Source organism: Pseudomonas sp. NPDC087598, assembly GCF_044743525.1.
Taxonomy (GTDB): domain Bacteria; phylum Pseudomonadota; class Gammaproteobacteria; order Pseudomonadales; family Pseudomonadaceae; genus Aquipseudomonas.
Map to the genome: position 1 here is coordinate 1 of NZ_JBIUWQ010000014.1, position 50,232 is coordinate 50,232.

General features: G+C 56.4%; 74 protein-coding genes (1 of these 74 only partly in view). 20 read left to right on the top strand and 54 right to left on the bottom strand.

Annotation, left to right across the window (positions count from 1 at the left end):
• The first annotated feature begins 366 nt into the window (after nt 1–366).
• Nucleotides 367–849: a GNAT family N-acetyltransferase gene (locus ACIOWE_RS10305; RefSeq protein ID WP_401390560.1), complete on the top strand. Its 483-nt coding sequence runs from the start codon at nt 367–369 to the stop codon at nt 847–849.
• A 212-nt stretch (nt 850–1,061) separates the two neighbouring features.
• On the opposite strand, the gene ACIOWE_RS10310 is transcribed toward ACIOWE_RS10305, so the two are convergent.
• Nucleotides 1,062–3,257 carry a hypothetical protein gene (locus ACIOWE_RS10310; RefSeq protein ID WP_401390563.1) on the bottom strand — a complete coding sequence of 732 codons (2,196 nt, stop codon included), beginning with the start codon at nt 3,255–3,257 and terminating at the stop codon, nt 1,062–1,064.
• 452 nt (nt 3,258–3,709) lie between these two features.
• On the opposite strand from ACIOWE_RS10310, the gene ACIOWE_RS10315 reads away from it, so the two are divergent.
• The 3 genes from ACIOWE_RS10315 (at nt 3,710) to ACIOWE_RS10325 (ending at nt 6,082) form a co-directional block, all read left to right on the top strand.
• On the top strand, nt 3,710–4,435 hold the full coding sequence (locus ACIOWE_RS10315) for a hypothetical protein (RefSeq protein ID WP_401390566.1): 726 nt from the start codon (nt 3,710–3,712) through the stop codon (nt 4,433–4,435).
• A gap of 261 nt (nt 4,436–4,696) precedes the next feature.
• Entirely contained in the window at nt 4,697–5,653 is a 957-nt protein-coding gene (locus ACIOWE_RS10320) for a lipid II-degrading bacteriocin (protein ID WP_401390569.1), read from the top strand.
• Nucleotides 5,654–5,680: 27 nt separating this feature from the next.
• Complete coding sequence (locus ACIOWE_RS10325; RefSeq protein WP_401390572.1) at nt 5,681–6,082, top strand: hypothetical protein; 402 nt, start codon at nt 5,681–5,683, stop codon at nt 6,080–6,082.
• A 58-nt stretch (nt 6,083–6,140) separates the two neighbouring features.
• Here ACIOWE_RS10325 and ACIOWE_RS10330 read toward each other — a convergent pair whose 3' ends face one another.
• From ACIOWE_RS10330 to ACIOWE_RS10380, 11 genes are all read right to left on the bottom strand, one after another.
• Nucleotides 6,141–6,653, bottom strand: coding sequence for a lysis protein (locus ACIOWE_RS10330; protein WP_401390575.1), 513 nt, complete (start codon nt 6,651–6,653; stop codon nt 6,141–6,143).
• Nucleotides 6,653–7,075, bottom strand: a complete 423-nt coding sequence (locus ACIOWE_RS10335; protein WP_401390578.1) for a cell wall hydrolase — start codon at nt 7,073–7,075, stop codon at nt 6,653–6,655. The genes ACIOWE_RS10330 and ACIOWE_RS10335 overlap by 1 nt, the downstream gene beginning before the upstream one ends.
• Before the next feature lie 59 nt (nt 7,076–7,134).
• Nucleotides 7,135–7,410, bottom strand: coding sequence for a tail fiber assembly protein (locus ACIOWE_RS10340; RefSeq protein WP_401390581.1), 276 nt, complete (start codon nt 7,408–7,410; stop codon nt 7,135–7,137).
• Complete coding sequence (locus tag ACIOWE_RS10345; RefSeq protein WP_401390584.1) at nt 7,407–7,757, bottom strand: hypothetical protein; 351 nt, start codon at nt 7,755–7,757, stop codon at nt 7,407–7,409. Before ACIOWE_RS10345 ends, ACIOWE_RS10340 begins: the two co-directional genes overlap by 4 nt.
• Nucleotides 7,757–8,371 (bottom strand): hypothetical protein, encoded by a 615-nt coding sequence (locus tag ACIOWE_RS10350; protein WP_401390586.1) that lies wholly within the window; start codon nt 8,369–8,371, stop codon nt 7,757–7,759. Before ACIOWE_RS10350 ends, ACIOWE_RS10345 begins: the two co-directional genes overlap by 1 nt.
• 64 nt (nt 8,372–8,435) lie before the next feature.
• Entirely contained in the window at nt 8,436–9,161 is a 726-nt protein-coding gene (locus ACIOWE_RS10355; protein WP_401390589.1) for a hypothetical protein, read from the bottom strand.
• Between the two features lie 8 nt (nt 9,162–9,169).
• Complete coding sequence (locus ACIOWE_RS10360) at nt 9,170–9,466, bottom strand: hypothetical protein (protein ID WP_401390592.1); 297 nt, start codon at nt 9,464–9,466, stop codon at nt 9,170–9,172.
• Nucleotides 9,466–12,744: a host specificity protein J gene (locus ACIOWE_RS10365; protein WP_401390595.1), complete on the bottom strand. Its 3,279-nt coding sequence runs from the start codon at nt 12,742–12,744 to the stop codon at nt 9,466–9,468. The genes ACIOWE_RS10360 and ACIOWE_RS10365 overlap by 1 nt, the downstream gene beginning before the upstream one ends.
• A 59-nt stretch (nt 12,745–12,803) precedes the next feature.
• Complete coding sequence (locus ACIOWE_RS10370) at nt 12,804–13,397, bottom strand: tail assembly protein (RefSeq protein ID WP_401390598.1); 594 nt, start codon at nt 13,395–13,397, stop codon at nt 12,804–12,806.
• Between the two features lie 54 nt (nt 13,398–13,451).
• Nucleotides 13,452–13,874, bottom strand: coding sequence for a hypothetical protein (locus ACIOWE_RS10375; protein WP_401390601.1), 423 nt, complete (start codon nt 13,872–13,874; stop codon nt 13,452–13,454).
• Between the two features lie 2 nt (nt 13,875–13,876).
• A complete protein-coding gene (locus ACIOWE_RS10380; RefSeq protein ID WP_401296639.1) occupies nt 13,877–14,206 on the bottom strand; it encodes a hypothetical protein in 330 nt (109 codons plus the stop codon).
• 569 nt (nt 14,207–14,775) lie between these two features.
• Between ACIOWE_RS10380 and ACIOWE_RS10385 the strand changes: the two genes are divergently transcribed.
• Together ACIOWE_RS10385 and ACIOWE_RS10390 are read left to right on the top strand one after the other, a co-directional pair.
• Complete coding sequence (locus tag ACIOWE_RS10385) at nt 14,776–15,312, top strand: hypothetical protein (protein WP_401296641.1); 537 nt, start codon at nt 14,776–14,778, stop codon at nt 15,310–15,312.
• An 87-nt stretch (nt 15,313–15,399) separates the two neighbouring features.
• On the top strand, nt 15,400–15,657 hold the full coding sequence (locus tag ACIOWE_RS10390; protein WP_401390604.1) for a hypothetical protein: 258 nt from the start codon (nt 15,400–15,402) through the stop codon (nt 15,655–15,657).
• 224 nt (nt 15,658–15,881) lie between these two features.
• Here the strand turns inward: ACIOWE_RS10390 and ACIOWE_RS10395 are convergent, their stop codons facing one another.
• The 20 genes from ACIOWE_RS10395 to ACIOWE_RS10490 form a co-directional block, all read right to left on the bottom strand.
• Nucleotides 15,882–16,646 (bottom strand): C40 family peptidase, encoded by a 765-nt coding sequence (locus tag ACIOWE_RS10395; RefSeq protein WP_401390607.1) that lies wholly within the window; start codon nt 16,644–16,646, stop codon nt 15,882–15,884.
• Nucleotides 16,647–16,648: 2 nt separating this feature from the next.
• Nucleotides 16,649–17,401, bottom strand: coding sequence for a phage minor tail protein L (locus ACIOWE_RS10400; protein WP_401390610.1), 753 nt, complete (start codon nt 17,399–17,401; stop codon nt 16,649–16,651).
• An 11-nt stretch (nt 17,402–17,412) separates the two neighbouring features.
• Nucleotides 17,413–17,751 carry a phage tail protein gene (locus ACIOWE_RS10405; protein ID WP_401390612.1) on the bottom strand — a complete coding sequence of 113 codons (339 nt, stop codon included), beginning with the start codon at nt 17,749–17,751 and terminating at the stop codon, nt 17,413–17,415.
• Between the two features lie 3 nt (nt 17,752–17,754).
• The gene (locus ACIOWE_RS10410; RefSeq protein ID WP_401390615.1) at nt 17,755–21,216 is read right to left on the bottom strand and encodes a phage tail tape measure protein; all 3,462 of its coding nucleotides are present in this window, start codon (nt 21,214–21,216) and stop codon (nt 17,755–17,757) included.
• Between the two features lie 10 nt (nt 21,217–21,226).
• A complete protein-coding gene (locus ACIOWE_RS10415; protein WP_401390618.1) occupies nt 21,227–21,520 on the bottom strand; it encodes a DUF1799 domain-containing protein in 294 nt (97 codons plus the stop codon).
• A gap of 17 nt (nt 21,521–21,537) precedes the next feature.
• Nucleotides 21,538–21,927, bottom strand: coding sequence for a phage tail assembly chaperone (locus ACIOWE_RS10420; protein ID WP_401390620.1), 390 nt, complete (start codon nt 21,925–21,927; stop codon nt 21,538–21,540).
• A 3-nt stretch (nt 21,928–21,930) separates the two neighbouring features.
• The gene (locus tag ACIOWE_RS10425; protein ID WP_401390622.1) at nt 21,931–22,587 is read right to left on the bottom strand and encodes a phage tail protein; all 657 of its coding nucleotides are present in this window, start codon (nt 22,585–22,587) and stop codon (nt 21,931–21,933) included.
• Between the two features lie 70 nt (nt 22,588–22,657).
• The gene (locus ACIOWE_RS10430) at nt 22,658–23,074 is read right to left on the bottom strand and encodes a phage tail terminator-like protein (RefSeq protein WP_401390625.1); all 417 of its coding nucleotides are present in this window, start codon (nt 23,072–23,074) and stop codon (nt 22,658–22,660) included.
• Nucleotides 23,071–23,667 carry a hypothetical protein gene (locus ACIOWE_RS10435; RefSeq protein WP_401390628.1) on the bottom strand — a complete coding sequence of 199 codons (597 nt, stop codon included), beginning with the start codon at nt 23,665–23,667 and terminating at the stop codon, nt 23,071–23,073. Before ACIOWE_RS10435 ends, ACIOWE_RS10430 begins: the two co-directional genes overlap by 4 nt.
• A 2-nt stretch (nt 23,668–23,669) precedes the next feature.
• A complete protein-coding gene (locus tag ACIOWE_RS10440; RefSeq protein WP_401390631.1) occupies nt 23,670–24,059 on the bottom strand; it encodes a hypothetical protein in 390 nt (129 codons plus the stop codon).
• 2 nt (nt 24,060–24,061) lie between these two features.
• Nucleotides 24,062–24,439 carry a hypothetical protein gene (locus ACIOWE_RS10445; RefSeq protein ID WP_401390634.1) on the bottom strand — a complete coding sequence of 126 codons (378 nt, stop codon included), beginning with the start codon at nt 24,437–24,439 and terminating at the stop codon, nt 24,062–24,064.
• A 10-nt stretch (nt 24,440–24,449) separates the two neighbouring features.
• The gene (locus tag ACIOWE_RS10450) at nt 24,450–24,755 is read right to left on the bottom strand and encodes a HeH/LEM domain-containing protein (RefSeq protein ID WP_401390637.1); all 306 of its coding nucleotides are present in this window, start codon (nt 24,753–24,755) and stop codon (nt 24,450–24,452) included.
• 54 nt (nt 24,756–24,809) lie between these two features.
• On the bottom strand, nt 24,810–25,787 hold the full coding sequence (locus ACIOWE_RS10455; RefSeq protein WP_401390640.1) for a major capsid protein: 978 nt from the start codon (nt 25,785–25,787) through the stop codon (nt 24,810–24,812).
• A 3-nt stretch (nt 25,788–25,790) separates the two neighbouring features.
• Entirely contained in the window at nt 25,791–26,528 is a 738-nt protein-coding gene (locus ACIOWE_RS10460; RefSeq protein ID WP_401390643.1) for a hypothetical protein, read from the bottom strand.
• A gap of 89 nt (nt 26,529–26,617) precedes the next feature.
• A complete protein-coding gene (locus ACIOWE_RS10465) occupies nt 26,618–26,968 on the bottom strand; it encodes a DNA-directed RNA polymerase subunit alpha C-terminal domain-containing protein (protein WP_401390646.1) in 351 nt (116 codons plus the stop codon).
• Nucleotides 26,969–27,053: 85 nt separating this feature from the next.
• Nucleotides 27,054–27,554, bottom strand: a complete 501-nt coding sequence (locus ACIOWE_RS10470) for a DnaT-like ssDNA-binding protein (protein WP_401390649.1) — start codon at nt 27,552–27,554, stop codon at nt 27,054–27,056.
• An 8-nt stretch (nt 27,555–27,562) separates the two neighbouring features.
• Complete coding sequence (locus ACIOWE_RS10475; RefSeq protein ID WP_401390652.1) at nt 27,563–28,675, bottom strand: minor capsid protein; 1,113 nt, start codon at nt 28,673–28,675, stop codon at nt 27,563–27,565.
• Complete coding sequence (locus ACIOWE_RS10480; protein ID WP_401390655.1) at nt 28,593–30,053, bottom strand: DUF4055 domain-containing protein; 1,461 nt, start codon at nt 30,051–30,053, stop codon at nt 28,593–28,595. Before ACIOWE_RS10480 ends, ACIOWE_RS10475 begins: the two co-directional genes overlap by 83 nt.
• Nucleotides 30,053–31,543, bottom strand: a complete 1,491-nt coding sequence (locus tag ACIOWE_RS10485; RefSeq protein WP_401390658.1) for a terminase — start codon at nt 31,541–31,543, stop codon at nt 30,053–30,055. The genes ACIOWE_RS10480 and ACIOWE_RS10485 overlap by 1 nt, the downstream gene beginning before the upstream one ends.
• A 1-nt stretch (nt 31,544) precedes the next feature.
• Nucleotides 31,545–32,144: a hypothetical protein gene (locus tag ACIOWE_RS10490; protein WP_401390661.1), complete on the bottom strand. Its 600-nt coding sequence runs from the start codon at nt 32,142–32,144 to the stop codon at nt 31,545–31,547.
• 76 nt (nt 32,145–32,220) lie between these two features.
• On the opposite strand from ACIOWE_RS10490, the gene ACIOWE_RS10495 reads away from it, so the two are divergent.
• Nucleotides 32,221–32,550, top strand: a complete 330-nt coding sequence (locus tag ACIOWE_RS10495; protein WP_401390663.1) for a hypothetical protein — start codon at nt 32,221–32,223, stop codon at nt 32,548–32,550.
• Nucleotides 32,551–32,573: 23 nt separating this feature from the next.
• Here ACIOWE_RS10495 and ACIOWE_RS10500 read toward each other — a convergent pair whose 3' ends face one another.
• The 19 genes from ACIOWE_RS10500 to ACIOWE_RS10590 form a co-directional block, all read right to left on the bottom strand.
• Nucleotides 32,574–32,828 (bottom strand): hypothetical protein, encoded by a 255-nt coding sequence (locus ACIOWE_RS10500; protein WP_401390666.1) that lies wholly within the window; start codon nt 32,826–32,828, stop codon nt 32,574–32,576.
• The gene (locus tag ACIOWE_RS10505) at nt 32,825–33,013 is read right to left on the bottom strand and encodes a hypothetical protein (protein WP_401390669.1); all 189 of its coding nucleotides are present in this window, start codon (nt 33,011–33,013) and stop codon (nt 32,825–32,827) included. The genes ACIOWE_RS10500 and ACIOWE_RS10505 overlap by 4 nt, the downstream gene beginning before the upstream one ends.
• Nucleotides 33,010–33,201, bottom strand: a complete 192-nt coding sequence (locus ACIOWE_RS10510) for a hypothetical protein (protein ID WP_401390672.1) — start codon at nt 33,199–33,201, stop codon at nt 33,010–33,012. The genes ACIOWE_RS10505 and ACIOWE_RS10510 overlap by 4 nt, the downstream gene beginning before the upstream one ends.
• The gene (locus ACIOWE_RS10515) at nt 33,198–33,419 is read right to left on the bottom strand and encodes a hypothetical protein (protein ID WP_401390675.1); all 222 of its coding nucleotides are present in this window, start codon (nt 33,417–33,419) and stop codon (nt 33,198–33,200) included. The genes ACIOWE_RS10510 and ACIOWE_RS10515 overlap by 4 nt, the downstream gene beginning before the upstream one ends.
• A gap of 53 nt (nt 33,420–33,472) precedes the next feature.
• Nucleotides 33,473–33,820, bottom strand: a complete 348-nt coding sequence (locus ACIOWE_RS10520) for a hypothetical protein (protein WP_401390678.1) — start codon at nt 33,818–33,820, stop codon at nt 33,473–33,475.
• Nucleotides 33,817–34,155 carry a hypothetical protein gene (locus ACIOWE_RS10525; RefSeq protein ID WP_034152702.1) on the bottom strand — a complete coding sequence of 113 codons (339 nt, stop codon included), beginning with the start codon at nt 34,153–34,155 and terminating at the stop codon, nt 33,817–33,819. Before ACIOWE_RS10525 ends, ACIOWE_RS10520 begins: the two co-directional genes overlap by 4 nt.
• Nucleotides 34,156–34,269: 114 nt before the next feature.
• Complete coding sequence (locus tag ACIOWE_RS10530) at nt 34,270–34,446, bottom strand: hypothetical protein (protein WP_401390680.1); 177 nt, start codon at nt 34,444–34,446, stop codon at nt 34,270–34,272.
• A gap of 232 nt (nt 34,447–34,678) precedes the next feature.
• A complete protein-coding gene (locus ACIOWE_RS10535) occupies nt 34,679–34,939 on the bottom strand; it encodes a hypothetical protein (RefSeq protein ID WP_401390683.1) in 261 nt (86 codons plus the stop codon).
• A 312-nt stretch (nt 34,940–35,251) separates the two neighbouring features.
• Complete coding sequence (locus tag ACIOWE_RS10540) at nt 35,252–35,416, bottom strand: hypothetical protein (protein ID WP_401390685.1); 165 nt, start codon at nt 35,414–35,416, stop codon at nt 35,252–35,254.
• A 71-nt stretch (nt 35,417–35,487) separates the two neighbouring features.
• A complete protein-coding gene (locus ACIOWE_RS10545; RefSeq protein ID WP_401390688.1) occupies nt 35,488–35,985 on the bottom strand; it encodes a hypothetical protein in 498 nt (165 codons plus the stop codon).
• 170 nt (nt 35,986–36,155) lie between these two features.
• Nucleotides 36,156–36,833 (bottom strand): hypothetical protein, encoded by a 678-nt coding sequence (locus tag ACIOWE_RS10550; RefSeq protein WP_401390691.1) that lies wholly within the window; start codon nt 36,831–36,833, stop codon nt 36,156–36,158.
• A gap of 76 nt (nt 36,834–36,909) precedes the next feature.
• The gene (locus tag ACIOWE_RS10555; protein ID WP_401390693.1) at nt 36,910–37,455 is read right to left on the bottom strand and encodes a hypothetical protein; all 546 of its coding nucleotides are present in this window, start codon (nt 37,453–37,455) and stop codon (nt 36,910–36,912) included.
• A gap of 20 nt (nt 37,456–37,475) precedes the next feature.
• On the bottom strand, nt 37,476–38,084 hold the full coding sequence (locus ACIOWE_RS10560; protein ID WP_401390695.1) for a recombination protein NinG: 609 nt from the start codon (nt 38,082–38,084) through the stop codon (nt 37,476–37,478).
• Nucleotides 38,084–38,485, bottom strand: a complete 402-nt coding sequence (locus ACIOWE_RS10565) for a recombination protein NinB (RefSeq protein WP_401390697.1) — start codon at nt 38,483–38,485, stop codon at nt 38,084–38,086. Before ACIOWE_RS10565 ends, ACIOWE_RS10560 begins: the two co-directional genes overlap by 1 nt.
• Nucleotides 38,482–38,994 (bottom strand): hypothetical protein, encoded by a 513-nt coding sequence (locus ACIOWE_RS10570; protein ID WP_401390699.1) that lies wholly within the window; start codon nt 38,992–38,994, stop codon nt 38,482–38,484. The genes ACIOWE_RS10565 and ACIOWE_RS10570 overlap by 4 nt, the downstream gene beginning before the upstream one ends.
• Nucleotides 38,991–39,704 (bottom strand): replication protein P, encoded by a 714-nt coding sequence (locus tag ACIOWE_RS10575; protein WP_401390701.1) that lies wholly within the window; start codon nt 39,702–39,704, stop codon nt 38,991–38,993. The genes ACIOWE_RS10570 and ACIOWE_RS10575 overlap by 4 nt, the downstream gene beginning before the upstream one ends.
• The gene (locus ACIOWE_RS10580) at nt 39,701–40,435 is read right to left on the bottom strand and encodes a DnaT-like ssDNA-binding domain-containing protein (RefSeq protein WP_401390704.1); all 735 of its coding nucleotides are present in this window, start codon (nt 40,433–40,435) and stop codon (nt 39,701–39,703) included. Before ACIOWE_RS10580 ends, ACIOWE_RS10575 begins: the two co-directional genes overlap by 4 nt.
• Nucleotides 40,435–41,184 carry a phage antirepressor KilAC domain-containing protein gene (locus tag ACIOWE_RS10585; protein WP_401390706.1) on the bottom strand — a complete coding sequence of 250 codons (750 nt, stop codon included), beginning with the start codon at nt 41,182–41,184 and terminating at the stop codon, nt 40,435–40,437. The genes ACIOWE_RS10580 and ACIOWE_RS10585 overlap by 1 nt, the downstream gene beginning before the upstream one ends.
• A 70-nt stretch (nt 41,185–41,254) precedes the next feature.
• Entirely contained in the window at nt 41,255–41,680 is a 426-nt protein-coding gene (locus ACIOWE_RS10590; RefSeq protein ID WP_034152712.1) for a phage regulatory CII family protein, read from the bottom strand.
• Nucleotides 41,681–41,761: 81 nt separating this feature from the next.
• Here ACIOWE_RS10590 and ACIOWE_RS10595 point away from each other — a divergent pair, with 81 nt between their 5' ends.
• Entirely contained in the window at nt 41,762–41,935 is a 174-nt protein-coding gene (locus tag ACIOWE_RS10595; protein WP_401390709.1) for a hypothetical protein, read from the top strand.
• A 29-nt stretch (nt 41,936–41,964) separates the two neighbouring features.
• On the opposite strand, the gene ACIOWE_RS10600 is transcribed toward ACIOWE_RS10595, so the two are convergent.
• A complete protein-coding gene (locus tag ACIOWE_RS10600; RefSeq protein ID WP_401390712.1) occupies nt 41,965–42,204 on the bottom strand; it encodes a hypothetical protein in 240 nt (79 codons plus the stop codon).
• An 80-nt stretch (nt 42,205–42,284) separates the two neighbouring features.
• Here ACIOWE_RS10600 and ACIOWE_RS10605 point away from each other — a divergent pair, with 80 nt between their 5' ends.
• The 4 genes from ACIOWE_RS10605 (at nt 42,285) to ACIOWE_RS10620 (ending at nt 45,085) form a co-directional block, all read left to right on the top strand.
• On the top strand, nt 42,285–42,764 hold the full coding sequence (locus ACIOWE_RS10605) for a hypothetical protein (protein ID WP_157115980.1): 480 nt from the start codon (nt 42,285–42,287) through the stop codon (nt 42,762–42,764).
• Nucleotides 42,727–43,569, top strand: a complete 843-nt coding sequence (locus ACIOWE_RS10610; protein ID WP_401390714.1) for a HipA family kinase — start codon at nt 42,727–42,729, stop codon at nt 43,567–43,569. Before ACIOWE_RS10605 ends, ACIOWE_RS10610 begins: the two co-directional genes overlap by 38 nt.
• The gene (locus tag ACIOWE_RS10615) at nt 43,515–44,435 is read left to right on the top strand and encodes a hypothetical protein (RefSeq protein WP_172834022.1); all 921 of its coding nucleotides are present in this window, start codon (nt 43,515–43,517) and stop codon (nt 44,433–44,435) included. Before ACIOWE_RS10610 ends, ACIOWE_RS10615 begins: the two co-directional genes overlap by 55 nt.
• A gap of 449 nt (nt 44,436–44,884) precedes the next feature.
• Nucleotides 44,885–45,085, top strand: a complete 201-nt coding sequence (locus tag ACIOWE_RS10620) for a hypothetical protein (protein ID WP_401390717.1) — start codon at nt 44,885–44,887, stop codon at nt 45,083–45,085.
• An 80-nt stretch (nt 45,086–45,165) separates the two neighbouring features.
• Here the strand turns inward: ACIOWE_RS10620 and ACIOWE_RS10625 are convergent, their stop codons facing one another.
• The gene (locus ACIOWE_RS10625) at nt 45,166–45,354 is read right to left on the bottom strand and encodes a YceK/YidQ family lipoprotein (RefSeq protein ID WP_401390900.1); all 189 of its coding nucleotides are present in this window, start codon (nt 45,352–45,354) and stop codon (nt 45,166–45,168) included.
• Nucleotides 45,355–45,549: 195 nt separating this feature from the next.
• Between ACIOWE_RS10625 and ACIOWE_RS10630 the strand changes: the two genes are divergently transcribed.
• The 7 genes from ACIOWE_RS10630 (at nt 45,550) to ACIOWE_RS10660 (ending at nt 48,749) form a co-directional block, all read left to right on the top strand.
• A complete protein-coding gene (locus ACIOWE_RS10630; RefSeq protein WP_401390720.1) occupies nt 45,550–45,987 on the top strand; it encodes a hypothetical protein in 438 nt (145 codons plus the stop codon).
• A complete protein-coding gene (locus ACIOWE_RS10635) occupies nt 45,984–46,175 on the top strand; it encodes a hypothetical protein (protein WP_095135462.1) in 192 nt (63 codons plus the stop codon). The genes ACIOWE_RS10630 and ACIOWE_RS10635 overlap by 4 nt, the downstream gene beginning before the upstream one ends.
• Nucleotides 46,172–46,366, top strand: a complete 195-nt coding sequence (locus tag ACIOWE_RS10640; RefSeq protein ID WP_401390723.1) for a hypothetical protein — start codon at nt 46,172–46,174, stop codon at nt 46,364–46,366. Before ACIOWE_RS10635 ends, ACIOWE_RS10640 begins: the two co-directional genes overlap by 4 nt.
• Nucleotides 46,367–46,523: 157 nt before the next feature.
• Nucleotides 46,524–47,270, top strand: coding sequence for a hypothetical protein (locus ACIOWE_RS10645; protein ID WP_401390726.1), 747 nt, complete (start codon nt 46,524–46,526; stop codon nt 47,268–47,270).
• Nucleotides 47,267–47,830, top strand: coding sequence for a siphovirus Gp157 family protein (locus tag ACIOWE_RS10650; RefSeq protein ID WP_401390729.1), 564 nt, complete (start codon nt 47,267–47,269; stop codon nt 47,828–47,830). Before ACIOWE_RS10645 ends, ACIOWE_RS10650 begins: the two co-directional genes overlap by 4 nt.
• A gap of 7 nt (nt 47,831–47,837) precedes the next feature.
• A complete protein-coding gene (locus ACIOWE_RS10655) occupies nt 47,838–48,359 on the top strand; it encodes a hypothetical protein (protein WP_401390732.1) in 522 nt (173 codons plus the stop codon).
• Nucleotides 48,360–48,440: 81 nt separating this feature from the next.
• The gene (locus ACIOWE_RS10660; protein WP_401390735.1) at nt 48,441–48,749 is read left to right on the top strand and encodes a hypothetical protein; all 309 of its coding nucleotides are present in this window, start codon (nt 48,441–48,443) and stop codon (nt 48,747–48,749) included.
• Between the two features lie 11 nt (nt 48,750–48,760).
• Here ACIOWE_RS10660 and ACIOWE_RS10665 read toward each other — a convergent pair whose 3' ends face one another.
• Nucleotides 48,761–49,429 (bottom strand): hypothetical protein, encoded by a 669-nt coding sequence (locus ACIOWE_RS10665; RefSeq protein ID WP_401390737.1) that lies wholly within the window; start codon nt 49,427–49,429, stop codon nt 48,761–48,763.
• 90 nt (nt 49,430–49,519) lie between these two features.
• Here ACIOWE_RS10665 and ACIOWE_RS10670 point away from each other — a divergent pair, with 90 nt between their 5' ends.
• Nucleotides 49,520–50,232, top strand: the beginning of a protein-coding gene (locus ACIOWE_RS10670) for a DNA cytosine methyltransferase (protein ID WP_401390740.1). It continues 889 nt past the right edge of the window; the window shows 713 of its 1,602 coding nt (coding positions 1–713); the start codon lies at nt 49,520–49,522; its stop codon lies beyond the right edge, outside the window.

Consider the following 50,232-nt stretch of genomic DNA (forward strand, 5'->3'; position numbering starts at 1 on the left):
TGTATCACTTCGATCAAGGTGATCAATGTTGCTGATTGATAGAGTGTGATCGATATTGCATGACTTTCCAGTTCATCTCCCGGATGATAGCTATCTCGATCAATGGCAACTACCAACATGACTGCTCCTTTTAGTGGTGTGCTTTCACCAGATCGATCAGCGTAGAGACATCAGCGGCTAACTGTCGAGTGCGCTTCTAGCCGAAACCTGCCGTACCAGGTCACCGCTTTCGGCCAAAAGCAGCCTGTCGCAACACCTAGAAAACTAGGTGCCACTCAGTCTGAATTCAACGGTGCAGCCAAACTGGGCCCCACAGATCAGGCTCTCTATACTGGCCTTCCAGGATGGTAAATAGAGCGCAAAAATATGCCCCTCACACCCAATCAAAATTCCCCAGTCGTTTTGGTCCTAGCTCAACAAAGCGACCTGGACAATCTTGTAGCCATTCGAATTGAGGCCATGCGCGAAAGTCTGGAGCGTGTTGGGCGATTTGATCCGGCGCGTGCGCGTGAGCGATTTCTTAGCGGTTTTGAGGCTCGCAACACACACTACATCGAGGTATCTGGAGAGAAGGTTGGTTTTGTAGTGGTCAAGCATCACCACAATGAACTCTTGCTCGACCATTTGTATGTGAGACCGAGCGCGCAAGGATCAGGTATAGGCTCCGTTGTTCTCACTCAGATTTTCAAAGTGGCGGATGAGGTTGCGCTCCCTATTAAAGTTGGAGCTCTCAAAGAAAGCGCTTCGAATCGCTTTTATATCCGCCATGGCTTCCAATTTGTCGAAAGCAGTGAATTCGACAATTATTATGTTCGTCAGAGCGTTCCGGCGGTTGGCCCAGATTGCTAGCTGGATGTGATGCACCTCAAGGTACGTTTTTACACACTCTGGGCTGAAAGCCGCCGTATCAGGCAGACCGTTTTCGGCCAATAGCTGCCCTTCGCGGGCGGGCAGAAATTGGCCATTTGCAGTCGTTAGCGACTGGGGCGGAGCGAAACGCAGTGGGCACAGGGATATCGTGGTAAGCGCCGCATTCTAGTACCTAGATCAGCATCCTCAATTTAGCTTTGGATCAAATCCTCTATAGCGTCCATACCCTGATTAGCGATAGGTCCTATACTAGCTTTTGCACGGTCTAGCCCATCTCTTACATGTCTTCTTATCAGACGTTCAGGTAAGTCTTTAAACTGTTCTCTTATGGTGCCCGCTTCAGCAATAAGCTCAGGTGTGAGTTGAGAAGCGTTGCCCAAAATCATCAATAACGGGAGATGTGACTCATCGGTTTTATTGACTTTTCGCCTCAACGGACCGATAGCTAGATAGTTTACTAGGAAATCTGCACTCATTACTGGCGAGTCTGGCGGTGGCTCGTTCATCATAGAGCGTAGTCGATTTTTTAAGTCGAATGTTTGTCTATCAACGGTCAACCACCAAGCGCTATAGCCGAAAGGCGATGCACGCTCTTGAATCCTCTTTTGCACGACTCCTGTATAACATTCAATATCGTGACTAACCAATCTTGATATGGCCATATCGTCTAAGGAAACGCCATATTTTTCCTGTCTTCGCTCATACCTCTCGAGCCAGATCTTCTGCAACGCACTCCTCAATTCAGTAGAGGCCTGCCTGCTTTCCTCCTCAAGACCGAGTGTTTCAATTCCGAACGTCTCATGCAGATATTCTGACAGGTCCTGAGTAGGCCTTGAGTCGCCTCGAAAATTACTGAGCCAGTCGGTGAAAGACCCGATTGAACGCCCACTCGACACAAACCGCTCGAGCAAATATGGAATCGCACCTTGCCATTGCGCACTTGGCATGCGCGCACAAGTTAATGATCTATTCATATGCCTTTCAATTTCTTCGATTACTCCAGGAGTTACGAAAAGCTTAAGGCCGACATCTAATGCAGTATCGATCATTCGCGTGAATCTACCCCTGCTATCCTCGCTCGATAGTAATGTATCCGAAATTAGCGGAAGAACTACAGTCGTGTCGAGCCAAAGAGTACCATGGGAGAACATTTTCTCTACTGCGCGTTGAACATCAGGTGTTTGTTGCAGAAATGCCATTAACGTGTAAGAGTCAGCAAGTGATCTCAGATACGCCTGAATAGGTGGCTCTTCGCTTAGCAAAAGCTCACGCACTCCAAGTTGAACTACGCTCAACCAATCAATCTGTGGTTCTTTATGCAACGTAGATTTTGCGAGCTCGGAAATTATTGTGGATTTAAAATCAGCGTCAGCAAGTGCGCCTAGCGAACCAGTTTGAACGGCTAATGCAAATGACTGACTTCGCTCGAAAAGTACGGCATCCATTACCGCGCGTAAAAGCCTGGATAACTCGGACTCGTACTGCAAGGGGATGCCTCGAACCGATGTCAGAAGCTTCGTGATGGATTTAATTGACTCCATAAGCTCAGTTTCCGCCAGCGCGTTTGCTGCCATAAACTCTTTAAATCTCACAACTTCAATATGGGACAGACAATATTCCCCACCAGGCCAACTCTTGATTGCTCCCTTCCCCAATCGAGATATAGCGGTGTCTACGTGAATACGAAGCTCTTCCGTCTTGTGTCTAGGGAAAACTTTTTCAATTCGAGAATATAGTTCAGCCTTTGATATACGGTTGTCAGAACTTGTCCCAATAAGAGCGGAGCGCACCATGGCTTCAAAAGCTAATTTAGTCAGCCCTTTTTCCCTAACATCGTCCTGCCACTGCAGTCCTAAAAACGTGAGCGCTGCAATTGCCTCGGGTGTATTCAATTCAGCACTTACGTGTGGGGTGACTTCATAGGACGCTAAATAAGGATCTACTATTGCGTGAGCCAATTCCTCCGCTGCGATCTGCCTTGATTGAGACTCATTTACCCGTTCGCAAAACCAGCTCTTATCGCGGATATCGAGCGACAATCCATGTTTGGTGCGAAATGTTTTCTTGAGGTCATCTGCATCTGCGCCGATTTGTTGATTGGTCACATACATAAGGACCAATGCATCGGGAAAGGTATCCTTAAGGCGGCGAACAGTTGCGTTAACCTTTGCACGCCAGTCTTTTGAGACTGAATACTGCGATAGCACCTTAGGATCTTCCACCGGAGCAAACAACTCTGAATCTCTACCGCCATCTCCAGACGGGCTCGCAACCGTGCGCAATTCATCAAACTCTGCTGCCAAGAATGTAGAAGCTAGACGTTCGAACGCAGCCCAATCAGCAGACTGAAGTCGATCCAAGGCTAACTCAAATCGTTTAGTTTTCACGCATGCTCCTTGGCAATCCAGCGCCAGCGTAGATTATAGATAGTTCGTTATCTCAGGCATTTTCATTTCACCAACGCCTTGGCTAGGTATCAACCAATCGATATACAGCATCATAGCCAAAGGACATCATGGTGCGTGGCCAATTGCATGGTAGCAGCCGAATTAGCTCTAGGTTGGTTCGCAGACGTTCACGTGGGCAGCGCTAGGCATACACCCTACTCGAAGAGATACAGGTCTGGTGTAAAGTTGTAGTTTGGCAGCACTTAGCGTTCGATTTGGGGCGAGAGCAGGTGCTCAAAAACGACTGCTTTTGGCCGTCAGCGACCGTTTGCGAACGTCCGCTATTGGCCGAAAGTAGCCGCACCGCTACAGTTCGTCGCTTCATCCTCGCCCACCAGGCACCACTCGATTACTGTACATGCATACAGCACTTGTACAGCGAATTACGCAGCATGAATTTCGACCAAGCGAAAACCCTCCGACTTAAGCAATGGCGCGCCACACTCGACGACCAAGACTTCCGTATGCAAAACCCTGAAGGCCACCGGGAAACACTCCATGCGATGGCTGCGGCGCTGCATGGCGAAGGACTGATTGATCAGCTTGAGCAGTTCGACATGGGCGAAATGGCAGACGCCGCTTACTGGCACGCAGTCGAGGAGTTGCAGAACTCGCCGGGCCAGTACCGCGGAGCGTCGACCTATGACGTCGTGCGGATCGACAACGGAGAGTTGTTGGGCACGATCAGCCGCTCAATCTTCGACTTCGCAACGACCGAGCCGCGCGGCGCGTCATCTTCCTATGACGGCAAGGTTTACTCGGGCCCAGAGGGGATACGCCTGAATCTAGGGCTTTCCCGGAATGTCGGCACTATTACGGGGCTGATTTTGGAGATGCACGGGCGGCGGTACCAATTGATCGAAACGCAGCGGATGATCCGCGGCATTTGCCACAACCCCATCGACGACCCGGACACTTACCGAGCGATGGTTGATGCGGCTCAGATTGCCCGGGAGAACCGGGATCTGCGCGTCATTGAAAAGGTGCGACCTCACATCGAGTCAGCAGCCTTCTGCATCTGCCCTGCCTGCCTCGATCGCTTTGGTACGCGTGATGACTGTCCGACCTGCACCGGAAAAGGTTTTGTGACGAAGTCGAAGACAGCAGGCCCTCCTTGAAAGCTAAATTCAGAATCTAGCTCGGCACGCCTTCAATCCCGGCTTAGTGACGGCCATGAACAGGTCCATTGAATTGATCTAATGGACCGATGCTAGATCGGGCTGCCAATCACCCTCAAGAAACATTTAGTAATATCTATTAAGCAGCACCAATCTTGCCTAGATGACGACAATCAAGAATGATATGCAATATCGATCACTGAATTGTTATCGAGACCCATAAACAAATCTTTTATAACCGCATTAATAGGGAAATTAAGCATGGGCGCACCTGCACCTGTAGTTTTAAGTCCAACTTTCGTTTACCCCGATGACAGCACTTGGATGACTGATCCATTTTGGCAGAGCGATTGGTGGAACAGCCCCACCTTATATTATCCGACCTTCGTACCAGGCGTAACCGAAGGGGCTGCTGAAACGGTAAATGACACTCTTTATGAAAGCCATATCAAAGCGATCACAGGCCAGAGCAAGTTTGTATTCGAGTTAAAATTACTGGATAAAGCTCTAAACAAAGGCGACGCTCTAAGCGCGACTTTAGATGTTTGGCAGTTTGTTGGAAAAATTCCAGCCTACTACATGACCTACCAAGACTGGCAATACGACCCATATTTTAAAAGCCAGATAGCAGCATATTCTACTGCAGACGACTGGCAAAGCAAGGGCATGTCAAGCAGAGATGCAATTATCAAAGTAAGCGATGACAAACTTGCCGGCCACACCAACTACTACGGAAATGACAACCATCTATCCGGCGGAATATTCAGCCCAGTAAAAGCGATGGAGAACTATCTGTTCGGAAATGGAGCGCAGATGAATGTCGACATCAACTCCATTCAAATGAATGTAAAATCAAGCGAACTTCCACTCTTGACTCAGCACATACAATTCACCAACGCACCAGGCACTTATCATATTTCGGATCCAAAAGTACAATACAATACATTTGACGACAGCATCGCAACAGGTTCGCTGCTTGGAAGAATCACACTAAACGTTGAAGGTGACTTCATCAGGCACGAAAATGGATCATGGAGTTTTTCAGGCGGCGCGCGAGCCTATCACGACGTTTTTGATTTCAACGCCAGTAACCGTGGTATGGTTGCGGAGACAGCTACAACGCTGGGAGCCGCTTTTGAAGGTACCGCGTTCGAAATTGATATCTACGGCACCCACCAGATCAATCTTGTCGGCGTTGGTAACGTTCCGTTAGACTGACGCAATGCGCGCTCGATTGGAATCACTATGAAAAAGAAAGATAAAGTTATCGCAATCTTATACCCATTGGCTTTGCTTATTGTCTCAGCAATAGGCACCACCATATTAATAAACAGCTACTCCACAGAAAAGTATAGCAGCGATGCAGATTCTTTGATCATCCCGCTCTCAGCAATAGCGCTCACACTTCTGGCGCAACTACTGCTTTTTACGTTTCAGCTACCCTACTACAAACATTCACTATCAACTCCTGAAAAACCCTTATTCAAAAAAACCATCGCTGTGTTGTCATCAATTGCCTCTTTGGCAATCTATGCATGGATCATTGAATTTTGGGATGGAACGATCAACCTCAGCCTGCAAATCATATATATCATTGCAGCAATCGCGTTCTGCGGACTGCAATATAGAGTATATAAAAAGCAGTAACACCAAATCACTTCTGGACTAAGCGCTCGGGTAGGTGCCATACCTACCCGAACGCTTTTCATTTAAAACTAGAAATACTCTTCGCGTATGTTTGGCACGCCTGCAACGCAATCAGTCCGCGGTCGCCTTGATTGGTAATGGCGATAATTCGTTGAGCATGCGCCGGGTCAAGTCGGGCTCGTACGGTTGCATGATCCACGCCGCCGGCGCCGGAGGTGGCTGACACCCCACAGCCTTTGGCAGCGTCGGTTGCGTCGAGGAGGACTGACAACCGCAAATCAGAAGTGGCAAGGCGATCGCGCAGGCGATCTTGGTCACGTTGAGCATCGGTCATTTTCCTGAAGTGGGTTTGCTCGCTGGCTGCCAAGCGCTGCTCGAGCGCCAGACGTTTGTCCTGCTCGGCTTGCTGCGCGGTGGCGGCGGCCTGGGTCAGTTGATTCATGCCGTCGGCGTGCAGCCGCGCCAGCTCAGCCAACTGCCCGCCGTAGCGCCAACCCTGAAACTGCCAAGCACTGCCGGCGCCGATCAGCACCAGCAACAGCACTCCGACCAACTTCCACGGCACGACCATCACGGAACATCCTTGAAGAAGACGTGACCGCCCAGCTTCAGGGTCTGATTCGCCTTCGCCGCCCAAGCCGGCGCCTTGATACTGACCGCGTAGTAGTGCGTGGCGCCACCGGTGGGATCCGGTACCGCGCCATCGATCACCTTGTCAGCGGCGATCCGGCATTGCGCCAGTTCGCGGAACGGGATCTGCTTCACGCCGATCAGAAACTGATAGTTCGGGTCGGTCTTGTTCCAGCAGCTGAACTGGTACGGCTTTTGGCACACGCCGGCGTAGCCCTCGCCCCACCACGAATTCGTCTTTCCATCGAACACACGATTGCGGATCGCCCAGGCCACGGCGATCTGGCCGGCCGTGCCTTCGCCGCGAGCCTCGCCCCACAGAGTGCGGGCAAGGATGTCGCGGTCTCTTTCGGTTGCAGTCATCACTTTTCTCCAGGCAAAAAAAATCCCGCTCAATGGCGGGTTGCAGGTGTCTCTGAAAATCAGCTCGGTTCGACGGGCCAAACAATGTTCGTGGGATAGCCAGGCTCATCTGGCAGCCGATTCAAAGCCACGCGGTACTTCTTCCACGCTTTCAGCAGCGCGACCTCGGCAGCAGTAGCGTCGTCAATGTCCACCGCATCTTGAAGCGGCGCGATCGCCTTATCAGCAATGACGCGCCGACGGGAGTTTTCCCCAACCACTGAAGCCAACACCCGCTTAGCCTCGGCTTCCGCCTTGATGGCCTTTGTAATGAGTTCGGACCAGTCGATATTCATGCGTGAAGCTCCCCTTCCAGTTCTTCGAGGACTTCCGTCGCTGGTGGCTCAGGCAATGACTGAGGCAGCCACACCGGGCCGTCAGGAACATCGACCAGCGGCTGCGGAAAGGCTTGCTCGGGGCTGTAGTTAAACGGCAATGGCAAAATGATGGTCATTTCCAGATCGCCATCGACGTTTTCCACCGGCCCTACAAACCAGCTGGACTTCACGGCGCCCAGCGGTAGCGTGTCCCCTGCCGACATTGCAGAAAAGTCGAATGCCTCACCGTTGATGGTCAGTACAGCGCCAGCGCGCGACATCGACAATGTGTCATCCCGACGCTGGGGAGAAAGATTGATTTTCATTATTTCCACCTGCCTACGGCCAAAAAGAAACAGTTGAAGGTGCCGGTATAGACACCACCCGCAGGGTCGAACACCAAAAACGAACCGAGTGTCGGGGACGTCGCGTCAGCTGGTGAGGTGGTCGTGAACTTGCCGGCGCCCCTCGCCCCCATAAACACCGAAGGCGTCGATGCAAAACCTACCGGGTAGGCCCAGTTTTGAGTGCCAATGATGCCGCCGCCATAGCCGGAGTTCATCGCGATAGAGAGCCCGGTAATGAGCAACCAGCAAAACATGGTGCCGTCGGCAAACTTTGTGTATTGGCCGTTCGCACTCGATCCGGCTTCGATAATCGCGCCAGTGGGAGCTCCGGCTACCCAAGACACCGTGCCAACGATTGGCGCCACAGCGGCAGAGCCAAGGCCCAGCCCAGTGCGCGCAGCCGCTTGAGTTGTCGCGCCGGTACCGCCTTGCGCCACAGGTAAGGCCGCGGGGAGTGCGATGGGGCTGCCGCTTGCGCCCATCGCAGCATAAAGCTCGTCGAAGTTACTCTGCGCTTTAGTAAATGCGCTGCGTGGCGTATCGCCGCCCACGCCTGTGGGGGCGGTGCCGAGATTAATCGTCTGCTTACTCATTTGATCACTCTGGTTTTTGGTCAATAAAAAACCCGCCTTGGCGGGTCTTTGTGAGGGATAGCCGCTAAAGCGGTCGCATAGGTCGGGCTGCAAAAGTGGTTCTGCCGTTCTTAGCAGTACCACCTTCGGAACTCACCATTGCGCCCACATAGCCATTCAGCGTTGTGCGCAAGCCGGCGTGAAAACCACACGGCGCCTGAAGCGTCGTGTTGCCGTTGTAGATCTTTCCGCCGAGCAAAGTGGAGGCCAGAAAATAATCGTCATAGGAGCCCGTCCACGGCATCTGGCAACCGCTCCAGTAAATCCCGGAAACCTCTCCGCCGCGACTGTCCAGCGACCAGCCTTCGTTTACAGGCAAGCCAGTCATTACCAGCAGGTTGTCCGCACCCACAAAAATTTGCTCATTGGCCGCGTTGCGCAGTCGCAGATCGTATTCGCTGGGCGCAGCTGTCGAGCGAAACGTTGCGACCAGCCATCGGCCGCTACAGTCAGAGCTGTTGAACGGAGCCATCAGATGCAGCTTGAAATAGAAGCCAGTCCAGTTTCCCGGTTCGCCCATTTGTACCAACGAGTGGTACATGCCTTGGTTGTTCGGATTCATGAAAACGTGCGGCGCTTCAGCGGTGGTTATGGGCGACGGGTACGTGATCACGGCTTGGGTGATGGTTACCGGTGCGGCAGGTGGCTTTCCGATCGTGTAGGTGCCGGAAGCGGCCACGTTCAGCACCCTGTTATCGCTGTCGATCTGAAAGAAGTTCTGCCCATTTCTGGACCTGAATCCATAGTCCATGCCGGCCCCTATTGGTAGGTGAGGATGAAAACATTGAGTACAAGCCCTGCCCCGCGGCGAACCCGAAGCTGCCCTGTCGACCAGAATACGGATGGAAGAACCGCGTTTTCATTGGTCGGATCGGGCAGCGTCACGCACACGAACGACTGTGCGGTGATTTCGGGCATGGCGAGATAGCTGGTGAAGTCGCTGGTGATGGGCGGGACGGTGACCTGCCTGGTGATGATCGACCGGACCGTCATGATCGAAGACTCAAGAGTCACCACGCCCGATGCGTTTTTCGTTCTCGCGCCGTAGTAGTCCATTACGTCATCTTCCCCAGAGCGGCGCGCTCGATGTAGTTCAAGTCATACACGTAGATCCCGTTGTTGTTGAGGAGCGTGTAACCGGTACTGGATTGGCCGCGCAGAGTGAACGTACCCGCCGGAATGTTGATTTCCAGTAGCGGCAATCCTTGGTTGTTCAGAGCCGCCGACTTGAGTGTCATACCCAGAATCAACTCCTTGATGAACGCCGTGTTGATGAACGCTTGGTTGATGAATACTTGCCCGTCTTGCACCACAAACGGCGCCGTGGGACTTCCACCCAACCCGTTCACGACCGCGAAGCGATCCGCACTGACCAGGAACTGGCTCTGCAAACCCGCCGGCCCGTTCTCGATGCCTAGACCAATTCCCGCTGCGACATATCGACCGTTGGAATCGATCTGCATCTTCACCGACCACATAGCCGAGGCTTTGCCATCCAATGCAACCTGCGCCTGACTGACCTGCTGAATGACAGCGCTGTTCTTGCCCATCTCGACTTGCACGGTGTCGACACGCTTGCCAGTGGCCACATCGCCCTCGATTACCGCGGACTGCAATGACCAAACGCCAACGAAGGCTTGCGTCGATCCCGCGTAACCTTCGGTTTCACCCGCCAGAGGTGGATTGACCTGCGCGAATACACCATCGACCTTTTCCGAAATCGCATCAACTTCACCCGTAACAACCTGGATACGGTTATTGACCGAGCCGGGTAGATCAGCGGGGCCATCGATCAACTCGATACGGTCACTCAGATGTTTGCCCAGCGCCGACTCGCCAATTTGGCCAGAGAAGTATTTTTCGTACTCAGTCTGATCAGAGCTGGCCTGACCATTGACGCCTACACCCTGCGGGTACCAAGGGCCGATGTTGCCGGTACGGTCCACCAGGCGCGCCCAGAAGAAGAAACTCGCCCCCGCCAGAATGCCCTGCATTTCATGCGATGCCTGCGGATAGGCGAAGTCACCGAGCTTGATCGCATCATCCCGAGATGTCGTCTTGCTGTACCAGATCTCGGTTCGCTGGGTGTCCTCTGCGCCGGGCGGGAAGCCCCACGCCATTCTGATGCCGTAGACAAGGCTGGCTGGAGTCAGAAAAGACACCGCCGGCGGTAATCCTTCCTTCCCTTTCAGATTGGTCAGGATCGAGTTGCGCCAGATCGACGAGATGTCGAACGCACTCACCGCCCGGACGCGGGCCACGTAAGCACCGGCGTAAATGCCGACCACGTCGACGCTGGTCATTCCGGTGCGTTGGAGCTTGATCCAGTTGCCGCTGTCCTTGCGCCACTCCACGTCATAGCCGACTGCGCCGGGCACAGCGGGCCAACTGATGGACATCGTGGCCACGGCCAAGCCTTGCGACACAACCGAGTTCGCCGTCAGTGTCACGTTTGCCGGTGGAGGAACAACGGTGATTGGAATTACGCTGATAGGCCGCTCTTCAAGGCGCGCGCCGGTATCGATGTGCGCAAATTTGCTTGGGTCGTACTGGACAGCCGAGATCTCAAACACACCCGGCTCAGGACGAGATACTGCCGTAACCCGATACAACGGCACAGCAAGGTCATCTGCATCCAGTGCCCAGACCAGTTCGGGCTCCGGTGTCACCGAGTAATTGGCCGTGACAGTGATCACGCGGCCCGCAACCGATTGCACGGTGCGTCCTTCGCAGGTGCCGTTCGGCAGGTTCAGGATCAGCCGATCACCAGCCTTGGCTTGGGTGTCGCGATCCAGTTTTATAGTGCGTCCAGCGACTTCCGAAATACGCCCACCAATTGGACGACCAGCAAGCAGTTCATCAGCAACTGGGATCACATATCCTGGCAGAGGAATGCGACCATCAAGGCCAACCTTGAAGGTGATTGCACGATCTCGTGAGTTTGTCAGCAGAGCCCACTTACCGCGACGCTGCGCCTCCGACTCTCGGGTACAACCGATCGCACTGATTTCAAGTGGGTTGTCGCCATAACGCCGTTGAAGCTTGGGGTCAGTTACGGCCGTGACATCGGTGTCGTAGTTGTTCGACGGATTGTCGTAGCTGATCAGGGCGCGGCTGTATCGAGTGCGCTCTGAGGCACTCGAGTAGGTGAATTTGCCATCAATAACGTTCGCCCTGGTGTAGGCGAAATCGAAGTCGGTGGCACGCGGCATATCCGAAAGCGAAAACACTTGGCCTTGGGCCCAATAGGTCATGCCTCGGTAGATCGCAGAGATATCGCGCAGCAGCGACCAGGCGTCAGCCTTGCCTTGCAGGTTCAAGCTGCAAAGGAACCGAGGCTCCTGGCCACCCTTCCCGTCCGGTACCAACTGGTCGCAATACTGAGCGATCCGGTACAGCTCCCATTTGTCGACTTGCCACGGTTTGATCCGCCGACCAAGGCCAAAGCGGTCACTGACGGTAATGTCGTACGTCATCCACGCGGGGTTATCCGACCACGCCTGTTTGAATGTGCCGTCCCAGATCCCGGTATAGCTCCGCGTTTCCGGGTTGTAGTTGCTCGGCACCGGCAGCTTTTTCAGTTGGGTGTCGACAGTCACGGCCGGGATATTGCGGAACTGCTCTGCGGAAAACTCGATGTAGAGCAGCGCGGTATTCGGGTACCGAAGCTTCGCGTCGATCACCTCAGTGAAGCCCGCGATGTTCATCGTGTCAGCGATTTTGTTGGGGTTGTTCTGGTTCGGTGTAATTCGCGTGACGCGCATCAGCCAACCGCTTGTGGCGGTAGGCAAGTCAATGCGGCGGGTGCGCTCATAAGTGCTTCCGGTTTTTCCGTCGACCGCCTCAGACAGTACCTGCTGGTACGCGCCGCCGTCGGTGGCAAGTTCGACCTTGTACTCAATCCGGTAGCCATTCACATTGCCGCTTGCATCGACAGCTTGCAGCATTGGCCAGGCGAAGCGCAGGCGCACTGCCGACAGATCCGTATTGGCGATAGCTCGAACCCACGGCGTCCCGCTGCGCAACTCAATGCCGAGAGTGGTTTCGTTCTCTACCGACGGGATGCCTTGGATGTAGTCCTGCTCAATTGAGCCATTGCGATACTCAAACTTCACGTTAGGGAAGTTCATGTTGCCTTGCGGATCTTGCAGTGGCGTGTTGTCGAGATAGATGTCCCGAGCGGTGGGATTGCCGGCAAACTCACCCTCACCCATTGCGATCAGCATTTTTGCTACGGCCACAGAGCGCAGGCTATCCGGCGCCTCGGTCGGCGTCTTTGGCTTGCTGCTGCCGCCCTTCTCGCCGTGAACTTCCATTTGCAGAGCTGCGCCCATGCTTTCCTCCAGGCAATAAAAAACCGCCTCTTGGGCGGTTGCGGTGTTCGTTCGGTAGGCTACATCTGGTCTTCGGCGTAGATCGCGGCGCTGATGATTGCTCCGCCCACCCGACGCTTGCCGTAACAGAGTGGGACCGGGTTACCAGACGCAGTAGTGTTCTTGGCGCTGCCGAAGGCGTAGCCGGGGGTGTTTTCGGGGGACGCGCTGGTTTTCAGGCCACCGGCCTGCGGACTGAGCATTTGAATGACGCCACCGGCGACCAAGCCAATACCGGCGCCTATAAGAGGAGTACCGAACGGAGTCGCGGAGAAAATGACACCCACAACAATCAATATAGCGCCGACGATGGTTTGCAATACGCCGCCGCGCTTACTGCCTACAACCACTGGCGCAATTCGTATATCGCCACTGCCGTTATAGTTCAGTTCTTTCTCCCCAATGTTCCGCTTGTCTCGAAAAACGGCAAACTCTAAGCCTCGAGACTTGGCGTTTGATAGAAAACGCTCAAAGCCAGGTATCTGTACACACAACGCTTTGATCGCTTCGGCTGGCGACCTAACCGAAAGCCTAAAGGACTTTCCAAACTGCCGAAGCTGGCCATAGAGTCGAATGGTCGTCATCGGCTGATAGTTGATTACTGATTCCTGCATCGGTTTCTCCGGACAATAAAAAACCGCCCGAAGGCGGCCTTATGAGTTTCGTTTTCAGTTGTAGTCGACGTATGGCCCCAAGTAAAAACCTGCCATATCACCGCTGATTCGGTACAAGCTTTCTTTGCCGGGCTGAACTGATGCTGAGATAGTCCGGATGGCAGCGCCCGCGCACAGTCCAGAGCCCGCTAGACCGGCACCAAGGTTTGGCGTTCCAGGAGGCAAGTAGAAGGTAGCTCTCTGCCCCGTGCCAATTTTCGCTGCTTTGCGGCCATCAACGTAAACGACGATATCGCATCCCGACCCGACCGCGCCGGAGTCGCGCACGACTGTGATTTTACCGCTTTCCCCTGAAGGCTTGGACTGGAAGGCATAGGCCTCATCCGCCGGAACAGGTTGCGCATCTCGAACAGAAATTGCAGTTGAGGCACACCCCGCCAACAGCGCTACCGCCAAAGCTCCTATCAAAATCCGCATATTTATTCCTCTTGGCTTTGCACGCTGAAGGTGCAGAAATAGAACGAGATTTTTTCGTCCTCAATATCCCTCAGCTCGTACCGGATTCGATCCAGACCGTCGTCAATGCGAGTCACGACGAGGTCCATGAATTGGGTTAGTCCGCCACCGAAGCCGCTTAGGTTCAGTGCGCTGACGTCTTGGAAGTTGACCGTCACCGCGCCTGTCTCTGGATCGTCAGAAGAAGACATCGTCAGTGCTAGGCTGTACTTAAAATCCTGCATTTCGACTTTCATTGAGACGACACAGTTGTGCTCGAAGAGAAGCTCGTTTAAACGAGAGACGCCATCCATGCAGGTCACTCCTGTGGAAATCTGGGCAATGTAGAGCACCCGATGAACCGATGCAAAAAGCCCAGCGCAAGACAGGGCTCAGCGATACGCCTCACCTGTGCCTGGTGGGCTCTGACTTCTCCGTCAACAATGAGTCGATGACTCTGCCTGAAGAATCAAACCGCGCGGTGAACGCTTGACTCTTATAGCCGACCCCTAAAAAACCCGACCGAACATAGACCCAGCCAACCATCTTGTTTCCACTTGCGTCTTCGGTAAGTAGATAGGGTGGCCCAAAGCGATTCAGGAGCTCTTCCCGAGTGGTTACCCCTTTGGTTATTTGATCGGTGTCCGAATGGGATATAGGTCGTCCGACGGTCTTGCAAGCCGACAATACGCATACCAAAGCAAACACAAGAAACTGACGCATCAACTGCTTTTTCCGTTTTTGAAGATAGCCTCTCATCATACCGAGAATGCTTGCCCTGGCCATAGACACTGTCCAGGCATCCAGCGTGGATGAAAGGACAGTGGAAGAATTGGATCCATAAGTAGTAGCGTTGTGCCTTATTTTTCCAGAAGGATTGTGGATGGATCTCGCTACTGATTTGCCTAGTTACAAAGATCTGTATCTCCCTGTTCTGGTCGCTCTGGCTTTTTGGGGCTTCAAAAAAGCTTTCGTTCCCGCACAGTTCGCCACGCGGAGAGCCTTCCGACGGTCTCGATGCAAAGAGCTGAGAAAGGCGAAAGCGATTCGTGTCGATGCCTTCGCTGTACAGCGACAGCTTCAAAAAGAAGGCGCGCTTTTTGTAGCTTTCATGTTGTCAGCGATCGTATCGATGGGGATCATGTTAGTCGCGCTTCAAACTACCACTTCAACAAGTCGAATCATTTACCAACTTGTTTACATGGGTCCACCGCTCGCGCTAGAGGTGTGGTGGTTATCGCAGAAAACGTTTGTCGAGACGCTCCTTCAAGAAGCAGGTCGCCTTGGGCATGGTTTCACGAGAACCATCCCCTCCAGATATCTCTCTCTGAGGCGAGCAAAAGATCGCGAAGTACGGCAAGAACAAATCAGGATCGCGAAGAAAACGGCGACCACTTGGAAGCAAATCAAACAATGCTGATTGACTACAAATAACCAGTCCTTTGACTGCAAGCCCAAGGACTGCGATTGCGCCAATTTCGGCGCGTTTATGATCTGGAGGTCAAAGATGCAACCAACAAGATTCAGCTATCTGCTGATGTCGGAAGATGACAATGCCATGATGGTGATTGTGCAAGCTGCCGTAGGCAATGAAACCCGGCACAACCACAAAGGTCTTCACGCCTTCAAATCCGATCAGACATTTGCGCAAATTCACGCGGACCTGAAGAATGCAAGCCAAGAGTTTGCACTTATTCAAGTTGAAGATATTGCTTATCAAACTAGTGACGGGGCGTTACAAGGGACTCTGGCTCACCTCTATTGAGGTCGAAACTTCCCACCTGTGTATATGACTTTTCCGCCTCTTACTTCAATTGAGGCACCCTCTGTAAGGTGATACGGGCCGCTGAGGACGTACTCGGCGCGCCCGTCCTGCACATCAATTCCCACCGGATCACCGTCTGGTCGATGCCCCAGTTTTTGTCGCCAAGCAATTGCCGGCTGATACGGGTCTGTATTTTTCATAGGTTCTCCTGCGGCCAAGCCGCATCATTTGATTGATTTTGCATCTTTGTGCCTGAGGATTAGGCGCGCGCGGTCCAGCCAAGGCCCGCCGAAGACAATGACCTCGGACGGCCTGCCGTACAGATGGTGCAGCAGGAACGGCCCGGGGCCGAAGGTTGCTGCATCCTCTCCAGGCAGTACCGGATCGGTGCCGAGGAAGATGCCGGCGTGGTTCGGGTAAACCGTCCGCCCTACTTCCATCACGATCATGTCGCCGCGCTGCGGCTGGTCAACGCGGTAGAAGCCGGCGGCCTCGTAGTTCGCTTCGTACAGGCTGGCGTTGTCCTTGCTCTCCCACCAGCCATCGGCGCGCTTGAAGGCCTCGAACTCCAGCCTCCATTCGCGCTTGTACCAATCGGCGCAGACCTGCCAGCAGTCCCAGGCACCGTGCACGAATGGTCGTTTGAGCAGCGGCACATCGCCGGTCGGAACGATGGTACGCAGATCGCCCTCGGGCCAACTGAGGATGTGCCACGGCAGCGCGGTGGCTTCGCACATGGCCAGGTCGCGCGGCGAAGGCCGGCTGGTGGCATCCGGATGCGAGTGCACCACACCGATCACCTCGCCGACGTCCTCGGCCGCTGCGTATTGCTCGGGATCGATCCGGAACTCTTCGTTCGGCTCGGTCGAGACATTGCGGCACGGGTAGTACTGCTGCTTGCGACCCACGGCCAGCAGCAGCCCGCAGCACTCTTTCGGGTATTCGGCCGCCGCGTGCGCCTGGATCGCGCTCAAGATGTGCTTGCGCATGGTCAGCTCCGTGCAATAAGAGAAACGGCTGGAAAGCCACCGTGTGGAAGCTGGTTGTTTTCGCCGAAGCGCAACTTGCAGGACTTCAATCCGCCCTTGCACTCGTCTTTGCTGGGGTCGTCGACGGGATTGTCATCGTCATCAAACATCGCCCCGCCGGTGTAGTTGCAGTTAGGCCCACGATAGCCGCCGGTCATGGCCCAGTGGCAGAAGGTCGTCATCTGCCGCCCGGGCAGCCCGTGGTTGTCGATCTCGCCCGGAGACGAAAGCTCCCACTGGACAACCTCGCCGTCTTCGCCTGTTTTCTGGTCGATGAACCAGATTTCCAGCGCCTCTTGCGTCGGGTCTGCTGTCGGATTTCCTTCCGGGAAGTTCGCAGCATCCAGATACTGAGCCAGCGTCTCGCGCACGGTCAGTTGAAACTTCAGCAAGTCATCGAAGGCCAGGCACAGCGCGGTGATTCGTCCGTTGACGTTGCCAGCCATGAAAGTCGGCCGGGTGGCGCTGCCATTACTGTCCGCGCCGATACCCTCAATCTGAACTGGCCACGCCGCATACTCATTGCCTTGCCAGAAGATCGACTTCGCTGGCAGCTCATCAACTGAACCTTCATAAGCCAGCAGCTCTTCGGGTGTATGCGGGATTGCGTGAGCATGGAACCGCAGAATATCCGCACCATATTCAGTGCCGTCGATTTCGAACAGGCGAATCTCGCCGCCGGGCTCCAGTTTCTGGATGTCCGTGATCAGTGCCATACGGCGTTACCTCAGGGGTGAAATGTTTGTTCGAATGTAACGGTCAGTGTGTAAACCGATCCGCCTTTGTGGGACGGCTGAAAGCCGGTGCATTTGTAGAGACCAAGTTCGCCGAGCGGCGGCGTCCAAAGGAATGCCTTTGCACCTTTATGGCGTCGAAGGAAGGCGATGATCTCTTTGATCCTCGACGAGCTCCCGGTATAGCTGACAGGCCATGACTGCTGCTCATTGTTGATGCCGTCAGAAACAGCTTGGCCGTAACCATCTCCGAACTGCTTTGTCCGCGTGCGCTGCTTGATATCGCCGGACGCACCCTTCTCCGTCGGCCAAGTGAATCGCTCAATTGCCATGAATCACCCCGTAATGGCTCGGTTGATTTTCCCGCCCCGCCGAAGGTCAACGCTCACCAGCTTTTGATAGCGCTGATCTACGAAGTCAGCTAGGTCCTTGCCAAACTGCTCGTAAGCCGGATCGTCAGCGGAGGAGCTGGTCGAGCCATCGCTGGCCACCGTGACTTGCACGCTGATTTGCGTAGATCCAGCAGCACCGCCGCCCATAGCGCGAACGCCGAGAGCGCCGCTTGATGTCCTGGTCAAAGGCATGATTGCCTCTGGCCCAGCCTCACCCATCACGCCTGTCCGCCCCCCTGCCATCCCGAAAGCTATTGGCGTACTGACAACGCTGTTGGTGAAAGCGCCACCGTTGGCGAACATCTGCGCGCCACCACTCCAAACGCCACCCATGGCTTGAATGCTACCCGGCGTGAAGCTGGACAAATCGGTTCCGGTATAGCCCGCAGTGGTAGAGCCGGCAGAGGCCGTGCTGCCGCCAAAGTAGGAACCAGCAGCAGACACACCGACACCCACTAGCGAACTGAGCAAGCCAGATGCAGCTTGCCGCGTAGCGATACGCGCCATGTCCGCCAAAATCGACTTGGTAAAGTCGGCGAACGACAGCTTCCCGGTCATGGCGAAGTTGACGATCGCGTCTTCCATCGAGCTGAAGGCGTTGGTGAAAAGGCTTTTGGTTTGCCCGGCTACGTCTCGCGCAGAGTCGAGGTAGTTCTGCCACGCTGAGAATGCGCCGGCGCTCCAGTCACCTTGAGCCGCTGTCATCTCGTCATAGTTGGCTTGGACGGTGTCGTGCAGATCCTGTTGTGTGGTTTTGAGCGCCGCCAGTTTCTGGGTGTACTCATCGAGGCTCATGCCTCGCGAGCCGTCACCGTACTGGTTGGCCAGATCGAGCTTTTGCTGGTTGAAGCGGTCGTCGATGGCGTTCTGCTGATCCGTCAGCCCGCGCTCCCGATCACCTTGACCAAGTCCTGCCGCAGCCCGTTGGCCCTGCTGACGCAACGTGTCGACTTGCTGCTGCAACGCGCTGGTGTAGGTTTGAACGGCCTGCTCCTGTTTCCTCAGCCTGCCCTGTTCATTCTTCGCCAGTACATCGAGCTCGCTATCCGCCGCCTTCTGCGCCTTGACCATATCGGTGCGAGCGTCGGCGATCTTTTGGTCGAGTTGAATGCGCTGCTCGGCCGTAGTGCTGGCCTTGGACTTCGCGGCTTCCAGCGCTGCGATCTCCGCCTCGTACGCAGTGGTGATCTCGTCTCGCTCGTTACCGATCAACGCCTCGCGCTTGAGCAAATATTCCTGTTGCGAGATCAGCCCAGCCTTCTGCGCGGCATCCAGTTGTTTCTGGATGTTCGCGTATTCGGCTTGGATTTCCTTCAGGGCATTCTGCGCCGCGTTATAGCCGGTGAGGTCGACGGCGCCGGCCGAGGGGCCCTTCTGATCTTTGTTTTTGTCCTTGATGTTCTGCAGTGTTTTGGCGACGAAATTAGCCTGAACCTTTGGGTCATCGGGGTTGGCCTTTCTCAAAACCTCAACGTCACGGAGGTAGGCTTTCGTCAGCTTGTCGCGCTTTTCGGCATTGGTCAGGTTCGAGTCGCTGATCTGCTTGAGTCGCTGCTCAGCTTCGACCCCCTCTTTCTGAGTTCGGACCTCATCCTCTTTCGCCTTTACCCGCTGCTCGCCGGTGAACAACATGAGCTGGAGTTGATACAACTCTTGTTTTGAGTCCGCGAGTTTCTTTGCTGCATCGGTGTCGTTGGGGTCAGCATTAACAGCGCTTTGCGCGTAGGCCACGCTCTGGGTGAGCTCGGTAATGCGCTGCACCGGGCCTGCTTCCCGACCAATGCTCTTGAGCGCATCCAGCGATTTTTTGGCTTCATCGGTGATGCCCTTCCAGGCCTTCTCAATGGTGCCGAGGTTGTCGGTGATCTCGGTGGAGCGATTCTTGACCGTATCGGCGTAGGTGTCGGTCAACAACTTGGCTGCGCCGATGGTGTCGCCCTGCTCTTTCAGCGCGACGATCTGCGAGTAAACGGAAGCAGTCAGGAAGTGGTATTGATCATTCAGCTCTTTCGCCGCTGCGACTGGGTCCTTTGCGATTTTGACGAACTCTGCAATGGTCGCGTCCACGGATTTCCCCGTGGCGTCTTCCATGGCAGCTGCGGCGTCTGCAATACCCTTGAAGCTTTCTCCGGCAATTACTCCAGAGCCAGCCAAGAGCGCAAGCGAAGCAGCAGCCTCGCTTGTTGTGCCATTGGTGGCACTGACTTGCTGTGCCAAGTCGGCCAGTTTTCCCGCCGACGAGCCTGCTGCATTGCCTGTCAGGATGAGAGCTTTGTTGTATTCGTCAGCCTCTTTGCTGCCTTGGCTATACCCGTAAATCAGGGCCCCTATTGCTGCCACCGCAGCGACCACTGCGGCGGCCATCCCCAACAGGCTCGCTGAAGCGCTAGTCACGCTTGGGGTGATCGCACCGACAGCTCGTTGCGCGTTCTCAGCGGCTTCTGCCGCAGTGTTTGAGCTTTCGGCCAGATCAGACAGGCTTTCGCCCGCCTCGCCCGCGTTGTCGGCAACATCCTTGGCGTTGGTAGCGATACCAGCGAGTGACTCACCCAGCACCGCCGCACCAGCGCCACCGGTGAAAAGCGAGCGGAATTTGTCCTTCAGTGCTTCAAGGGTGGCGCCGACACCGCCGAATGAGTCTTTGATCTGCCCACCCTGCTGGATGAGTACCAACAGCGGGTTTTGCCCACCGGCCAGGCTGGTGAAAATATCCGTGAATTGCGAAGGAAGCTGCCGCAGCGCCGCTTCGGTCTGCTTCGAACTGGTCCCCGTCTTTTTTAGCCCCTCGTCGAAGTCGCCCAACTTCTGCCGGGACGCATCAATGCGGGTCGAGTATTCGCGGAACGTATCGGGATCAATGAGGCCGGCTGTCTTGTACTTCTGCAACTGCGCCTGCTGCTGGTCCAGCTTGTCGAGCGCGGCAATCGCAGGATTGATTTTGCCCAGCAGAGCTTGCAGGCCTTCAGCCTGAACGCCAGTGGCTGCGGCGGCTTTCTTCGCCGCCTCAGCCTCTTTATCCGTCGAGCCGACCAGTGCATCCGATTCGGCCTGCAAGCGCCGTTTCAGTGCCGCCAGGCTGCTGACCGAGGATCCTGACGCATCCATTGCCGACGCGTTCGTGCTGATACTGGTGGTCAGGCGCTGGTAATAGTCGCTCGACTCCAGCGAGGCCTTGGCCATCGCCGTCAAGCGCTTCATGGCGTCGTCGGTGGATTCGGAAAGCTTGCCTTCGGCCGAGGCCAAGCCAGTGGATGCAGTCGCCGCCTTGTCGAAACCAGCAGCAACACCATCTGCCGCTTTCTCAGCCTTGGCGCCGGCCTGCGCGAGGCGCTCCAGATCCGTGGTGGCCTGGACTGCCTCGCCCGAATCAACGGCAAGGCCTAATTGCGCAATTGTGCCCGACATGAGTGCTCCATTACTTCGATTCGCTCATGACGAGCAGGGCCTCGACCTCCATAGCCTGAAGGTCTGGGAAGATCTCTCTGAGTTGTTTTCTGGATGTGCCGACGAAGTCGGAGACGTCTCGAAGAACTGTGTAATCAAGGCCGGTAGCCCCGCCCATGCCGGTGCGCCACTGAGTGGACATGGCGTTGAAGACCACGAAGGCCGGCCAGTTTTCAGCCAACACTTCGCACTCTTCCTCGGGAATATCTGAGATAGACAATCCGAACGCCGCCAGATCCGCTTCAGATGGCCCCGGCTCGTACATCAGGCGTGCGACCTTTGTCAGTTTCCCAATCGGGCCGCCGAGAAGGCCTTCTGATAGGCATCGACAATCGCATCACCGGCGCCGGCCGAGGTTTCCACAAGAGCACGGATCGATTCCGGGTTCAGTTTGTCCTCGAAGCCCCAGCCCGTGACCAGTTGAGTGATCTGCTCGATCTGCCGTTCGACGTGGGAGTCGGTAATCTCGACGAGCGTGAGGTCATCACCTTTGGCCTTGAAGCGCTCCTGGTCTTCCTTCGCGCTTTCCTGCCACCCGGCGAACAGGACTGCCAGTTCTTTGCGATCGCGGTACTTGAACTCGAACGGGACCTTGATCGTGGTGCCGCCAACGCGAGGAATATCGACGTCGGCTTTGAACGTGGGGTTTTGGGCGATTTTAAATTTGGCCATGGTTTACACCGCCGACGCATAGCGAGCCGGGCGACCGGTCAGCGCCACGCTGATAACGCGAGTCATCAGGTTGTTGCGCGACATGGTCGGAGTCGACGTGATCGACACGTAGCCGTTGTAAACGATGCTGCTGCCGCCCGGCAGATTCAGGCGCAGAACACGCGACTGCTTGTCATCGTCGGCGGCCTCGCAGATATCGACGTAGGGCTTGGAAGGATCGTCGGCCACCGTGATGGAAAGCGTGATCGGGTTCTTGGTGGTCGGCATCTGCCGATCATCATCGTCAGCCAGGAAGCCGAACGTCAGAAACTGCTGATCGCCACCGGTGGAGTTCAGTTCGGTGATCTGCGAGATCTCGGTGAACGAGGTCACTTCGCGTGCCGAGCCGACGCCGGAGCCTGCCGGATATTGCTGAACGTTGGTGGTGTTCACGCCGCCCAGCGCGAAGGTGCCGCTGGCGATATCGGCAACGCGAACGGCTCGACCGTCGAGGCGCGTCCAGCCGGAGTTAACCGCGATGATGTCGCCTTCTGCCAGGCCATGCGCCGCTGCAGTAGCCACTGCCGGGTTCGCATTGCTCAGCGAGGTGAACGGGATTGCTGTGCCGTAGGCGGAAGCAATTTCAAAGGTTGCGCCGTTGGGCATTTGAATGCCGGCCATGGGATTTTCCTCTTCTCAGAAATGACAAAACCCGCTCAAAGGCGGGTTCTGGATTTGCCCAATGGGCGGTTTAGTTGGTGTCGGCTCGGTACTGGAACGACACCGGCACGGTGAAAGTTGTGTCATCCGGCATGCCCAGGCCTTGGTCGACTGGTGTCATGGTCACCACGGTCAATGCGCCCTTTTTGTTTCGCTCGTACAGCGGGAAAAGCGCAGTGATCTGGTCAGCCAATGCTCCGGCCGCACCACGGAACTTGCCCGATGGCGTCACGATGCTGACTTGAAACACGCCGGTGTACATCCTGTGGTCGCCGCCAAGCGTGTTGCTCGCGGTGTCGGCCGGCAGCGTGTAAGCCCTCAGGTACGTAGCGTCGGCAACGGGCGTGAAGGCCTCATTCTCGACGACAACCTTCAGCGGTACCGGCAACGCTTTCGCCCATGCGATCAGCCTTGCCTCGTAGATCGAGGCGATGAGGTTATGACTCATACCTGGTTGTTCCTGATGGCCTCCAGCACGATCTGCTGGAAGCGGGCCACGGTGATGCGAACCATCCCGCCGGGTGCCTGGGTCGAATGCCCGAACTCCAGAGGGATGGCGTAGCCAAGGCTGTTGGTGATGTAGCAGGTATCCCCCGCCTTGAACTCAATGGCGCCGGCAACGATTCGCGCCGTGGATTTGGCACCGCTCGGATCGACTTCGTCGGTCGTTGTGCTATCCGGTGATCCGATGCAGAACATCCAGTTGCCGCGGAACCGGCCGCCGACGTAGCCACTTGGCGCAGTGATATCCATGCCGTCTTTCAGCTTGCGCCCAGGCTTCAACCTGCCCGTCTTTGTCAGGTTGGTCGGATCGTTGCGCAAGCCGCTGTTGTGGTCGTCCACCGCCTTGTTGTACTGGCTCGCGACGGCGTTCTGCGCCCAGATTTCAGGGTTGCCCACCGGAGACATGCGGATGACGCTGTTGCCGAGTTCGATGATGATCTCGCGAAGGCTGGCGTCAATGGCTTCCGTGGCTTGGGTCGCGAATTCGGCGAGGCTCAGTGCAAAACTGCCAGACTGCCCGGAGTACTTGGATGCCATCTTCAAACCCTCAGCTGAATTGTCCAGCTGGCACCCACGGGGTCCTGGCTGACGTTCAGAGCGCGCTTTCCGTCGATGATGTCGCCGATTTTCGGCTCGGCAATCATCGCTGTCGGCGCTCCCTCAACAGTGACGTACAACTCGTTCTGCAAGATCAGCAGCTTTTCGTCGGTTGTCTGAATCAATGACCCGTCGATTTCCTTGGCCAGGTAGCTGCCAAACACTCCACGACCGCCGTAGGTCGTGGTCACTTCGGGTGCACCGCCCAGGTCAGGGTCATACTCGCCCGCAATCTTTCGCACACCTGTCACTGGCTTGACCGCATCGGCCAGGCCATCAGGATCATCGAACGCCTCAGCCATTTCGGCCTGGATCTCTTCGCGCATGCCCATTATCAAGTCCTCTTGAGCATCATTACACCGGAGCGTTTGATCCACGGGTCGAGCAACGCCAGGGCGAAGTTCACGCCCGCTGACTGATCGGCAGAGCCCGCCACATAGGTCTTGCTTACAGACGTTCCGGACTGCGCCGATACCGTCTTGCTCTGCACTTCCTTCTGCGTGGATGTGTACAGCTTGCCCGCCGCCGCCTCTTTGGCGACCTGAGCGCCGGCTGTTTTGATCTCGGCCGGAACCGGATCTGGAACAGCCCGCTTAATCTTGGTCGTGAGCCAGGCATTGGCCATGGTCACGGCAAGGACCGAATCACCGGTGCCGGCCCAGCCAGGACCGAGCTGGGCGTCAACATCGGCGACGGTGATGAAGTCAGTCATGTGCTTGTCCTTATTCCGCTGGCACCAGGGCCAGCAGGTCTTCTTTCTTGGCGGTCGCGTCGAAGGTAATACCCTTGCCGGTCAGCCACTCTTTCAGCTCGGGGACTTTCATTTTCAGAGGGTCGGTTTCCTCGGCTTCCTGCTCATTGCCGTCTGAGACCTTGATGCCAGCCGCTTGGTAGGCACCGACGATATCCGGCGCATCGCCATCGACGACCACCTCGGTGGCGGAGCCGATGACGCCGAAGAATTCGCTCAACAGGCGGTAGCACACGCCGCGCTCTTTACCCGGCTTGTCCGTGTAGATCACTTTCATAAATCACCTCAAAAGCACCCCGGCGCCGATAAGGGCGCCAGGTTGTGGGCCGGATTACGGCGTGGTGGTGCCGCTGATCACGGCGGCGAATGGGACCTGCTTGCGGCTGAACACACGCTGCCAGTTGGCTGCTGCCGCGTATTGGGTCGCGGTCGGGCTGGCGTTCTGGGCCTCGGAGCCTTTCCAGCTGAAACCGGCAGGCTGGAGGATGTAGGTCTTCCGCTCCCACAGCACTTCTGCACCGCCGCCGTTGCCGCCGCCCGGCTTACGCTCCAGCTCGACCGGCACCTTCGGAGCGCCTTCACCGTAGCCGAAAGCACCCTGGCCGAAGAACACGGACAAGTATTTGCCAGCGCCATAGACCAAGCCGTCATCCATGAACACCGGTTTACCCAGGTAGGTAGCTAGGATGATCTTGCCGTCGGAGTCGCGCAGGTACTCGATCAGGTCTTGCTTGACCATCTGGTTCATCACGATCGAGTGCACGCCGATCGCGCCGAACTGATCAGCAGCATCGCCGGCGGTAAACGCGGCATCCTGAAAGGCATTGGCGTTGATGGTCGTGCCCGCGTCGATGACCATGTCACCGCCGTTATTGGCGATGTTCGAGGCGATGATGCCGCGAGCGGCACCCAGGGTGTAGCGCTGCCACTGACGAGTCCAGTAGGTGCCGAAGCGGTTGCGGATCTGCTGCTGTGGTTCGGTGTTGGCCAGCTCCGCAGTCAGATCGGTTACGCCGTAACCTTTGTTGAGGTACAGAACTCGGGCACGCATGCTGTCTTGCTCGACCTTGCCGACTTCGCCTTGGTCATTCGGGTCATCGTTGCTGATGTTCGGAGCTTCATCAGCGTTGAGATCCTGCCAGTAGCTGATCTCGGCGGTGCCTTGGCTGCCGGACGCAATCGCATCCAGCACAGGCGAGCGGGTCACAATGCCCGACTCGTACACAGCGGTCTTTTCCGGGCTGTTAACCGGCGCCAGGGAGGCGTAGTAGTCGCCGACGAAGATGTCGGTCAGTTGGGTAGTTGCCATGGATTAGGTTCCTTTGGTGGCCTGGATTTTCTTGAAGAGCTCAGGGTTGTCACGGGCGATCGCAGCGCGCTCGGTTTCCGTGTACTCACCCCACTTTTTCGTGGCCTTGCCACCTTGATCGCCGGTCGGACCGGCACCCTGAGCCCTTGGCCACAGGTGTGTTGCTGTTTCACGCAGCGATTCCGCCCATTCGAGCGGCGACAGCGGGGTTTTCCCGTCCTTCCCGTAAACGACCTCGCCGTCACGGTCGGTGGCAATCGCCTCGCCGTCTTCACTGAGTTTGAAAGTGCCCCGGGCGCGCAAGATGATGTCCTCCGCAGCCTCGGGAAGCGCGCCAGCCTTGATGGCGGCAGCACGGATGGAATCAGCGAGTACCTTGTCGCTGTACTTGGCAGCGAAGGCTTCGGCCTTGTCGGCTCGGGTCTTCTCGGCGGCCAGTTTGGTGTCGTAGTCAGTGCGCAGGCGCTCGGTGCGGCGAGTGATGACCTCGTCCAACTTGCCCTCGGCAATCAACTTGGTCTCTTCGTCCTGGCCCACCTTTGTCAGCAGCCCCTTCACGGCGGCGATGTCCAAACCTTCGAACTGGGTCTTGAAGCCGTCCAGTTCGGTTTTGGTAGTCCGGAGCGAGCCAAGCAGCTCGGAGTTTTTGTTCTTGAGGCCCAGGGTCGCCGCCTCTACCGCTTCAGCGATCGCGGATTTGACTGCTGGGTCTTCAAGATCAATCTGGTTTTCGTCTGCCACTTGGTGCACCCCTTGGGTTTGGTCGGCCCGCTTTGCAGGCATAAAAAAACCCCGGCATGGCCGGGGTCCTTGGTAACTCAGAAATATTTTCAGTCTTGGCGAAGACCGCCATATGGAGCGACAGCAACTTGAATAGCTATCCTGCCTGCCAGTCCTATGCTCGGAAAATTAGCAAGGTCTTGACCTGATAAATTGCGTAGGTCTCCAACAGTCTTGATGCCCTCATTGAGCAACGACATCCGCCAGCGCTTCTGGATACCGAGCTCTTCAATGCTGATATCCAATAATGTGTCATGTCGGTTAGATTGTTCGATTAGCGCGGAGAGAATAGATTGCGCAGCTTTTTTACTGTCAGCTTCAACCAAGGCTTGCGTAGATGTCCCGTCATGCCTGGTGATTACGTAGCGGGTAACTTCACGAATTTTGTATTCGGGCTTCATAATGTCTTCTCCGGCCTGCGCACAGGCTGAGTAATGGGATGGCGACTTGACATCGCAAATCCAGCGTACGCCCTCACCAGAAAACCTACAAACGCTTTCCGTTTTCCACCAAGCGGAGTCCGCGCATCACCAGGTAATCAGCAAACTGCGTCCTGCTCGGCGCATATGGCGGAGGTCGCATGCGAAAGCCGGGCGTATCACGATTGAGCCTCGTCCGCCGGCCGTTCGGCTCCGAGCAATGCGTCGGCTCTTCGATCTGGAAGCCCTGCTCGTCTGCGTACAACTCGACAGCCAGCCGCACCTGCCCCCATTCAAGCTCAAAGGGCACGAATGTCTCGGACAGCATCTGGTATTCGATCTTGCAGTCACGCCGTGGCCATGCCATAGCCTGCTTGGGATTAGCCTTGCTGCCTTTCCACTGGCGAGCGTTGATGTCGGCTGCAGCGCGCAGCAGCAACTCGACCTGATCGGGCTCTGCTTCAGGGATCCGAAAGCCGTAGTAGTCGCGGTAGAAGGTCAGCTTCTCCAGCGGTACAAAGCTGTTGGCATCCGGCCTTCCCTGCCCATCCTCAACAATGATCTGCATCGGTCATCTCAACCTGGTGGAGTCCCGAGTGTAACGCCTGCCCGGGCGAACATGTCAGGCTCAATGGCCTTCAGTTCGGCCAGGGTCAGCGGCTTGAACTTCTTGTCGAGCTGCAGCTTGGCGAACTTCTCCGGCGTCAGCCCGCCATCTCGGAACAGCTTGCCCCGGACGGGGCCAAGTGCATGATCTTGGAAGCTCGCTGGCTGTGTTGCCAGCCATTCGTAATAATTCAAACTTGCATCGACCTGCGCCCCGCCATTGTCGCCTATCGAAGCGCGCGTGGCGTCCTTGGCAAACGTCTCCGAAAGCCTGGTGGTCGGCACCGTAGTCGACCGGCAGTTGATGTGCGCCGGCGGCAGCGGCCCTTTCCCCAAGTCAAAGCGCATACCATCCAAGCCCTTGCACTGTTGTGAGGTCTTGCGGTCGAGCGTCGAAACCCACCTGTAGCCCAAAACTACATCACTATTGGCCTTCAGGGTTTCCATCCGCGCCGTGGTGGCCACATGCTGAATCGCTGTCTGCACCACAGAGGCGGCGTTGCGATTGCTTACTGCAAGAATGCCATCGGTAAAGTTCTGCGCCGTGGTGCCGCGAATAGCCTGGATGATCTGGGCGTTCGTCTGGCCTTGGCCGAAGCCGAGCCGGATGGTGTTCGTTACCCGCATCGTCTCAGTCCGCGTCCAGCCGCTGAGGAAGCTCTTGAGCAGCTTCCCGCCATCGATGCCCTTCACCTGCAGCGGATAGGAGAACACCGCCGCGCGGATCACCGTGTTGGTCGGCACCACAGCGTCGATGGAGAGCGCATTGCTCAGGCTGTTGGCCTCGAAGGTGGCCTCATACAGCGCAATATCCACCAGATCGACCTGCACAACATCGCCGAAGGCCTTATAAATCTCCAGCAGCTTTCCGTCGACTCGGGCCAGAAACTGCTCAAGGCGATCGCGACTGTAGGTCGTCAGCTCCTTGCGTGTCAGTTGCTCGCGCACCAGCTTGTCGATCTGGCGCAGGTACTTCTCGAACTTTTTGACCTCGCCTGCCTTAAGCCGCTCCAGCATTACCGAGTGACGGGTCGTCTGCTCCAGTAATTGGCTGTCCGCCTGCGCCTGGCTTGTCGTTGACATCTTCTTTGTCCAGGTTAATGCCGGCCGACTCGCGCTCATCGCTGATCAGGTCGGCTTCATCTTCATATGGGCGCTCCGGCAGCTTGCCGGTGGTGAGGTACTGCCAGTAGGTATCGGCGCTGATCGTTCCGGCCATCACACCTTTCAGCAGCTCGGCGAGAACCTGCGCGTCGACCACTGGGGTCACGAATTCAGGGTTCACCTTGAACTTGACCTGCTTGGGGTCGTAGCCCTTCCACTCGGCGGCGTATCGCAGACCCTGCTCCACCGCCTCGGCCACCGTGATGACGATGCTGTGCAGCGTGGCGTGCTGGTCGTTTTGGCGTGTTTTGCGCGCCTCACCCGACTCCGTACCGGCCACGTCCATGACCTTGGCGCCGGCTTCAAGCGCGGCGTTTTTCTGGTCATCCATGGCTTTGCGTACTGCTTCAATGCCGGCACCTTGGAACTCTAGGTAACCGCACTGTCCGCTCGGGCCAAGATCCCATGCCGCCGATGGCCCCGTCACGCTGAGCTCTACGGACTCATCGAGACCGGACACCCACGGCTGCGGATGGCTAGTTTGGTGCAGTGCGGTGAAGTAGTCAGCACTCAGCTGATACGACTTCAAAGCGGCCCGCGCCATGGTCAGCAGCGGCACCTCGTCGACATCTGGCGAGTTGTCGGTAGAGCCGCAGTAGATCACCGGAAGATACGCCAGCCCTTTGACTAGGCGATTGTCGTTGTCAGTGGTACCTAGAGGCCGCTCATCCTCGACAAGTTCGCCACCCTCGTTCCGCACCGCGGTGTAGCAAACATTTCCGTCCATGAAGAACTCACGGAAAACCGTGTCGCAGTCGTGGCTGTATCGATCGCCGCCCTTCCTGCGAAACTCGCGGAACACCGAAAGGACCAGATCCTGCCGGCCGCCTTGGTCCGCGGTGTCCCAGTTGATGGCGTTGCGCGTGGCATAAGTCGAGAAATACGGCTCGCCACGATCATCGATGTTCACCACCAGCGGCACCCGACCGTGTGAGATCGCCTGGCGCACCATGCGGAAGAACAGCTGCTTCAGGCCGAAGCCGTCCGCCGTGGCGTTGTCCTCCAACACTTTCAAACCAGTGGGCAGTTCGATCTCCGGGATCAGCCGAGACACCAACCCCATCATCGAGCGCAGAGAGTCACGCACCCAGTGTTCGTACTGAGCGCGGGCCGTGTAGTTCGCGTAAAGGTACTTGTTGCCGGCGGCGTCGAGCTTTTCGGCTTCGACCATGCCGCTCGGCTTGGGCAGGTTGCGCTCGTTGCGTTTGACGGCGCACTCACCCTCGAGCGCGTCATCCATCATCTCCCACTCGCCGATATGCGCATCGTAGTCAGGGTTTGTCGATTGGACTGGCATCAGGCCAAGCCTCCTATTCGGCGTGTTCCGCCTGTGCGTTTGCGTCGGCCCATCGAGACGGCGAAGTAGCGGAAGGCGTCCGCGCCGTGCGATGACCAGTCGTGAAGTGGTTTGTCTTTCCAGCAGCCCCGCTTGTCGTCCCACTCCTTTCGGTAGTTCTCAAGGCAGGAAATACCCAGCTCACACTTGGACTCATCGAAGGCGCAGGCAGGAAGGATCTCCCGCACCTGCTCAATGCCTTCGTCGATGCCAAGCTTCGGAACAACGCTGAACTTGAGGCTGTACTTTTGGCCGTCGATCTCGTAACCCTCACGGGCCAGTTCGCGGCGGGTCTTGCCGTCGCTGCCGAACTCTCGGTTATCGATGTCGTGGGGCCCCCAGTGATCGCCATACGTGTATTTGCGATCCTTGAGCACTTTCATGTAATGCCGAAGGCCTTCACCGCTATTCTCGTAGAAGTCGATGACGTGGTATTCCTCGCCGACAATCCGGACAAACCAGATCGCCGTAGAGTCGCCGACGCCGATATCCCAGATCGTATGCACCGGCAGATGGCTGTTGTCGGGTAGCGCGCCGATGCGCTGAGCGGCGTAGAGCTTCGTAAATTGCTTGGCGTAGTAGGCACCCTCAATCGACTGCTGAAAGGCCTCCGCCGGCAGGGACGGATATTCCCGCTTCATGTCGTCGCCGAGGGTCTTCTCCTTGGCGGCGTACCAGGCGCGCTGGCCGGGGTTCGTGTCGATGCCGTGCTTGGCGAACAGCTCGTTGAAGTAGTCGGTCAGACGCTGCGGGATAACCGCCTCGGCCGGATCGAGCCAGTAGGCCTTGTTCTTCCACCAACTGAAGAAGAAAAATTTCCAGTCCAGCTTGCCGAGCGGCGTGCCGGACAGCAGCTGCTTCTCCGCGCTCTGTGAGTAATCGAAGAAGTAGCCGGCCCTGCCTTCAGCCGTCGATTCAATCGTGACAAAGCAGTCGGTGGCCACCGCCTCGAAGGCGCCGGTGACGATCTCGCGCGCCTTGTGCGGAAACTTGGCGCAGATCTTCCCGAACTCAGAGACGTGCAGGTAACGCAGCGTGCCGCCCCGGAAAGAGGTACTAACGTATAGCGAGCCGCCCTTACTGAACACCAGTTCGCCGGCGGCATCATTGCTCGCCGGGTTCGCCGCGCGGATCTCTTTCGGCAGATTGTCGTAGGCGTACTTCACCTTTTCCCGGAACAGGCGCTTGGCGTCGTTCAGGGTGTGGGCGATCAGTGCGCACTTGGCCGACTCGAACAGCGCGGCGTCGAGCTGGATGATGCAGCACTCTGTGGTGAAGCCGAGTTGCCGAGCCTTCAGGATGATGTTCCGGGTATGCATCCCGTCGAAATATTCAATCTGCTCGTCCGTCATCCGGAAGCGAGTTTTCTTCCCCTGCTTGTCGGTGATGAAGTAGAGATTGTTCAGCCTCCAACGCTTATCCCGGAGCAGCTTCATGTGCTCGGGCTTCATGTCAGGCGTCCTTCGATAGTTCGTCCATCATCTTCGAGAGTTCGTCGGCTTCGTCCGTCTTCTCCTTCTCGTCCAGGCTGTATGCCTGACGCTCCAGCACCTGCAAGTTTTTCATCGCAGAGGAAAGCTGGAACAGCGTTTTAGAATTGCTGGGTAAACCCACGGCGGCAAGCATCGAAGCTCGACGCATTCCGTTGTTGTCTTCGGAGGTTTCCGCCTCGATGTCTTCTTCAATCTCTTCGCGGCGCTGGATGGTCGTCATCAGATCATCCATCAGCAGGTTCGCAAGAATCGTCGCTTTGCGAATGTCCCGCCGATGACTGCGAACCACCCGGGCGCCTTCTTCTGCGGCCTCTTCGATGATCTCTGCGTCAAGTTCGCAGTTCGCGCCTTGGTCGTTGCGAACCTCGCCGCGAACCAGCTTGCTGCGAACTTCCTTCCGTACCTGATCAGAAAGGTCTCTCGCCCATACAAGGGCTTTGGCTTTCTTCCTGATCGCGGTGTCGCTCACGCCGTGGCGCTCAGCGATGGTTCTGATGGAAAGCGAACCGGCCCGGTAGGCTCGCTCGATCGCCTCCCAGTCGGGTTGCTTGGTTGTCATACTCTTACTCGAAGGGTTGAATTCGTGGCTCGATGCGCTATTGCTTATCCCTTATCACGTGGATAGGAGCGATCGCATGGAGCAGGGATTGAAGGTCGTCGCGCTGGTCGTCTTGGTGTTATTCATTTCGTTTTGTGGATTCGTCAAGATCCGCCAGGCGCGGCAATGGAAGACAAAAGTTGAAACTGATTTCAAAGCAGCCTTGGAGCGCATGCAAATCAATGCCTACGATCTCCTCACGAACAGGAGCCAAGCACCTAGCAGGCAGCGACCGGCGGAGGTCTATCGAATTTTGCGCGACCAGAACGGCCAGTACTTCCTGTACCTGTACTCAGGTTCAAGTCCGGGCGTACTCCAACCGCTCCCAGAGGATCGCGCTCTATTGGCAGTCAAAGTGAATGGCTAGCTGCGCCTTCACGTACAACATGCCTACCCTTCCCCGCCATCCAGCAGCACATCAATCAGCTTCTGCTCACCCAAGCGCATTGCACCCAAGCACTGCAGGTCGTCGCACTTGGGTCCCAGCCCGAACACCGTCACTTCGCCTTTCGGCCCCATGAGGGTCAGCGCACCCACAGTGCATTCTGGATGCACGCCAGCATCGAGATCATCGGCAATCTTGCGCAGCGTCTTGGCGGCGTCGCGCCAGACTTCACGCTTGAGTTCAACGAGCTTTGCCGTCATGCCGTTACCCTCTGGAACCACTCTTCAATGATCCGGCGCAGCACTGGCTCGGTCAGGATGGCCGATGGCTTGTCGCCGGCGATCACTGAGCGCACCAGGTCACAAGGCAGCACGTGGACGCCGTCATCAGCCGTCACCGTCAGGTGCGGTCGCTGATCAGCGATGTCGTGGATGTCTGCGGTCATGCCTTCACCATGTTGTGGGTCTGCGCGTGAGCGTGCCCGTGCAACTCGGCGACGATCAGTCCCTGAAGCAGGCCGGCGGCCTTGGCAGCGTCGATGGCCTTGGCGATCGCGCTATCCAGCTCGATCAGTGCCTTGTTGATGTCCTGGCTCAGCAAGAGCGCGTGGTGCAGGCGAGTTACGTTGCTCATGCGCCATCCATTGGAACAACAGTGATTTCACCCCACACAGGGTGAAAATCGATGTGCTCGCCATCTGAGGACTTTACCGGGTCATCAAAGACCACAGCGATACCTGCCTTGGTGTCTGCATACGCCACCCAGTTGGTGCGTACACCATCTATGAACACCAATCGCCGGCCACGGCCATCAGCAACCCAGTGAACGTGCTCGCCTGATTGATCGCTCATAATCTTCTCCAGTGTCGCGACACGATTTGATGATTCGCGAAACGTGTCGCGACTTACTTGGATCGACGCTCGATCCCGCCCGGCGCCTTGTCACAGCGCAGGCAATGCTCACAGTTCAGCGTCCGGCACAGCCAGGCCTTCACTCTCTGCCACCAGATGACCATGAAGATGTGGCGCATGCCGGCCATGTCCAGTGAGACGTGCAGTGTGATCCCGGCGGTGGTCGGCCCCATCATGAAGATGTTCTGTTCCCGGCTCATCACAACGAACCCGCTGATGGCGATCGCCGAATAGATCAGCTTGCCAATGACGCCGTCCCGCACTCGACCGCTCAGAACACACCAGGTCGCCCACAAGGCAATTAAGCCGCAGGCGACGGAGTTGATTAGTTCAAGATTCATGGTGGATTGCCTCCCCCGAACCGCTGGCGAATGAGCGCCCAGAGGTCAGCGGCTTTGATGGCTCGGTTGATGGCTGCGAGCAGCGACCCACCGAATGTGCCCAGCAGAAAGCCAATGCCCGCGACAATCTTCGGCTCGGTCACACCCAAGTAGGTGCTGACCATGCTCGTCAGATACAGAGAGCAGGCAATGCCGGTGATCAGGAAGATCAGCCAGGCGCGCCAGTCGGCCAGATCGTCTTTGTGCCACCAGCTCGCGACGACAGCGCCGACCAGTCCTGCGATCAGCAATTCAAACCTGTCGATCTTGTCGAGCAGGCGCTGCAATAACTCCATGCGCTCGACTCCGTGGGTGCATGTGAATAGGTCGGCCCCGCTGCACTCCCAGCTCAGAGCAATGGGTGCGGGGAGCCGAAAAAAAAAGGCCTCGTCCAATGCCGAGGCCATGAATTAGCGATTGATGGGGCCGAACGTGAGGCCCTTCAGGAACAGATTTTGCTCTGGCGTAATCGAGTCAACCGGCTTGGCATTTTCGATGATGGCGAGATCAACGCGCGCCCAGTAAATGCAAACGATGTCATCTGCCACGACGAACGCGTGCGCATCTTCGAGTCTTTTAAGGCCCATACCGAACCCCCTCAAACGAAAAAGCCCCTGCGAATGCAGAGGCCCTGAATAGTTGCGGATGGGACAAGATTTTGAGCTGCGGCGCACCGGCATTAGTCCGTTGCGACGACCTCAAACAACTAGCCGTAAAGTCTGCGTTACCCGGAAATTCAACCTTTTGCCACCGAGTCACCATCTGCATAATAAAAAAGCCTCGAGCGCTTGCGAGGCTTTTATCGCGCAGGATTAATAATCATTGACCAACATAATCATGCCCGGACCAAGTTACCTCTATCTTGTCGTACCCCCTATTGCTGGGAACTGTCGTGACTTTCACGTAGCCCGCAGTTTCGAGCAGATGAATGTGGTAGTCGACAATGTTGTCGCTAAAGGTCGGCACAATTTCACCGGTGGCGCCAAGATTTTCGACGAATAGATTACGGATCCTTGCTTTGTTAATGCCATTACCGTAGTCATCGTCGGCGATGAGTAATTCGATCAGTTTCTTGGCCAATATCTTGTCTCTGAGCACGCCTATCCCTCTGCAATTGATGCCAAATAGCCATGCAAAGAATACAGCATCATCGAGAAACGAAATAGCCCTACAGATTGAGAGCCTAATAGGTGCGCTCGTCTTTCCGAGCTGTCTGCCAAAGGCCTTCTCAACGTCGACGCACCATTGCATCGATCTCGCTGCTCCAGTCTCGCGCCACCCCGAAAGCAATGTGAGGTCAGGGTGCGTGGGCTGCCGGTGTTTTTCAGATGCGCCGCACTACCGGCCAACGGCGTCCAGGCCTCCCGAAGGCTGTCCTGGCTACAGGTGAAACTACAGATTCTTCTTGTGGATGCGCCAACCCATGGCGACACCAGGGTGGAGGTATTCGCCGGTCTGTGGATGGCGAGAGAAGTCCGTCTCCCCAACCTGCCGCGAGACCGCCTCCCACGCTGTTCTTGCGCGCTCCAGCAGATTGGCTTTGGCCTTAGGCTTCATGCGCACCTCCCAGCGAGTCGAATTCGAGGCAATAAAAAACCCCGCACTTCTGCGGGGTTTTTCAAACAAAATCAGATGGCCGATACGAGGCCTAGCGTAAAGCCGCTTACCGCTTGGAGCTTACCTCTCCAAAGTGCGCCGCCCTGGATAAGTAGGTTGCCGTTTCCGCCCAACACCCTAGCCTGCTCGAGGTGTATGAATTGCGGCGGACACTCATACTTTCCTTCAGGCAAATCATCACCATGAGATCCCATGTCCGCGTAACTGTCAGCTACTTGCTGCCAATCATGATCTGGAAAATTTTGGGACAAGCCGGATGCGAAGTTTTCACCAAACTGTTTGAAGTACTTTTTGCTGCTGATCAGATTTCCTGTCAAAACGCCGGAAGCAGTGAAAAGCGTAATTCCGAAACTCAAACCAGATTCAGCATTGTTAACCATCCGCACAAGCTGCTGTAGGTGCGAATCGATTGATAAGCCCTGAACCCCGTAGATCAGTTGCACAGGGTCAGATACGAACTCCGCGTTAATCTCGTACACACTTTTGCCGACCGACTCAGTTTTTTCCATGACCAACTCCATTGCTCATCTTGCTTTAGAAGCACTGGAGGGTACGTGGCTTTAGGCCATGATCGCAATAAAAACCCGGCGCGGCGGCCGGGTTTCGAAGTTGTCGTGCGCTGGAGGTAAGTTGCACAGTGTGGAAAAAGTACATCAAATTCCCCACCATGGCAACATCTTTATGCCGCATCCTCTGAATCTTCTGCGTGAATAACCTGCCACACTGGCTCTTGAGCTTGGATATCCACTTCCTCAATGACTTTTCGCAGGAAATTCCAGATGTCGAGCCAATCGCGATCCCAGTGCTTGGGCTGGATGGCGATCCCATACAGCTTCATCATGGCGTCAGACACTCGAGCTGGGCCCCATGCGTCCCCCCCGTTCGCCTCGGCCTTGTAGGACTGGAGCGCAACAGTGATTAGGCAATGCACCTTCGCTGCCTTGGCATCGGTGAGCGCACCGAAGTCAGTGTCAGACCAGATCAGCTTCTCGGCGTTGAGCATGTGAACGACGGTCATGCATGGGTGGTAGAGGTAGTGCCCCAACTGCTGCACCTGGAACGGCAACGACTCGATCGCCTTCTGCACCTTCCCCATGGTCACCAGATGAGCGGCCCGATGTGTCGAACGGCCAATAGGCGTGCGGCGCGTCTCCGCAATGTGGATCTTCTGGCGCACAGCCATGATGCGCTCTTCCTTGTCCTCGCCCTGGGCGGCAAAGATGATCTCTCGAAGTGCGGCCTTTTCCTTCCGGACGACAGTCGCGGATTTTGCCCGGTCAGCCGCTGCCGCACTGATTGAGGCGTTGGATTCATGCTGTGCGTCTGTCCACGCTTGACGTGCGTTGATCAATTTCATGCTGCCTGCCCCTTTTTCAGTTCTCGGGTCTTGGCCCGGTATTCGGCCTTGATGGTTTTGATTTCTTCGACGGTGGTCATGCTCGGCGCCTCCCTTTGTGGGTAATCTTGGCCGCGAACAGCGCATCGAAATCCGACTTTCCTGCCGCCTTTCTAGCCCTTATCGTTCTGCCGCTGACCAAAACTCTGGGATCCCGAGCCCACTGCTCTGCGGTAAGTCTTTTTCCCTCAAACTCCACCAGGTCGAGCCCGCTACGAAGTGCATGACTTTCAGGAGTGACGCCTCGCTTTACATTGCATCCGCGACAAAGAATTCGGAGATTGGTGCGGGCATTGTTCTGCCGGTTTCCGTCTATGTGGTCGACGTGACAGGTGAGCCAGGTCTCATGCTTCCCGCACAATTCGCAATCACGGCCGCCCGGCCCGACCTCGGCCCACATGACATGGCGATGCTCGAAGACGTAGCCGCCTTTGTCCGCAAGCGGGTGACCAGGCTCGTAAACTCGGACATATCCGTTTGGCGTAATTACCCGCTGCTGGCGGCTTGTTGGAAGCTTTTCTGTTGTGCCGCTCCGCATTAGGCGGAAGTAGTGCATCTGGCAAAGCTGGGCGGTCTTGTACATGGCGGCACGGCCGCAATTCTCTACGCTGCATTGCATTGGGTTCGCGCCTCCAGCCTTTTGCATTTTTTGGTAAAGATGGACTTGAGCCTTTTGAGGTATTCAATCTCATGACGGACCAGACTCTGGTTGCACTCGAGCCACTCCACCTTCTCCGCGCCGATCTTCTCAACCAGGCGGGGCCGGTAAACCATGATGTTTCCGCTCAGGTGAGCATTGCACTGGGAGCAGGACTTGTTCATGTTCCAGAGGTTGAATCGGAGGTGCGCGGCGGCGCCTACGCTGCGAAAGTGCGAGCAGTGCCATTGGCCGCCCCAGCTCGGCGGCTTGTCGCAGCTGATGCAGCCAAGATGAGCATCACGCAGTCGCACGTAACGGTTGATGACCGCCTGAGCCTCCTTGGCGTGATCCGCCCTGGTCTTCAGCTTCTCCTTGCGCACCTGGATCTCGCGGCGATCACGCTGGGCGATCGCCTTCTTTGCCTTCTGTTCATTCCGGGGCGCGTCTATCAGCGCGCAGGCTGGACTGCAAACTGCCTGACCCAAACGCTGAGGGACGAATGAGGCCCCGCAGGAGGCAATGCGGCATTTCTTCGGCTTGGGCGCCTTCTTTTCCTTGATGGCAGTCCGCATCAGTAGCGCCCTCCCCACTTGTCTTGCTCAGTCCAGCGCACGCCATGCTCGGCGCCGAAGGCATGCATCAGCTCGAACAGATCGCTGAACCACTTTTGGGACTGCTTACGGGTCGACACCGCCATTACGACGAAGCCACCGTCGAGGCCTGGCTCCGCGCGCTGCTTCTCCAGCGAGGCACTGAAAAGGCACTTCCAATCCTCGTCGCTGAGCTTCTTGCCGTACCAGATCACCTGGTTGGAAGCGTCCTTGAGCATTGCCCACATCTTGCGGTTGCAGACGTCCGGGCGTTTCTCGTCGCGGATCACCACCACCTTCGGCTTGCTTAGATCGATGGCGTGGAGAACGCCGGCCAGTCGGCTGACGTCGCGCTGGTCGCGGATGGTGTATTCGGGATTCATGGATGTTCGCTCCCACAGGCAGAGCGTTGCAGAGCCGGGGCTTCAGGCGCAGTTGAGCCCTGCTCGCTCCCACAGACGACTGACCGCCCTTTGCTCATGGCGGCGTCGATGGATGCAATGGCCGCTTGGCGCCTTGGGTGCCTGAAGGAAACCTCGTTGTTTTCATCCAGAAGCCCGCGCACCTCGGCTTCGTGCAGAATGAATTCGCGGGCGTCCAGCGCAGCCTTGCGCAGCGCCTCGTTCTCGGCCCTGAGCTGTTCGCACTCGGCCATCAGGTCAGCGCAATCGCCACGCAGCGAGCGAACAGCCCCCATGCCCGGGGATTCACGCAAGAGCTCGTTCTCGGCAATGATGGCCAGCAAAACCTCAGGAGGGAGAGCGTCTTGCAGCGCATCATCAGCTGCATGGAACCGCTCCTTATTTTCGAGGCTACAGCTGTCATCCAGATAGGCTTCGTTCGCTGAAATCAAAGCAGCGCACAGCCGCTTCAGTCCGGTGTAGTCGGTCATGTCCGTTTCTCCGTGTCCTTCCTGCCGAACTTGGCCAGCAGTTCCGCCCGTGCGGCGGCGCCAGTGGTTGGGACGCCCTGAGTGGCCAGCAGTCGTGCTTGGCGCTGGCTGGCGAACTCTTCGGCCAGTTCCAGTACGCTTTTCTGGCTGTCGTGCCCGATGCCCGCGGCGATCTTGCCGTCGAGCGCCTGCCCAACTTGGGCGCGGCGCAGGATCACTTCGTAGTTACGGTCGAATCTGGCTCGCAGGCCCTTGTCTTCCTGCTTTGCCGCTCGCAGGTCGAACAGGCCGGTGGCTTCCGCCGCGAGCTTCACCGCTTCGTGGCTGTAGGTGCCCATCAGCGCCTCAAGCCAGGCATCGGCCGGCGCAGGCATACCGAAGTCTTCAGGGCTCGGCACGCACATGGCGATGAACTCACCAACGCTCGGCGCGAAAGGCTTCTTGAGCTTGCGGCACTTCTGGATACCGAACTCGATCTGCTCCAGGGAGCGAATGCCGGCATCGGCGAACTCTTTGATCCATTCGGCCTTGGCAGAGTCCAGTGCTTCGGTGGAAGGCCACGCCTGGCGCCACGCTGGGAAGATCCCGCGCAGGCGGCGAAAAAGGTCGTTCACCACCTCGGCAGTCTGCGGAGTCACTTGCAGCGACTGGACGTACTTTGTCGGCGGCAGGTTGCCCATGGTCGCCATCAATTGATTGGCCGGCTTCATGGGCCCACCACAAGGTCACGGGCCCAGCCTGTGCTGTCGAAGTCGGGCTCAGCACTTGGGCGAGTCGGGAACGGCTTCACATTCGAGGCTGCCGCGCGATTGCGGTCGTTCAGCACCCACTTCACCAGCATCTGCACCCATTCGGCCTGGGTATTCACTTGACCGCGCGGTTCGTAGTGGGCTGTGAATGCGCGTCGCGCTTCTTCGGTGAACAGGTTCGGCGCTACACCTGAATGCACCGAGTAGGTTTTGAGAAGCTTTTGATCAGGATGCCAGTCCAGGGTCATTTCGCTGGGCATGCGAGGATCGACAGCCTCGTGCGTAGAGGGAGGTTCTTTATTCTTCTCTTCTTTAGGTAACGCAGGAGTAACGCTGCAAGCGTTACTTTTGGTTTTGTGATTCGATACCCTTTTGGCCGTCAAAGCCCTGTTTTTACCGGTCTTCCCGTTATGACGCTCGAAGTGAGGAAGGCTGATTACGCCGTCACACTCATCCATCCAACCCACGGCTTTCATGTGATCGCAGAATCCGCTAACGCCTACCGAACGATCGAGTAACTTTTTGCTAACGCTCGGAGCGTTACCTTTTTCGGTTTGCTGATCGAACCACGCCCACACACGCATGAGCTTTCCGACCACTGCATCTTGGTCAATGTCTGCGAGGTCGGCGATCTGGCAAACCTCAGGCTTGTCCATGGTTGCGAGTTCGAACTTGATCCAGTCCCCGGCCATTACACGGCCTCCCTCAGTTGGTATTGCGCCCACAAACCGGCAATCCAGTTGACGCCCTTGGGAGTGAATTTGGATTGGTTGTAGGCGTGGCCGCTGTCGCTGGTGCCGGCTTTTACTTCGAAGCGGCCGGCGTCGATGTGAGGCTGGTAGGCCTGCCACTCGCCGCCCATGCGGTACATGATCTTTTTGTCGAGCAGGAACTCGCGGAAACGCGCTTCATTGGCCTTGAGCAGTTTGGCGACCTGGCGGAAGCCTTTCAGACCGGTAGACTCAACATATTTTTCGACAAAGGCGATCTTCGGCGCAGCTTCAACAAGCGCCTGATTGGCAGCCTGCTGAAGCTCGAACTGCTCAGCCCAAGCGCGAGCGGCGGCGGCAGGATTGGAGAAGTCAGGAAGCGTTGCCAGGACGCGTGGGCGAACCTGCTCTTCGAGTTCGGTCCAGCGGCGCACCACCGCCCTTCTCATTTTGGCGCTGTAACCAGTCAGAAGGGTCTCGGTCAGCTCTTTATCCAGCAAATACTCAGTCTGCTCACGATTCATGCTGTCCAAATAGATGTGAGCAAAATCGCTCACATCTTCTTCGAGCTCTGACGCCATCGCTTGGATGTCGCGCTTTACATCGGGATGACGCTTCCCCGTTAATTCAGCAATTTCGCGAGACGACATGGTGGTACGCGACACATTTTCAAAATTCGAAAAACGTGTCGCGACCTTTCCGGTATTGTCCAGTTGTGGTTGTGCATGCATAATCGGCTCCACTTGTTTTACCGCTGTTGAAAGAGCCGACCTCGTACGTCGGCTTTTTTGTGTCTGAAATTCAGGCTGCCTTCACGGACTGCTTGAAAACTTCCAGGCTGACGATCACTTCCTCAGCTTCTTTAAGCAGGCTCGTTTTCTCGACCGAGCAGACTCGCCCATCAGCCTGTGCGTCGAATGCAAGGCGAGTAACGTCAGCAAGGTCGGCATGCAGTCGCAGAAGTGCGGCGTTGAGATTGATGCCTTCCGGCTTTTCCTTCGGAACCAGGTCGAAACCGAACGCCTCCGCCCATGCTTTGAGCGGACGGAAGTCCTGAGTGAACTTCATGATCCGATGCAGCTCTTCCACGTTCATGCGGTGGGTGTCGTAGTCCGGGTTTGCCTTCTGGGAAAGAAGCGTCCGTGACTTGAAGTCCGCGCCTTCGGCGATTTTCTTGGTGCCGTGGTCGTCAACCACGTCGTAGATCGCCTTCATCAACTCCTGCATGTCACACCTCGAAAACTGTTACGTGGCTTTGCGCCACCAGCGGCGCGATCATTTGCTTATCGATTGATCAAGGACGTATCCGTGACCGAAACATCAGAACTGCAAGGCGAGATGGCCGCCCTTTGTCGTTTTGCAGGTGCTCTTGCTTCCACCCTGCCCTTGTCTTCTCAGCTCAGGCTTTGGCCTGCGTTTGAATCGAAAGCTGATCAGTTTCGAAATCTGCAAAACCGCGATGCCTTGAGGGGCTTTGAATAGGCGACGATCTCGCTCAGTTCGAGGCGCGGTTAGGTGGCGAACTTCTTGGGGTGCGCTTCGGCAAGCAGCCACGCAGGCTCGAATGGCTTACCGTTTGCGCTTGCTAGCGCTGCAATACTCTCTGCATAGCTCGTCTCGCCGGTGTATTCGGTACGCGGCAGAGAGCCTTTTGCTAGCCACTTATCAATTGACTGACGGCTGATGCTGCAAGCTATTGCGGCGGCAATCGGGCCGCCCGCCGATTCAATTGCGATGGAGATTGCGTTCATTGGGTAGACTCCGACATCAACTTGCGGTTGATATTACAGATCAACTGACTGTTGATGCAAGCGTATGCGAGCATCAACCTATGGTTGCCAAAGAAAACGTCAGGAAAGAATTCTCAAAACGCCTTCATAAGGCGTGTGACGAAGCGCGCGTAAGAGAAAGGGGGCGCGCTGTTGATATTCAGTCAGCGCTTGCCAGTGCCGGCTTAAAGGCAACCACTACCGCAATTGGTAAGTGGCTCAACTCTGAGGCTATGCCAGAGTCTGAAAAGCTACGACCTGTAGCGGCCTGGCTTAAGGTCCGCGCCGAGTGGCTGGAGTACGGTATAGAGCCAATGAGGCAGGGCGAACCAAGCGCCGATTCCATTTCCGCTGATGACCTGCAGGTCCTGCAGAGCTTGTTCGCCCTCAAGGGGAAAGTTACGCCAAGATCAAAGAAGGCGCTCGACAGCATTGAGCGAGCAGCCCTAGACGGTCGCCTCACCGAGGACGATCTCGTGTTACTGGAAAGGATTGCCAAGCGCTTTGAAGACGCCCCAGAACTCAATTCAGCCCGTCCCTGAAGCTGAAGTCATTACTTTCTTAGGCCGTGAAGCTGAAGGCCGGGATAGTGAGACTTACAAAGCCCAGGTGCTGGACGATCAAGACCGGACCATCACTGCATATGTGAAGCTGACGGTCGACCCTAGAAAAATCATCGCAGAGCTTGCCGCCTCTCAGGTGGGCAGAGCTCTAGGTTTGAATATTCCGAGACCTTACCTGGTCCTCGTCAACACCGACGAAATTCCAGATCAGTTCGAATCGGCTTTTGCTAAGCGTGGTCACATGCTGTGCTTTGCGAGCAAGCAGGTAAGCGACAGAGGCTATAGCCTTGAGCGGGCCTTTACGTCAGAACCTGCTATGACCAACCTGGCCATTTCCAGGCTGTTCGATATGAACTCAACTGTTGTTTTTGACGAGCTGATCGCAAATACGGACAGGAATTTGGGCAATCTCATCTATTCGCCAGAGAAGAAAGGTGTTTGGATGATTGATCACGGTCGAGCGTTGACTGGCGAGTATTGGGATCTCTGGGACCTCGTGCCTGACCAATATGTTACGAACAGTCTCGCAGACACAAATAGCCATTCATGGGATGAAGCTCGGCGTCGCGCCGTACTCAAGGAAGCCCAAAAAATGGTTGTCGCATGCGCTGAACTCTCGCTCGACGAGCTAGACAAAGAGGGGCACTATTCTCGCATTGACAAAGGGACAGATCGCTCGCAAATTGCGGCGTTTCTCAAGGAGCGAATTCAGCACACGGTGCCACTGCTATGCAAACGTCTACAGATAGAGCAACTGCATTTACAGCCGCAGCCTCGTACATAAGCGAAAGAACCAGAAAGCCGCTCATTCCTGCGAGCTGGATGCCAGTCTACGTCGAGCCTATCACTCACTCAGGCGAGCGGATAACTGTGGCCGTTGCGATAACAACTGGCATTCCAGGAGATGTGCCGAGAGTCGTGAATACGCTTGACGTCGACTCACTCAAAACTGTTTTTGGAAAATTCGGTGATCATTTATATGCCATCGCCGACAGCGTCTCTACTGATCTGCAGGCTTGGCTATCTCTCGGCGGCGAGCTGGAAGGATGGCAGCCAGCATTTAGTGGCGTCTTCCCGGGCCGAATCACTGGCACTCGTAACGTTAGCATTGAAGCGATCATTGGCTCGGCCAAGACACATACGTCTCTTTTCAGTGCAAAGACCAATGACTCTTCACAAGAGGATTCATCAGAGAGGTCGCTAAACAGATTTCAGGCGGAGATACGGAAGCTAGTTGAGGCAAGCCGTGAAGGTTACTCTAAGCGATTCAACTGCCCCCTCAATCTGTATGGTTCGAAGGGCAGAGCCGTCATCAGCTATGTAGGAACCAACCTTGCAATAAATTTCAGCACCATCGATCCATCGCAAAAAAACTCAAGCTATCAGTGCGCGACCGCCCAAAGAAAAATCAACCAGTTATTGAGGTTGCGCGACATCAACATCGGCCATGATCACGACGACTTACTGCTTGGAATCTGGGTTCCTAAAAAGGACTTAAATCCAGGCCAGGAGGATCAGTTGGACTCGTACACATCGGAGCTAGAGTACGCAGCCAAGAAGGCCGAGATCGATTTTGAGGTCGTATATGGAAACGGCGACCTTCGGCAGGTAGCCCTACCCTTCGCCCAGAGAATACTGGCTGACGCATAGCCTGAATATTCGTCCACCAAAAATCAAAGCCCGCCCATAGCGGGTTTTTTTTCGCCTATGATTTAAATATCAACTTTTGGTTGTTGACACGCAATCAACTTTTGGTTGATATTAAAGCCATCGCAGCGTTACACAGCCACTGCGAAGGGCCTCAACAGACCCGCCGCTCTTTCACAATTTGGAATCTTCGCGGATCGATCCCCGGAAACGGGCATAGCGCGAAACACAAACTTCGATCCCCATGCAGGCTCTGGAACCTGCCGGACTCCCCATATGGGAGGACGCCAAACCATGCAAGCCAGCCGGCGAAGAACACCGAACACGAAATGTGTGACGCCGGCCAGGTGGGGAAACCGCGGCGCCGAGCATGGGGCGGACAGCAACACGGAATTTTTCACTGATGCACCTGGTGACGGGTGCATTGGGAAAACAACCGAGGGGAAAACAGCATGACCACGATCATCAAGGACACCTTCACCAGCGGTGCACAAGTGAGCATGGAGATGGATAAGGACCAAGATGAACTGTTCGTCTTCCACTGCCCTGCCGGCCAAGGCTGCAAGGTCAGCAAATGGCCGCTCGACAGCTACCACATGCCGATCGCCATGGCGCATTACGCAGAATGCTGCGATTTGGAAAAGGCTGTATGACGATTTCACTGGTTGGCCTTGGCAACAGGGCCAGACGGGAAATCAACGACGCAATTGCCCGGATGTGAAGGGGCCTGAGGTCAAAGCGCGCAAAAAGGCAGCGAGAGAGTGTCAGCTACGAAAGTGAATGGTAAGTCGATGAACACAAGCGGGCCGAAAAACATCCATAAATCGTATTCACCATGAACGCCGTCGTAGCAGTCATAGGAGCCCAAGCTGGTAACCGCGCCAAGCCAAGCGCAGCCACTCAACTGTGAAATGGCCAACATCAAGATGAGCTTCCGTAGCACGTAACTTCCTTATCACTTTTCCATTGTGTGATCTGTAGACGTCATCGGGAAAAGTTAGTCACCTGCTCCGACACCACCCGAATGCACTCCCCTCCGCGCCCAACGGCAACAAGCGGAGCGGATGAGTGCATCCGAGTTTTGTTGGATCAACACCCCGCCGCTTTGGAGGCAACCATGAACGCAGCAATGAATATCTGTCAGTCCATGCACGATGCGAAATTGCCTCCACCGGTAAGCGAGTCGGACGAACAGCGGGAATGGCTGGAAGGCGCCGCTGAACAGTTGGTGTGCGGCTCGGATGTCGAATGGAAGCGCCGGCTCGGACCGGTGCAGAAGGTGACCACGGCGCAATACGCCGAACACCTGCAGCATCACCTGAACCAGCGGCAGATCGACGGGCTGGATGATCGCGACTCGTTCGCCAACCTGGTGCTAGCCGTCGTGGTTGGCAGCATCGCGGAAGCGCTGACGCACGCCAAGCACCTGCTTGGGAGTAACAGCCCGGTCACGCGGCTTGAGGCGATCGCCGCCGAGTTCCTGCGCCCGCACGCTGCCAACGCCATAGCCGCCGAGCGCGAGGCCGCCGAAGACGATGTGGATGGCGACGTGTGAGCCCTCACATCCTGATCGACCAAGCCCTTGATGGCGTGTCGGCGCCAGCCGGCGAAGAAGACATCAGCTTGCTGGTACAGGGACTGATCACTCGCCTCTTCACCGACGGCGCCATCACCATCGACGAGTTCAACCACTACTGCAAACGCCTGCGTGACACCTGTCAGCGGCGCAAGGAGGAAGCATGAGTACGGCACCGGCTAAATCGCTGATCGACGAGCAGCTCGAGGACATCGAACACAAGATCGCCCTGCTCGGCTTCGGACTTCCCTTCAACGAGGTAATCGGTCGCAAGCGCGAGGATCTGGTCGCCAGTCTCCCGCAGCGCCTGGCGCCCTCTATGAAGGGCAAGCGCATCGCCGTGAGAGTTCGCCCGTGACCGGTCGCCAATGGGTGCGCCGCCTGATCATCTGGCGTGGCGCGTTCTCCTCCCTCGGCGTTTTCACCTTTTTGATGCTGCTCAGCGCCCTCGCCGATCGCATCACTCAATAAACCCCATCTTTCAAAGCCGCGCACACGCGCGGCGGGAGATCGTCATGCCTGCACCAAACCTCGCCCTCTGGGAAGAGGTCGAAAAGACCGACCCCAAGTTTACCAAGGAATACACCGGTCCCGGCGGCTTTACAGGTACCGCGGTGAACGCCCAATACCTGGCTAAGCGTGCCACTGAGCAGTTCGGGCCTTGCGGTACCGGCTGGGGGTATGACGTGATCGAAGAGCGCTTCGATATCGGCGGACCACTGCTGAGCAAGGAAGGAGCAGTTTTGGCCAACGCCCAGGTTCACACCCTCAAAGTCGCGCTGTGGTACCTCGGCGGCGACGGCGAACGCAAGACGATCACGCACTATGGACACACGCCTTTCATCACACAGAACCGGTTTGGCATCAGTACTGACTTCGACGCCCCAAAAAAATCTCTCACAGATGCGATCGGCAAGTGCCTGAGCCAGCTCGGCTTCTCCGCCGACGTTCGCCTGGGTCTTTACGACGACATTCACTACGTCAACGAACGCTTGGGTGAGGCCGAAATCGAGCGAGCCGAGGACAAGATCGAAGCGAAGGAGCGTCTGGCAGCTGAGTATCGCGAATGGCTCTCGGAAACACTTCATCTGATCGGCACCGCGCAGTCACTCAATGAGCTGGAACAGCTCTACAAATCGGCGATGCGCAAGATGGCACTGCGCCAGAACGATCCAGAACGCGAAGCCCACAAACTCAAATTCACCCGCGCCAAGGACGCCCGCAAAGCGGATCTTGAGGACGCTATGGAGGGTGCAGCATGACTGACCTTTACAAGCTGAATCGGCAGATGGCCGAACTCGCGGCACTGGCTGACACTGACGACGAAGGGCTGCGCCAAGCCATCCAAGACACCATGGACGGCATAAAAGGTGAGTTTGAAGTAAAGGCCGACAGCGTCGTCATGCTGCGCCGGAACATCGAAGGTGACATTGACGCAATCGACAAGGAAGTCGACCGCCTCAACGAACTCAAACGCATCAAGAAAAACACCGTGGGCCAGCTCAGCGATTACCTGCGCCGGAACATGGAGGCCGCAGACATCAAGTCGATCAAGCGACCACTGTTCACTATCACACTGGCGCTCTCGCCCGAGAAGGTCATCGTCGACAACGAGCAAGCCGTGCCAGATGAATTCGTCACGCTGAAGAGCGTGATCACCCCGGATAAGAAAACCATCGCCATCAAGCTCAAGGAAATTCGCGATCACAACGACGCTGTGCGCATGCGCATCGAAGCCGGCGAAGACGCGGAACATGAACTGCTACCGGAACCGGTCTGGGCTCACCTTGAGCGCGGCGAAAGCTCGATCCGGATCAAGTGAGGCCAGCATGATCAGCAACCACTTCAACGACGTCGAGCGGCGGCGTCAGGACGCAAAAGATCTTTCCGCTCAGATTGCCGAGTTCCTGGCCGCTGGCGGAAAGATCGAGGTGCCAGAACCGGCGCCGATCAAGTTCACCAGCACCTCCGAGCGGAAGCATCCGCCAAGCTTTCAGCGACCGAAGGTGAAGGACGAAACGACCGCTCGCGTTGCGCGAATCCGAGAAATGGCAAAAACGCTGACCCGGAACGAGATCTGCGAGCGGGAAGGAATAGCTTTGGCCACACTGAAGGCGATCGCCTCCAAGCACGCCATCAATTTTCGAGTTCGGCAAAAAATCGGAACGGCGCCGAACAAGGTGCCGCCAGATGTGGAAGCGCGATTGGTCAATCAGATCAAGGACTGCATCGCCGGCGGCATGAACAGGAGCCAGTGCTGCAAGGCTCTGGCGATCAGCTACAACATGCTCGACCGGATCGTCCGCGACCACAAGATCGACTTTCCAAAGCTGAAGTCCGCATTTCGATGAAACGAAACACAAACCGGGCGGCCACACGCCGCCGACAGACCTGGCTGGACTTGCCGGCCAGCGGAATTGAAGAGGTAGGCCATGGCCAAGAGCAACGCGCAATTGCAGAAGGACAGGCGAGCCAAAGAGAAGGCGCTGCTCGACCGGATCGGCGCCGAGAAGCGATCGCTGATTGTTTCGAAAGCGCTCGATGATGCGCTTCAGGTGCTGGGCGAGCGCCACGGCTTCGAGGAATGGCAGGAGACGGTGTCTACGCTCATCATCAATCTTGCCGCAGCGCCGGCCGCCGATTCGGAACGCTTCGTGAGCATGTCGCGACCGGAATTGGTCATTAAGGAAAAGTGGTCGCGGAAGCTTGAAGAGTTTGCTGCGACTGGCGTTGAGGCCTGAACTGAGATTGCCTAATGCCCCACGCCTTTAGACCCAACTGAAACGATGTAGCTGGTATTAACGTCAGCAGTTACTCCATTTATAAACACATGCCTCATATCACCCGGGTCGTCGGAGAATATCGCGATCCGAGCACCGTGCTGGTCTTGAAAATATTTACGGTGAGCAGGAATGGTTACTGCAATTCGATACTCGTTCTCGACGCTATAGATATCGCGCTTGTAGAAAAGCACTGACATCAGATCTGGCACAGGGCTTTCCATGATGGCTGGGTAGTAGCTTACGTCTTGATGAATAACTTCTACTCCTTCGAGGATAGAAAAAGCAGCCTTCAGTATTTCTACAAGGTGCAACACATCTACCTCAATGCAGGTATCTGCCTCGAATCGCTCAAACAGTTCTGGGTCATTTCTTTTGCCACTAAGGCAAACACAAAAACAGCGGGGCGGACTAAGGGTCATGACCGGATTTGCGGTCATATCTTGGGGATTTAGCTTGCGACCGTTAACGCTGAAAGATACTTGCTCCTTGTCGTAGACAAATTCCTTGGCGAGCTCATTGTCACGCATCTGATCATTTTCCATTATTGAGTAATAAGCGATATCACTCAGTCGCAGCCCCTGCTTTCCTTCGATCCAGTCCTTCAGATACTGCTTTTTACCATAGAGATATTTGTTCACAGGCAGCTCCCAAGCCTTGTTCCGGCCTCATGCCGGGGCGAACACAAATACCCCACTTCTACGAATCACGCCAGCCGGCGAGGATCCCCTATGGAAATCACTTACGGCTCGGTCTGCTCAGGCATCGAGGCGGCAACGCTTGCATGGAAGCCGCTCGGCATGCGGGCGACCTGGTTCGCAGAGATCGAAGCGTTCCCCAGCGCGGTGCTCGCTCACCACTACCCGAACACGCCGAACCTCGGCGACATGACAAAACTCGGGGCCCAGGTGCTGGCCGGCAAGATCGCCGCACCGGACGTCCTCGTCGGCGGTACCCCGTGCCAGGCCTTCAGCGTGGCCGGGATGCGCGAAGGCCTTACCGACCCGCGCGGCGCCCTCACCATCAAATACGTGGAGCTCGCAGATGCAGTTGACTATGTTCGCGCCGGCCAGCGAAAGCCCGCCTGCGTTGTCGTCTGGGAAAACGTCCCCGGCGTCCTCAGCGACAAAGGCAACGCCTTCGGATGCTTTCTTGGCGCGCTTGCTGGGGAAGACTGCGAACTGCAGCCTTCAGGGAAGAAATGGCCGGACGCTGGTTGTGTGTATGGACCAAAAAGAACAATCGCGTGGCGGATCTTGGACGCCCAATATTTCGGCCTGGCCCAACGACGCCGCCGTGTGTTCGTTGTCGCAAGTGCTCGAGACGGATTCGATCCCACCGAGGTACTTTTTGAGCGAGAAGGCGTGCGCCGGGATACTGCGCCGCGCCGAGGCGAGGGGCAAGACGTTACCGGATCAGCTCCTTTCGGCCCTGCGCTCCAGTG

Bases quoted from the DNA above. Each gene is read 5' to 3' on its own strand.
- ACIOWE_RS10305 (WP_401390560.1), top strand. From the start codon at position 367: ATGCCCCTCACACCCAATCAAAATTCCCCAGTCGTTTTGGTCCTAGCT.
- ACIOWE_RS10315 (WP_401390566.1), top strand. From the start codon at position 3,710: ATGAATTTCGACCAAGCGAAAACCCTCCGACTTAAGCAATGGCGCGCC.
- ACIOWE_RS10320 (WP_401390569.1), top strand. From the start codon at position 4,697: ATGGGCGCACCTGCACCTGTAGTTTTAAGTCCAACTTTCGTTTACCCC.
- ACIOWE_RS10325 (WP_401390572.1), top strand. From the start codon at position 5,681: ATGAAAAAGAAAGATAAAGTTATCGCAATCTTATACCCATTGGCTTTG.
- ACIOWE_RS10330 (WP_401390575.1), bottom strand. From the start codon at position 6,653: ATGGTCGTGCCGTGGAAGTTGGTCGGAGTGCTGTTGCTGGTGCTGATC.
- ACIOWE_RS10335 (WP_401390578.1), bottom strand. From the start codon at position 7,075: ATGACTGCAACCGAAAGAGACCGCGACATCCTTGCCCGCACTCTGTGG.
- ACIOWE_RS10340 (WP_401390581.1), bottom strand. From the start codon at position 7,410: ATGAATATCGACTGGTCCGAACTCATTACAAAGGCCATCAAGGCGGAA.
- ACIOWE_RS10345 (WP_401390584.1), bottom strand. From the start codon at position 7,757: ATGAAAATCAATCTTTCTCCCCAGCGTCGGGATGACACATTGTCGATG.
- ACIOWE_RS10350 (WP_401390586.1), bottom strand. From the start codon at position 8,371: ATGAGTAAGCAGACGATTAATCTCGGCACCGCCCCCACAGGCGTGGGC.
- ACIOWE_RS10355 (WP_401390589.1), bottom strand. From the start codon at position 9,161: ATGGACTATGGATTCAGGTCCAGAAATGGGCAGAACTTCTTTCAGATC.
- ACIOWE_RS10360 (WP_401390592.1), bottom strand. From the start codon at position 9,466: ATGGACTACTACGGCGCGAGAACGAAAAACGCATCGGGCGTGGTGACT.
- ACIOWE_RS10365 (WP_401390595.1), bottom strand. From the start codon at position 12,744: ATGGGCGCAGCTCTGCAAATGGAAGTTCACGGCGAGAAGGGCGGCAGC.
- ACIOWE_RS10370 (WP_401390598.1), bottom strand. From the start codon at position 13,397: ATGCAGGAATCAGTAATCAACTATCAGCCGATGACGACCATTCGACTC.
- ACIOWE_RS10375 (WP_401390601.1), bottom strand. From the start codon at position 13,874: ATGCGGATTTTGATAGGAGCTTTGGCGGTAGCGCTGTTGGCGGGGTGT.
- ACIOWE_RS10380 (WP_401296639.1), bottom strand. From the start codon at position 14,206: ATGGATGGCGTCTCTCGTTTAAACGAGCTTCTCTTCGAGCACAACTGT.
- ACIOWE_RS10385 (WP_401296641.1), top strand. From the start codon at position 14,776: ATGGATCTCGCTACTGATTTGCCTAGTTACAAAGATCTGTATCTCCCT.
- ACIOWE_RS10390 (WP_401390604.1), top strand. From the start codon at position 15,400: ATGCAACCAACAAGATTCAGCTATCTGCTGATGTCGGAAGATGACAAT.
- ACIOWE_RS10395 (WP_401390607.1), bottom strand. From the start codon at position 16,646: ATGCGCAAGCACATCTTGAGCGCGATCCAGGCGCACGCGGCGGCCGAA.
- ACIOWE_RS10400 (WP_401390610.1), bottom strand. From the start codon at position 17,401: ATGGCACTGATCACGGACATCCAGAAACTGGAGCCCGGCGGCGAGATT.
- ACIOWE_RS10405 (WP_401390612.1), bottom strand. From the start codon at position 17,751: ATGGCAATTGAGCGATTCACTTGGCCGACGGAGAAGGGTGCGTCCGGC.
- ACIOWE_RS10410 (WP_401390615.1), bottom strand. From the start codon at position 21,216: ATGTCGGGCACAATTGCGCAATTAGGCCTTGCCGTTGATTCGGGCGAG.
- ACIOWE_RS10415 (WP_401390618.1), bottom strand. From the start codon at position 21,520: ATGTACGAGCCGGGGCCATCTGAAGCGGATCTGGCGGCGTTCGGATTG.
- ACIOWE_RS10420 (WP_401390620.1), bottom strand. From the start codon at position 21,927: ATGGCCAAATTTAAAATCGCCCAAAACCCCACGTTCAAAGCCGACGTC.
- ACIOWE_RS10425 (WP_401390622.1), bottom strand. From the start codon at position 22,587: ATGGCCGGCATTCAAATGCCCAACGGCGCAACCTTTGAAATTGCTTCC.
- ACIOWE_RS10430 (WP_401390625.1), bottom strand. From the start codon at position 23,074: ATGAGTCATAACCTCATCGCCTCGATCTACGAGGCAAGGCTGATCGCA.
- ACIOWE_RS10435 (WP_401390628.1), bottom strand. From the start codon at position 23,667: ATGGCATCCAAGTACTCCGGGCAGTCTGGCAGTTTTGCACTGAGCCTC.
- ACIOWE_RS10440 (WP_401390631.1), bottom strand. From the start codon at position 24,059: ATGGGCATGCGCGAAGAGATCCAGGCCGAAATGGCTGAGGCGTTCGAT.
- ACIOWE_RS10445 (WP_401390634.1), bottom strand. From the start codon at position 24,439: ATGACTGACTTCATCACCGTCGCCGATGTTGACGCCCAGCTCGGTCCT.
- ACIOWE_RS10450 (WP_401390637.1), bottom strand. From the start codon at position 24,755: ATGAAAGTGATCTACACGGACAAGCCGGGTAAAGAGCGCGGCGTGTGC.
- ACIOWE_RS10455 (WP_401390640.1), bottom strand. From the start codon at position 25,787: ATGGCAACTACCCAACTGACCGACATCTTCGTCGGCGACTACTACGCC.
- ACIOWE_RS10465 (WP_401390646.1), bottom strand. From the start codon at position 26,968: ATGAAGCCCGAATACAAAATTCGTGAAGTTACCCGCTACGTAATCACC.
- ACIOWE_RS10470 (WP_401390649.1), bottom strand. From the start codon at position 27,554: ATGCAGATCATTGTTGAGGATGGGCAGGGAAGGCCGGATGCCAACAGC.
- ACIOWE_RS10475 (WP_401390652.1), bottom strand. From the start codon at position 28,675: ATGTCAACGACAAGCCAGGCGCAGGCGGACAGCCAATTACTGGAGCAG.
- ACIOWE_RS10480 (WP_401390655.1), bottom strand. From the start codon at position 30,053: ATGCCAGTCCAATCGACAAACCCTGACTACGATGCGCATATCGGCGAG.
- ACIOWE_RS10485 (WP_401390658.1), bottom strand. From the start codon at position 31,543: ATGAAGCCCGAGCACATGAAGCTGCTCCGGGATAAGCGTTGGAGGCTG.
- ACIOWE_RS10490 (WP_401390661.1), bottom strand. From the start codon at position 32,144: ATGACAACCAAGCAACCCGACTGGGAGGCGATCGAGCGAGCCTACCGG.
- ACIOWE_RS10495 (WP_401390663.1), top strand. From the start codon at position 32,221: ATGGAGCAGGGATTGAAGGTCGTCGCGCTGGTCGTCTTGGTGTTATTC.
- ACIOWE_RS10500 (WP_401390666.1), bottom strand. From the start codon at position 32,828: ATGACGGCAAAGCTCGTTGAACTCAAGCGTGAAGTCTGGCGCGACGCC.
- ACIOWE_RS10505 (WP_401390669.1), bottom strand. From the start codon at position 33,013: ATGACCGCAGACATCCACGACATCGCTGATCAGCGACCGCACCTGACG.
- ACIOWE_RS10510 (WP_401390672.1), bottom strand. From the start codon at position 33,201: ATGAGCAACGTAACTCGCCTGCACCACGCGCTCTTGCTGAGCCAGGAC.
- ACIOWE_RS10515 (WP_401390675.1), bottom strand. From the start codon at position 33,419: ATGAGCGATCAATCAGGCGAGCACGTTCACTGGGTTGCTGATGGCCGT.
- ACIOWE_RS10520 (WP_401390678.1), bottom strand. From the start codon at position 33,820: ATGAATCTTGAACTAATCAACTCCGTCGCCTGCGGCTTAATTGCCTTG.
- ACIOWE_RS10525 (WP_034152702.1), bottom strand. From the start codon at position 34,155: ATGGAGTTATTGCAGCGCCTGCTCGACAAGATCGACAGGTTTGAATTG.
- ACIOWE_RS10530 (WP_401390680.1), bottom strand. From the start codon at position 34,446: ATGGGCCTTAAAAGACTCGAAGATGCGCACGCGTTCGTCGTGGCAGAT.
- ACIOWE_RS10540 (WP_401390685.1), bottom strand. From the start codon at position 35,416: ATGAAGCCTAAGGCCAAAGCCAATCTGCTGGAGCGCGCAAGAACAGCG.
- ACIOWE_RS10545 (WP_401390688.1), bottom strand. From the start codon at position 35,985: ATGGAAAAAACTGAGTCGGTCGGCAAAAGTGTGTACGAGATTAACGCG.
- ACIOWE_RS10550 (WP_401390691.1), bottom strand. From the start codon at position 36,833: ATGAAATTGATCAACGCACGTCAAGCGTGGACAGACGCACAGCATGAA.
- ACIOWE_RS10555 (WP_401390693.1), bottom strand. From the start codon at position 37,455: ATGTACAAGACCGCCCAGCTTTGCCAGATGCACTACTTCCGCCTAATG.
- ACIOWE_RS10560 (WP_401390695.1), bottom strand. From the start codon at position 38,084: ATGCGGACTGCCATCAAGGAAAAGAAGGCGCCCAAGCCGAAGAAATGC.
- ACIOWE_RS10565 (WP_401390697.1), bottom strand. From the start codon at position 38,485: ATGAATCCCGAATACACCATCCGCGACCAGCGCGACGTCAGCCGACTG.
- ACIOWE_RS10570 (WP_401390699.1), bottom strand. From the start codon at position 38,994: ATGACCGACTACACCGGACTGAAGCGGCTGTGCGCTGCTTTGATTTCA.
- ACIOWE_RS10575 (WP_401390701.1), bottom strand. From the start codon at position 39,704: ATGAAGCCGGCCAATCAATTGATGGCGACCATGGGCAACCTGCCGCCG.
- ACIOWE_RS10580 (WP_401390704.1), bottom strand. From the start codon at position 40,435: ATGGCCGGGGACTGGATCAAGTTCGAACTCGCAACCATGGACAAGCCT.
- ACIOWE_RS10585 (WP_401390706.1), bottom strand. From the start codon at position 41,184: ATGCATGCACAACCACAACTGGACAATACCGGAAAGGTCGCGACACGT.
- ACIOWE_RS10590 (WP_034152712.1), bottom strand. From the start codon at position 41,680: ATGCAGGAGTTGATGAAGGCGATCTACGACGTGGTTGACGACCACGGC.
- ACIOWE_RS10600 (WP_401390712.1), bottom strand. From the start codon at position 42,204: ATGAACGCAATCTCCATCGCAATTGAATCGGCGGGCGGCCCGATTGCC.
- ACIOWE_RS10605 (WP_157115980.1), top strand. From the start codon at position 42,285: ATGGTTGCCAAAGAAAACGTCAGGAAAGAATTCTCAAAACGCCTTCAT.
- ACIOWE_RS10615 (WP_172834022.1), top strand. From the start codon at position 43,515: ATGCAAACGTCTACAGATAGAGCAACTGCATTTACAGCCGCAGCCTCG.
- ACIOWE_RS10620 (WP_401390717.1), top strand. From the start codon at position 44,885: ATGACCACGATCATCAAGGACACCTTCACCAGCGGTGCACAAGTGAGC.
- ACIOWE_RS10625 (WP_401390900.1), bottom strand. From the start codon at position 45,354: ATGTTGGCCATTTCACAGTTGAGTGGCTGCGCTTGGCTTGGCGCGGTT.
- ACIOWE_RS10630 (WP_401390720.1), top strand. From the start codon at position 45,550: ATGAACGCAGCAATGAATATCTGTCAGTCCATGCACGATGCGAAATTG.
- ACIOWE_RS10640 (WP_401390723.1), top strand. From the start codon at position 46,172: ATGAGTACGGCACCGGCTAAATCGCTGATCGACGAGCAGCTCGAGGAC.
- ACIOWE_RS10645 (WP_401390726.1), top strand. From the start codon at position 46,524: ATGCCTGCACCAAACCTCGCCCTCTGGGAAGAGGTCGAAAAGACCGAC.
- ACIOWE_RS10650 (WP_401390729.1), top strand. From the start codon at position 47,267: ATGACTGACCTTTACAAGCTGAATCGGCAGATGGCCGAACTCGCGGCA.
- ACIOWE_RS10655 (WP_401390732.1), top strand. From the start codon at position 47,838: ATGATCAGCAACCACTTCAACGACGTCGAGCGGCGGCGTCAGGACGCA.
- ACIOWE_RS10660 (WP_401390735.1), top strand. From the start codon at position 48,441: ATGGCCAAGAGCAACGCGCAATTGCAGAAGGACAGGCGAGCCAAAGAG.